Raw genomic sequence first — 57671 nt, forward strand, 5'->3', positions numbered from 1 at the left:
CTCGTCCGCCATCACGGCCGTAAAACGGGCGGACCACCGGCGATGGTATGCCGCATCATGCAGCATCGCGAGGGTCGGCCACATCAGCAGATCACCAAAATCCGCCGCGTTCTGCTCGCGCAGGATCGTCTGGTAACGACCATACAACCTGACGACAAAGCGCCAGCTTTCGTGATCCACATGGAGATTCGCCGACTGCCGCCTGCCGATCAGGCTTTCAACATGCGCGAAAGCAGCCACCGGTGTGATTAGATCCTCTTTCAGCCGCGCAATCCGCTCGGCCATTTTTTTGATCTGTCTCGCGTCTCCTGGCGCTCCCTCCTGCGGCACGGGAAGCTTTTCCTTCGGGACAGTCCTGATCAGGCGGCGGACGATGGCGAGACTGTCCTCGCCGTCACGAATATCAAAGCCGCTGCGCAATTGCGCCACTTCAGGCTCGGCCCGTAGCTGTCGGGCGGCCAGGGCATGAAAAGTTCCAAGCCATGTCGGTACCGAGTACGGCCCAAGAACGTCTCCGATGCGCTTGCGCATTTCCTGGGCAGCCTTGTTGGTAAAGGTTACACAGAGGATCTGGCCAGGAACCATGCCATGCAGTTCGACGCGGGTTGCGACCCCGGCTGTCAGGGTTTTGGTCTTGCCGGTGCCTGCCCCTGCCAGAACCAGAACATATCCCAGTGCCATCGCCGCACGCCGCTGTTCTGGCGTCAGACTGTCAAGGACTGGCGCAAGCGCGCGCGGAACGGGAAGATCACCGGTCATAGCTCTTCCAGCCCTTCCGCCACGCAACCCGGGGTGGTAGTGATCTTACCGGTCGAGAGCAGGATCGTCGCCGGATAGGAAAGATCCCAGTTCCCAAGCTGACCTTCCCAGCGTCCATCGATAACCAGGCCGACAGGACAGCCCAGCCGCTCGTAGAGGCGGACTGCACTTTGCGGTATCGGGGGATCATCTTCTGCCTGCGCCAAACGCTGGCGCAGGTGGCGGTTCCAGATGCCTCGAGCCGGGCGCGAGCGGGCAAACGTCCGTGCAAGGTCTGCCTTCATCGCCAGACGCGCGATCCCCCGATCCGCATAGTCTGAAACATATCCCATGACCCTCTCCTGTGTGAGATGATCCTGCGCGCAGGACCGTTCGGCGCCCACCTCTGTGGCATGCCAGCCGTAAATGACGATCATCCCGTGATCGTCGGCGAAGGAGGCAATGCGGCCTGCCAAGTCCCGGCCTCGAGCCATCGAGGCCGCGCGTTGCCCCGCAATCGACGCGCCACGTATTTCCGCATATCCGTCGCCCCTGGCAGCAGGGCCGTTCGTGCATGCACACAGGCCCGCATATGTTCGGACAAAGCCTGCAGCCCGCGATGCCGTCTGTCCGGTGAGCCCAAAGGACTCACGCTGGTTCACAAGGACAGCCCCGGCGATGAACCTGACCGTGGTCCGGCAGGCTTCCCGACAGGTTCAGACGAAGCAGGCAATGAGGCGTCCGAAACCCGCGGCGGCCGCTGCGTGCCGTGTGCCTCGGCCTGACCCAGCCATGACGGGGAAACCGTCTCCGGTTGCGCTTTCGACCCTGAACCCAGGACTTCGGACAGGCGGCACAAGGGCGCAACGGGAACAGAACCTGCCTGCATTCCTTCCCTGCGGGTCCTCAGGACCGCGTTCCAGTCCTCTCCGGGCCCCTTCGGAGATACCCGTCCTGACCAGAGACCGACGTCTTGTGCCATCGCAGCGAATTTCCCGGCATAACGATCCCCCTGCAGGTCGTTATCAACGGCAACAACCAGTCGCGCTTCAGGCTGGGCGGCGACCTGCATCATGACCCGTTTCAGGTTCGCTTCGCTCTCTGGGCTCATGCCGCCACCCGTCGAGGTATAGAGCGTTCCTTTGTGGAAGCGATCGAGTGCTGCAAAGGACAGTGCATCAATGGCCGCCTCGGTGACGACAAGGCGCGTCACGGGTTCTTCTCCCCCGTCGGCCCGGAAACCGAAGAGACGCTTGCCAACGCCGCCTGTCGAAAACCCCTTGTAATCCGGCCCCCGCATTTCCATCCCGGTGAACTGCCCGTCCGCATCCCGGTGGCCGAACCAGGCGGTTCCGTGCGGGCCTTCCTTCAGCGCCCCCTGCTGTCCGGCAATCGCGATAATATGGTCGGGCAACCCACGGATCTCCGTCAGATAGCGCCATGCAGCCGTCCCCTGCCCGGGTGCGGTGCGACGGTTCCACAGTTTAGCGGGATCGCGCCGCGGTCTGTCAGCGGCTCCCTTCGTACGCTCGACAACTTCGAGCGTCGGGCTCCTGCCGACCAGGGCGCGAAGTTCCTGCCTGACATGACCGAGGTTCTTCGAGGGATCGAGATACTGGACAAGCTTGAAGACATCGCCCTTGCCGTCGCCTTTCGGGTCCCACCAGCCCTTGCCATCGTGATTGACAATAATGGCCTCACTGTCACGGCGAAATTTCAGGTTACGGGCGGAACGCTGCGCGGTAGCCTGCCGATCCAGCCGGAACCCGGCTTTCTCCAGAACAACGGCGCAGTTTACAGCATTGCGAAGCTCATCAAGTTCTCTTTGCTGTGCTTCTGGGGAAGACGTGTAAGCCATGAAAGACACTCCTTCACGAACAGCATGGATTGTGTTTCAGACCGCTCCGGTATTTACGGTGAGTATTTGAGATGATCGCGCGGAAACACACGACGACCTCTGTATGGTTCGTCGAGATATTGCGTCCTGATGATCCGCGTTGAGGATTTTTATTCTGCGTGAACTGCAAAAGAATACAGGACGCACGAATGGCCGCAGTTTACGCGCGGCAGCAAACGGCACGTGCCCGCGCCACTGCGCACGCATTACCGGGACTATGGACGAGCGGGCATTCACGACGTCAGATACTCCCTGTGGAGGATCCTGCCTGCGCCCACATCATGCGACTGACGAAAAAATAAGGTTCACGAGCCCGTATAAAGGTCGATGGAGAAACAGGAGAGACACAGTTCATCCCCGATGTGGACGGACGACCGGCGTTCCGGTGTCGGCCGACAGGCTTTCCCGATCGCCCGCGCCATCAGGCCTGTCAGTCCTCACAAGTATTCATGACGGGAACTGGCGCGGCAGAAACCGCACTTTCTTCTCCCTGAACGGGCAAAATGCTCCGGGTCGTTGACGACCCGGAACACCGCGCGGCCTAAAACGGGATTTCGTCATCCAATTCCTGCGCGTTGGAAGTTGCGGCAGGAACGGGGCGCTGTGCAGCGCTCCGCGAGGGACGCTCTTCATCAAAACGTCCATCGCCAGTGCTTCGACCATTGGCCAGCACCTTCAGGTTTCCATCAAACCGATCAATGATGATCTCGGTCACATAACGGTCCTGTCCCTGCTGGTCGGTCCATTTGCGTGTCTCGAGATGGCCTTCGACATAGACCAGCGTTCCCTTCTGGCACCGACGTTCGATCACGGCTGAAAGGTGATCGTTGAAAGAGACGACGCGGTGCCACTGGGTTTTCTCCCGGCGCTCACCGCTGGCGCGATCGGTCCAGGTTTCACTTGTCGCCACGCCGAAGGATGCGATTTTGCCCTCCCCTTCCCTGCGTGCGGCAAGATCCGGATCCCGGCCCAGGTGACCGATGATGATGGCGCGATTGACTGACTGGCTCATGGTCTTGTTCCTTTTTTCCTTCCTGGTCGTCTCCGGCGCCTGCCGGATCTCTGACCTGGTGCGGTCTCGCGGAAGCGGGCCTCAGGCGGCGGGCGCAACCCCTCGGGGCGGCAGTGGTGCGGAAGCCGCGCATGCGGCTTCACGGTGCCGCCCCGACCGCAGGCCTGGGGGTTGCGCCCGACGACGACCGCTTCAGACCGCAGAAACCAGGTCAGAGACCCGGCAGGGGCCGAGGTCATGCTTTTGGATTTTGATTTCTGTTTTATTTTTCTATTTCGCTCATAATCGCGTCATTTATTCTTGTACAATTATGATAGTCGTCCTAGAATTTCCCTGTCTCTACATTGGGAGTTCATCATGGCCGTGATTACTGCGTCGGAAGGACGCATCACCCTGAAGGCCGACTTTCATCCCGAACTGGCAGTCCAGGCCCGGCGTTACAGGGGACGTTTTCTCGGCAAGGAAATCGGCTGGTCCTTCCTGCCCGAACATGAGCCGGCGATCCGCCAGCTCTGCCAGACCCTGTATGGCGTGAATGGCACGCCAGATGCATGGCATGACTGCTGCACCGTGCAGGTCGAAGTCGACGAGCAGGATGTCCGGGCACCGCTGTGGCGCCAGTTCAACGCCGATATTTACCTCGGTGGCCGTCACGTTGTGGGCGTTTTTGGTCCACGGCAGGCAGTTCGCACCGGCAAGGGCATAAAATTCCTGCGCGGCCAGCCGCATTACGCCGCCCGGATCGGCGCCTACCACATGGAGGTACCCACCGGCAGCGTTCTGGAAATCCGGAAATATCCGCGTGCCGCACTGGTGTTCCTGGGCCGGTGCCTCGACGGACATGGCTCCTGGCGCATGGCCCAAGGCTAGAGCAGCCCGAGTTGCACGGTGGGCACGGGTGCATCCGCTGCCATCACTGTTCCGCCATGCTTTGCCTGCAGACGGGCCATCTCCGCTTTCTCGCGCGCAACCTGTTCCTCGCGGGCGCGGGTCGTCCATGCCTCGACCAGCAGGTTTTCCCGGACACGCTGCCCGATTTCCTTCTCTACATCCGACCAGACAAAAGTCGGGTCGCCCCAGCAGGGATATCGCGCAACCTGATCGAGGAAATCGCGCCGTGTGGCTGCATTGTCGAACCATGTCTGCGCGAAGCCGGTCCGATTATAATGCGCGATAAATCCGAACATATTGCTCAGCCGGTTATACAGGGCCGGGGTAAATTTTTCTGCGGGCATTCCGAGTGCGATGAACCGCAGGATCGCATTACCAAGCTTTGCCTTTTGCTGGGCCGTCGCCCATTGGGTGGGTTTCAGGAGAGCCGGGTCTAAAGGCGGGATCCGAAGCCACTCGCACAGGATCGGTCCCGCCGTCATGACACCTGGCTCCGGCATCGATAGCCGTTATGAAAGCGGTTCACATCCGGCAGATCCGGATAATGCCCCTCGCCCAGGCCCTCTTCATTCATCCTTTCCAGATAGCGCACTGCCACGGTCACACGGCGGGCATCGGCGAGGCTACGCAATACGACCAGATCCGAGCGGCCTCGCATATAACGGTCTTCCCAGAGACCCGTGACGGGGTTCAGCGCAGCCGCCCCCATCGTGCCGTTCAGAAAACATTCCACGATCCACGGCCGGGTCCGATAGGGACGCCCCGAAACAGGAGCCGGAAGACGGAAGATGGTTCCACTGGCAATGGTCCCGACCCGGAGCGGGTTATTACCGCCCTGAAATGGAGACGTATAATACTGGCGGATCATGCCACGTCTCCTTTGCAGGACGCCATGTTTCCGGTTTCGGCTGCGGATCGTCCATGCAGGATCCGCGCGCCATCAGCGTCGTTATCGACCATGAGAACCCATCTGTCCGTCCCCAGGGCGCCAGTGCGGTAAGCCGCATCAAAGCCACGTGGCTTACGATCGCCCCGACGGATATGCACACTGATGGAAAATGAGCGCCCTGGATGCGCGTCGGCGATCCTCTCACCGTAAAGCGTTACGGCAGTCGAGATTTCCGCGAGCGTCCGGGCTTCTGTCATCCCCCGTGCACCAAGGTGTTCCATCGGCAGCGCCTTAAGGATGGTGCAGCCGTCGGAACGGATGCGCACGGCGGGAGTGGCAATCAGGGCAAAGACTGGCATGATGAACTCCATCACTCAGCGCGCCCTTGCGGGCGCATATATTTTCAGGGTTGGGTTTCAGGCGGCAGAAGCCACGTCCTCGACGGATGGCTGACGTGTCGATGAGCTGAAAATGTATTGGGCCGCGGCTGAAGCAGCACTCGCTGCGGTGAAAATGGCGCGCTTGTCAGCCTTCAGCAGTTCCAGCCAGTTCCCGATGTAATCAGCATGGCGGACCGTCGGCTCGATCTGCAGTTCCGCGCATACGAAAGCAGATGTCATCTCTGCGACCAGTTCCTCGGCCGCGTAGGCATGGTCCCCAAACCGCCTGCCAAAGGTGCGCGCCAGTCGGCTTTCGGCCCCGGTCCAATGCCCGATCTCGTGAAAGACGGTTCGGTACCAGTCGATCTGGTTGAAATAGGACTGCTGGGGCGGAACCCGGATGAAGTCCGCATCCGGGGCATAAAATGCCTTGTCACCACCGATGCGAATGTCCGCCCCGGTTTCGGTCATCAGCGCTTCCGCGTGCGGCACGATTTCGCGTTCCGGCAACGGCGCGGTCGGCGCGACCATGCTCTCCGGCAGGTTCTCGCACTGGTCAAGATTGAACACCGTAAACCGCTTTAGAAACGGGATCTGGCGTGGCTCGTCGGAACCTGCTTCCGATTTTGGCGTGAAACGGTCGGCATAAAATACAGTCGTTCCCTTCTCGCCTTTCCTGACATTGCCGCCCTGCGCATGCGCCTGGCGGAACGTCAGCCATTTCTGGGTACAAAACCCCTGCATCTCTACCGAACCCCACAGCATCAGGATGTTGATCCCGGAATAGGCCCGGTCGGTCGCGGCATTACGCGGCAGGGCAATGCCGCATTTCGTGCGGCTCCACGGGCAGACCCATGGCACGGTTCCCGCTTCAAGTTCGCGGATGATGCGGTCAGTGACGCACTGGTGGATGTCGGTACGTTCAGTTCTGGCCATGATCAGTCTCCAGAAAGTGCAGACGCCGCCCCGAAGGGCGGCGCGGATGGGCAGCGAATGGCGAGGTGGTGGTGTCACCTGAGATCGATGATGCCCGTGCACGGATCGAGGAAGACGTCGGGCAGCAGGAGGAAAGTGACCATGGAGGCCGTCCAGAGGAGCACGATGGCGACGAATTTGGCGATTTCGACGGCGGGGCGGGACGGCGGCGCAATGCGGTTCTGTGCCATTTCCAGATCCTTTTTTCGGGGGTTTCGACCCCTTCCGGCGACCGCAGGGCAGACTGGCGGGCAAGGGCGCCGCACAGCGGCGGCACCGGAGCCGCGCACAGATGGCGCAGCCATCGCGCACGGCGAGGAGCCACACCTTGCGCGGCAGGCTGGACTGTGGTGCCTGCCTCCTTTCTTTACTATTTCATTTATTTCTATATTTTATTTTTATTATATTTTTATTCAGATTTGGCCTTTCCAGAGCCGCCATCCGGTTGTCCGGATCGGGCTTTTTGCGGGGATGCCAGATAGGGGCAACTGATCCGCGCAGGCGTGACATCAATCCACAAACGATTGCCCGCAGTCGCCTTCAGTGCCTTACGGATGGTATCGGCGGAAAGAAATTCCGCGCCATCGTCACCGCCAAACGATGCGCGTTTGACATCGTACCAGTCGTCAGGACATGTGCGCGGGTCCGCTTCGACAGCATAGGCGACAAGGTTCGCCTGCCCCTCGGCATCACTGAGGCCCGGATAACCATTCGACATCAGGTACACCCCATGATCGCCGACCAGCATAAGTCCTGCCGGTATTCTGGTACGGTCGACATCCGCACCGGTCGGATGGCGCGACGATACGCCAGCCTTGAGAAAGGCCGGGTCAACAAGCTGATCATAGGTAGGGGAATGTTCGCTCGCGGCTTGCGCATGAGCAAGAAGACGCGCCACGAGGGCATGGTCGAAATGCAGTTTCATCGCAGTATTCCTTTGTGTATGTCCCTTTCGAGGACACAAAAAAAGGCGGGACACCGAAGTATCCCGCCTTAAGAAATAACAACCGGCGCCTCTGGCCCAAGGGACGCCCGATGCCGTTGCCGGTCATTCATCTTCATCATCATCAAAGAAACGAAGCGAAGCATCGACCGGGCCGTCCGCATCAAACAGGACGTAATCACAGTCGTGATTCCGGGCTAGGGCGAGAATGGTCCGCAGTGACCGCGACCCCGGCCAATCATGGGAGTATGGATCCAGCGGGACATGGACAAACCATCCGTGCGGGCCGGACAGGCAGGTGAGGCCAAAGGAACCACCTGACCTTGCATATCTCTCAAGGTGTCCACGGTCCGACAGGGGGAGATGACCGGTGCTTAGGTCGAGGAATTTCCGGATCTGGAAAGGCGCTAACATCGGGTTTCTCCCTGCTTCAGGATGAGGCGGGTCAGACCGGCCCGGCGCTCTCGCCGAATGCGCCGGCGGGCAGGACCCATTGTTCGGGGGATGTGAGGACACGGCCACGCCAGCGGTGGCAGAGCGCGCGGCGCACCAGACCCGGGTGCTGGCGCACGGGGCCATAAACCGTGCCGCCGCTGGCCAGCGTGCCGAGGTCCCGGTCGCGTCGGATGGTGCAGCCAAATGCGCGTTCCCACTCACACAGCCGGGCGAACCGATCCGGGTCCATGTGCCGCAGCGTTGCAGCCTGATCAGCAGACATGAATACACATGCCAGGCAGGACAGACGGCCAAACCCGAGTTGATAGGGAAGCGGCGGAATCACGCCATGCCGACGCAGGATCTGCCAGACATCCGCTTCACTCCAGGCATGTACCGGCCGCCAGTGATCGATATGCCGTCGGATCCGACCATCACGACAGTCTGCCCGGTGCCGCTCAAAGACAGCGTAGCGGGCACGGTTCGCGGATTCCGCCGCGCGTTCTCCGGTTACAAACAGGGTCCGGGCATGACTGAAGCGCGCCTGGTTCCGCAGGGCGCCATCCGCAACCATGATCTTGGCGTATGGGGAACACCAGCGGACCGACAGGTTCGCCGAAACCTGCGGGAAGCGGCGTCGCGTATTGGGCGGTCCCTTGCCACCGACAGTGACCCGCCCCGTCGGCGTATCGAACCAGACCGGTGCGGTCGGCGCATTCTCGCGCAGCATTTCCCGCACGATCCCGCCCCGGCGCGCGGAAAAATACAGCCTGACGCCAAGGGCTGCAGCCAGATGCCGCCCGTAATCGGGCACATGTGGCCAGTCAAAAACGTCCCCGTCATCGTCCACACGATGGTGCCACAACTCGATGCGCTGCGGCGCCACGCCCTTTTCGAGCAGGTGCAGGGTACTGGCGAGGGAATCCTTGCCAAAGGAACAGGCGACGATGACGTGATCATAACGCGCCAGATCAGGTATCTCTCCGGGCTCCGGCACGACGGTTCCCTGACGGGATGACAGGCTTGCGGTCACCATGGACATTCTCCTTGTCTGAATGTCTTCTGGCGGTCCGAAGGGATATCGCGGGTCAAACGCGGCGCGTGCGCCGGCATCGCAGGCCCGCGGAGCGGGACAAGAGCCACCGTTTGACGCGCGATGGCCCTTCGGGCATATTTTTTTCCTGTGTATTCCTGCTTTTCCTACGCGTCCGCGTTCAGGTATTCGTGCAGATACCGGCGCAGCAGCAAGCAGGCTGCATGGGTGTCCCGCTCACCGTCATCCGCAAGGACACGATCCATCACTCTGGCGAGAACGGCGGCTGCCTCTCGGCCCGGGCTGAAAACAAGGGAAAACCCAAACTGTCCCTGCAGCACGCCGGTCCCGGCATCGTGGACCATGGCCACGATCTCGCCATGGACGACTTCCTCGACCTCGAGGTCCACTTCCTGACCGTCAGGCAGAATGGTGGTCCGGATCCCGTCAGAGTCTACACTGTCGGGGACGGCATTGAGGACGATCCGCGCAGCAGCCTCAGCGTCCGTCGCCGTGACCCTGAAATCGCCGGCATCGGCTTCAAACAGGCGCTCAACCAGCGTGACACGAAAATCAGGCATTGCCGTCCTCCCTTACCAGGACAAATTCGCTCAGTGTCTTGGCTTCGCGCCATGGGCAGTACCACACCATCACGTCCTTTCCGCAGATTTCGGCGACAGAGCCACGCTCTCTCAGCCGGGCCAGCTCGGCCGACGTGACTCTGGGAACCGCCGTGAAAGCGGAAAATTCGACTACTGCCGCCTCCACGCTTTCATAGGGCCCCCGCCATCGGCGGGCCGCGGGCGGATAGATTTCAGGCGTTCGGATCAGAACCCCACCATCCGGGTGGAAGCCCAGTTCAACCACATACCTGCCGATCAGACGCTTTTCCGTCATGTAGTCATGGGTCATCACGGTTCTCCTTCGCCGACGCAGGTGAACGCGTAACCTGACGTTCTGGATAAGCCCGGTGGGGGCGCATCGCAGAATTTCCCGGTCGACGTCCTGCCTGAGGCCGTTGCTGGCTCACCGCCCGATCTCACCATTGGGACGGCGGGCCGTGAGCCAGAGCATCACGGCGGCAACAGCCTCGCTCAGCTGAAACCTACAAACTCAACATGCGTCCTGAGGAATTCTTCAGGTGTCTGCGATGGCGGAGCCGGACTTTCAGCCCTGCCATGCGGCACATCATCCCCCTGATCTGCCGCCAGGTCTGCGGGCGTGTCGGTCACTTCATCGAACTCAATGCCCGTCGCGGCAAGATCATCGGTTCCCGGGCCATCCGTCGGCGCACCAGCATCCACGTCGTCTTCCAACTCGGTATCGTCGTCATGCGCCAGGTCCCCATCATCGTCATCCGCTTCGGATGTCGGGGCGAGCGCTTCCGCGAAGGTGGCATTCAGCGCTGCGACATCGACCTGGAAACGCGCTGCAGGATGCACCCAGATCCCCTGCCCGACATGGTCCATCAGGGCGCGGCGCATTTCCTTGCCGGTATTGCGCGGCAGGATACCTTCCGCCTTTATGGCCTTCGTGATGCCGGACTTACTGAGCGTTTTCAGGAAGTCTTCATCCGCCATGGCGGGCAGATGGTCGTCCGCTTTCACGATATGGCCGACCAGGACACCCCAGTCGCCGCTATTCGTCGCGTTCTTCTCGCAGGACAGCACGGCTTTCAGCACGTCGACAGCCGCGCCACGCAGGAGCGCCTCGTCCAGCGCCATCTCGCCATCCTGGAACAGCCCGGCAGCAGCTACGAGCCGGCGTGACGGACGGCGCTGCGGGTAGTGTGCGTTGGAATCCCCATCCACCCGGACATTCTGCGCGTTGAGGGCCGCGATCATCAGCCCGACCAAGACCCATGGATCGGCAGAGCCCCGCATGCCGTCCAATGCGGCATGCAGCGCCTGGGTGCGGAAACTGCCGATCATGTCAAAACCGCGCCCCGAGATATCCGCCCGTTCCCGTGACCCTTCGGGCAGGGCTTCAATGACGGCGGACGGCGTTACGCGACCTGCCGCCTCGCTGCCCGGCAGGACACACCAGCCCTCGCGAACCTTCAGGCGATGATCGAGCCAGAAGAATTTCGTGGCGCCCTCGCGCTGCCAGTAGATCCGCACCATGCCGGGTTCGAAGACCGGCTCGCCGTTCTCGTCGCTCTGGAGGATCAATGCGTCTTCAGGCGTGTTCTGACCCAACCACTGGCGCTGCGCCTTCTCATAGGCGAGGCCGTCATCGGTATAACGGCCGTCCTTCCCGGCTTCACCGAACAGATCTTCCTGCCAGGCGATCCGGCAGCTTTTTGCAATGGCGTCATCAAACGAGGCCTCGATTGCATAAAAACGGTCCTGCCGCAGGGCTGACGCAATCCGGTCCCAATCGGGGATGGCAGCACCGGGTTCCCAATTTCCGTCGGGCAGTTGCTCGCCCTCATCTTCGCAGGCTTCGACATCCTCGGGCGGCGACGAGCCAACCGGGAACCCGAAATGGCCCCAGACCTGTTCCTGCAGCGCGGTTGACGCAAGGGCGATGCTCGCCAGTTCACGATTGTCGGGACCTTTGCCCGCCTCGATCCACGCCAGAATCTCAGGCAGGATGGCAGACAGGCGGCCGATCTGCTTCAGCTGCACCGGTGTGAGCATCAACGCCTTGCAGATCGCGGTGTCATTCCACTTTTTTTCCTCCCGGAGCCTGGCAACGACCCGCCACTGTTCAACCTGGGTCATGGGCTGACGGATCATGTTCTCCGATGCGGCACGCATCCGGTCCAGTTCCGCATCGTCGCCTGCCACCGTCACCTGAATGGTTTTCAGGCCGGCCTTGACCGCGGCACGCCGGCGGCGATGCCCCGCAACGATCTTCAGGCCGTCAGGAGTTTCGCGGACCAGGGGCGGGTGGATGATCCCGACGGCCTTGACGTTCAGCGCCAGCTGGCGCTCTTCCGTCTCGTTGGGCGTGGATTTCCGCGGGTTTTCGGGGTTGTCGAGCAGGGTTTTCGGATCAACTTCGCGCAGTTCCATGGTTTTTACTCCGTGTTCTCAGGACGCCTTTCCTGATGCACTCCGGCGGCCAGCACCGGGCTGGCGGGGCAAGGGCGCCGCGCAGCGGCGGCACCGGACCCGCGCGCAGGCGGCGCAGACGCCGAGCACGGGGAGGCGCCACCCCTTGCGGCGCCTGACCGGAGATGGCAGCCCTTCTCAGGCTGCCGCCTCTTCTTCCTTCTCCCTGTCCTCGGTGTCGTCATGCACCGGGTCTTCATCGGTCGCGGTCGCCGCCAGATCGTCTTCCAGCGCTTTCAGCTCAGCACGCTTTTCATCAAGCATCGCCTGTTCCGCGAACGGCAGGCCCAGACGGGCCCGGTATGATGGCAGGCGACGCTGCGCTTCCTCCCGCATCAGGATTGCGTCACGGAGCGCGTCATCGATCCGAAGCAGCGCATGTTCAAGACGCGAGGTCAGCCCAAGGCCCTTCGTGTCGTCCTCGATGACAATCTCAATGCGACCCGAGCGCGCTTCCACAAACAGCGTCACGTCGACCGGGCGCTTTTCGCCGCGCACGCGACGGCCAGGCCCAGCTTCGCACATGACGGCGAACCCACCGATGCGTCCGAGGTTCCAGACCCCTGCCTCGCCGTTCTTCGCCGCCAGGCGGACCTGTGACAGGAGCCATGACCCGGCCTTCTCACGTTCGCTGACATCCCCCTTGTCCCGACGCAGTACGAACGCATCCCCCTTCGTGGGCTGACGGCTGGCAATATCCGCCTCGATAAGCGGGATCTGGCGCTCCGCGCCCGCAATCTCACGCTCGGCCCGGTCGATGGCACGTTTTACGGCGAACTGGTCGTCATAATGGGCGGCCGCGAGTCTCTCGAGCCGCGCAAGATCGGCCTCCAGCCCGGCTTTGTGCATCAGCCGGGCATCGCCTGAGGCGAGCGCCTTGGCCATGGCGAACTGGTTTCCCCCTTCCCCGCCAATGTCCTCAATCCGGCGGATGGAACGGTCACCTGACATCGCAAGGCCAATAAAGCGCTGCTTGCGTTCGAGGAGTTGCCAGTTGGTCGCGTCAACAGAACCCTGCTGGGCATAGGCGTAGAGTTCGATTTCCGCGTGCTGGTTGCCCTGCCGCTCGATGCGTCCCTCGCGCTGGATGATGTCGGAGACCAGCCACGGCACGTCGAGATGGTGCAGGGCCTTGAGGCGCTGCTGGGCGTTGACGCCGGTGCCCATGGTCGCCGTCGAGCCGATCAGGATCCGCTTGCGGCCGGCATTGAGATCACCGAACAGCTTCTGCTTCGCCGCACTCTTCCTGTAGTGCTGCATGAACGCGATTTCCGCGCGCGGCACGCCCAGGCGGATCAGTTCATCGCGGATCCACGTATAGGCGGAAAAACCGCGTGTCTCCATCGCGCTCTCGGTGCCCAGATCCGAAAAGATCATCTGCACCGCCCCCGGCAGGTCGTACGGCCGACCGGTTTCAGGATCGCTGTAACGGCTTTCCGATGTCTCCTGCCAGATCCGGAACACGTTCCCGATCATCAGGTTGAGCTTCGATGTATCGTCATTCGCGGCGAGAGGGGCGACGAAGCGCAGGTCGATCGCGGCGTGACGGGCATCCGTGATGACGGACAGGAGGATGTCATCGCCCTTCTGGGGACGCCCCTGGCGTGCTTCGATGGCGTTGATGCGGGCCGCCAGCGTCTTCTGGTAGGCCCTGAAGTTATCGTTTGTCGGTGCGACAATAATCTCGCGACGTCCGCCCCGGATCGCTGGCAGATTCACGTACTGGCGCAGGTCATCGTGCTGCACGACATCCGCGAAGTCGCGATACATCGCCATGAGGTCGGCGACGTTGACGAACTCGGTGAAGCGCGTGACCGGCTTGTAAAGCCCGCTTGGCTGCAGTTCCAGTTCGGTACGGGTTTCGCCGAAATTGGCTGCCCAGGCATCGAATTCATGCAGGTAGCGCTTCTGCAGCGCCTCAAGATCCATATAGCGGCTGACCGTCCACATTTCGGCGAGCGTATTGGTGATGGGGGAGCCGGACGCCATGATTAGCGGACGTTCCGGATTTTTTGCCGCCAGATAGCGCGTCTTTACGAAGAGATCCCAGGCCCGCTGCGAGCCGTTCGGATCGACCCCCTTGAGGTCGGACTGGTTGGTTGCAAAACTCAGCTTCCGGAACTGCTGCGCTTCATCGACGAGGATCTGGTCGATGCCAATCTCTCCCAGATGCACGAGATCGTCCTTTCGAGCGGAAAGGCCTTCCAGCTTCGCCTGCATCTTCTCCTTCATGCTCTCGACCCGCTTGCGCGACAGGCGGTCGGCCGCGTCGACGCTTTCCAGCACTTCCTCGTAAGACGCGATCTGCGCCTCGATCATCTGGCGCTCGAAATCCCCCTCCACCGGGATGAACCTGAATGCGTCATGCGTGATGATGATCGCGTCCCAGTTTCCGGTCGCGGCCCGGGCGAGGAACCGCTGGCGCTTTGCCTTCACGAAGTTCGTCTCGTCGGCGACGAGGATCCGTGCGGTCGGGTAGAGCATGAGGAATTCGCGGGCCATCTGGGCGAGGCAGTGACCGGGGACGGCGATCATCGCCTTGCTGATCAGCCCAAGCCGCTTCTGCTCCATGACGGCCGCAACCATCGAGAAGGTCTTTCCGGAGCCGACCGCGTGCGCGATATACGTGCCGCCCGCGGCGATGATCCGCCAGATGACCCGTTTCTGGTGGGGGCGCAGGCTGATCGTGGTGCTTGCACCGGGCAGGCGCAGATGGGAGCCATCAAACGCGCGAGCCACGAGGTTGTTGTAGGTGTCGTTATACAGCCTGACCAGCCTCTCGGCCCGATCGCTATCCTGCCAGACCCATGTCTCGAACGCACGCCTGATCGCCGCCAGTTTTTCCTTTGCGGCTTCGGTCTCCTGTGTGTTCAGTTCGCGGTGCTCATTGCCATCGCCATCACGCCAGACATCCCATATCTTTGGCGATGCCTGCGTCAGGGCATCTTCCAGCAGTTCGCCGGCATGTCGCCGTTCCGTTCCCCAGACTGACGTAGCCTCGGCCTTGCCCATGAACGCCCGTTTCTCCACGGTCCAGCAGGCGACAGCAGGCGCGTGATAGATGACCGTTTCGACCCCGAGCACCTCGGCGGTAAAGGCGATGATGTCACTGACCGGCAACCAGGGAGCGCCAAGGCGCGCGGTGATCTCCGACGGACGCAGATCGGCTGGCTGGACGGCTTCCAGCGCCGTCACGTTCCGGGCGTAGCGTCCATCGATCCGGGCTGCATCGCGTGCCTCTTCCAGCTTGGTCCGCACGGCGCCGGAGAGCATTTCATCAGTCGTGACCCAGACATCGCGACCGTCCACACTCCGTGCCGGATCGAGATAGACCGCATCCCCCAGTGCGGCCGCGACCTCAGCTTCGGACTGTCCCATGAGTTCCGCGATCCGCGGCATTTCCACGCCGCCTGTTTCATGCAGGCAGACGGCCAGGGCGTCGTGGGCGGAATGGATCTCGGGTTCGGCAGGCGCATGAATGACCCGTTCCGAGAAAATCGGTCCCATCCGGCCTTTCTGTGTCGCCTCGTCGTATTCCTCGATGGACGAGACCAGCCAGACGTCGGGATCATCGTAAAATGGCGTCAGGTTTGGTCGCCGCTGGGTTTCGTTTTCGACCCCGGTTTCCGGATCGATCCTGACTGTCACACTCATCAGGTTGATCGGGCCGAACTGCCGGACAAAGCTGAAATAGGCACGCTTCAGATCACCCTGCAGGCGTCCATAGGGCAGGTTCTCCATCTGCGCCCGCAGGACCGCGCGTGCCGCATCCCGGACGGGTATCAGCGCGGTAATGATCCGGGCATGCTTCTGGAAGAGGCCGTCCTTCTGATGCCCCTTCCTGATGGCGACCGTGGCGGCCTGTCCGTCGCAGATCTGCTGCAGGACGCCCTTCGTGACGAAGTAGGAGCCCTCTTTCAACTGGGCGCCATCGGCAGCCGTGCCGACCAGCACACCGGCTCCCGCCGGCCGGACAATGCGCTGGTCCAGGGGTTCCGGAAAGCGCACGTCCTGCCCGATCCGGTCCAGGGCCTCGGGCAACATCACATCGAGCCTGCCGTCGGCACGCGCGTCGCATGTGTAATCGGGACCGAACTGGGTGGTGGTCCAGCCGTGACGGCCAAGCACCTGCTCCGGGTGGTCGAGGAAGTAGCGATTGACGAGGAGCGGACCGTTACCATGGTCGCTATTCGCAAGGGCGCCGGTTTCCAGCCAGGTCTCGTCATCGACCATGTCGCCGATCATGCGCTTGCGGAACACCAGTACGTCCACCACCACGTCCGTGCCAGCGTCATCGCGCATTGCCCCGGCGGGGAGCCGGATCGCCCCCACGAGGTCAGCCATGTCGGCAATGGTCCGGCGCGCGGTGCTGTCCGTCTTGTCCAGCGTATGGCGGGACGTCACGAAGATTGCGATGCCGCCTGGGCGGAGTGCCTCGACGGATCGGGCAATGAAAAAATCATGCAGGCTCAGGCCAAGCCGTCCCAGACCTTCCGGGCCACGCACGGTGCGATTGGAAAAGGGTGGATTACCGATCGCAAGATCATACCCGTCTGCGAGCTTCACTGTCGTGAAATCCTCGCTGCGGATCCACTGGTTCGGATAGAGCCTGCGCGCAATCCTTGCCGTAATCGGATCATTCTCGATCCCGGTAAAGGCGATGCGTCCCTCGAGCCTTTCCGGTCGGGCCGCGATGAAAAGACCGGTCCCACAGCCGGGTTCAAGCACGGAACCGCCTCTGAAGCCCATCCGCAGCACTTTGTTCCAGAGCGCGTGCACAATCAATTCAGGGGTAAAGTGCGCATATTGTGTCGCGCGCTTCAGTCCTGCCCTTTCAACGTCTGTTGTGGAGGCATGGATCGCTTCGCCAAACTCTTCCCAGCCTGGGCGGGGGCTATCGCTCCCGGATGGAAACAGGTTGTTCGCCAGTTCTCCTGCTCCAAAGCCGATGAAGCGTGACAGGACGATCTGTTCGGGAGAAGAGGCGTTTCGGTCTGCTTCTTCGATCTCCTTGAGCAGCGCGATAGCCAGTGCATTGTCACGGGCCCGCTGTTTCCAGGTGTCAGCGAGACTTCGGTTGGTCACCATATGAAAGTCGATCTGGGGAAGGGTCATCGGGGCCGGTGTGACGGGCGAGACAGGGGAGGTGCCGTCTTCACCTTCAAGTTCGCCCCAGAAAAGGTCGTTCTGGGTATCTGCGAGAGCGGTTGTACCGAAGAGGTTGAGCTGAAACGACATGGCCGTGCTCCGTACAAACGCCGGCGCCCGGCACTGCTTCTGCAGGCCGGGGTGTTTCCGGGTTAGGTTTTCGGGATGTCAGGAACGGGCTTGCTAATCAGGTTGTGTCGCCTGATTACTCTTTCCTTCAGTTCTCATTGCAACCGGGTCGGGCAGTGCGGGGCAAGGGTGCCGCGTAGCGGCAGCACCGGACCCGCGCGCAGGCGACGCAGACGCCGAGCACGGGGAGGAGCTACCCCTTGCGGCGTGCTGGCCGAGCTGGTGCCAATCCCTAAATGACTTTGCGGACTAATCTCTTAATCTTATTCTTCTTGTGGAAGCAGACTTACCACCCGTTCAGCTTGAATCTTACGAAAAAGCGGGTAGTCACACATCCGATCGCTATGTTGCAGTCGTTTAAATTTTTACAGTCGACCGATAGTTAAAATGGATTGTCGCTGGAAAATTGCAACGTTGCAATTTTTGAGAAACCTCTAAATCGACATAGAGACGACCTGCGTTGTCGCCCCCTATTCGCATTTTTAGCGTTATAGAAGCGTTCTCGGCTCACGTTTATGGATTGCCTCGACGGTTGTGATAACTTTCGCAAAAGCCTTTCCATGCCGCTTTAAGCTTGGAACCATGCAGCTTGCCAAGTCGCTCACCGAGATGGTCTCGGAATGCATCGGCAATCAGGTCGATATCCCAGCCCCCGCCAGAGGAACGCGCTATTCTAGCGAATATCTCTTGGTCGGCTCCAAACTGGAGAGAACCGGCTGGGAACATTACCTGCCCATCGCTTTTCGCTGCCGCGGATCGTACTACTTGATTGCGTTGTGTTTCTAATTCGCGTGTAGTCGCTTGATGATCTATAACCTTTGGGGTTTCCTTAGGTTGGAAAACAATCTCGAGTTCTCTTACTGCTCTTCCTTGTCTTATTTCCGTCCACTCGACCGTAAAATGCGCCAGTTCGTCGATTTCATTTTTGCAAACGGTCAATACTTTTCGCCGCAACTGAGCAAAGTCTTTATAGACGTTAGGTGAGATCCCTAAAGCAGCACGAAATGCGATGACGTCACCTTTCCACACGGTTTGACGTCTCTTCACGCGCAAGGCCCCGATTTCGTAAAGTTTAAGCGCGTAAGCCGAACGAAAACCCAATACAGCGGTGCGGTTCATGACCGCATAGGTCTCAGACTCCTGGATTAGTCTTCGGGCATCAGGAGTAAATTCCCACTCAATCCAACCGACTTCTTTTCCAGGCTCTGTGTCTTCAACCTCTTCCCTTGAAGAAGCAATCAGAGAAAATCGTCGCGTCGCTTTTTTACCTCGCCAGGAAATGTCGTCTTCGGCAAATAGAGTACCATGCAGTTCTTCAAGCATGTCACTTATGCGTTCGTTACCTTTATGACCTCGCCTGATGTCTGCTTTGCGCATGCGGTGGACCACTGGCTTCCAAGCATCGCCACCGGCTACAAGGATCATCAACGCGAGTAAACGTGATGCAGTCAGGCTTAGCGATTGGCCTCTGACGAAACGTATCTCTACAAGGTGGCCAGGTTTGGCGAACTCGTCGGCACCCTTATGCTGTAGAGCGCGAGCAACACGCATGGCGCGCTTTGGAGCTTCATCACTTTCGGATGCGTATTGCATGGGCGGGTTATCCAGCACCTAACGGGATGAACGATTCGTATCCTGACCTTAGAATGAGAATAAGGTCAGGTGAAGGGGAAATTGGGCATCTCAGCACCTTCTCGCGGCCGCGCGTGATGCTGAGAAATAAGGTTTCTTATGAAGATTTTTATAAACACGACCGCAGCGTGCTGAGGGGGATTCTGATTCTATTCAAGTGATTCTGATTCAGGACAAAAAATACTAGGAAAACCAACGACTTTTAGAGCATTTCCTGACCTGGTGGGGGACCTAGCCTGACCTCTTGGGGGATAGTAACCTGACCTCGTGGGGGATCTAACCTGACCTCGTGGGGGACAGTCAGTTAAGATAGCTAGTTTTGGGAAATGCCCACACGTTATTTTAAGAACTTTCATGTTGACGGTCGCAAACCGGTATCTATGGGGCTTGCGCGTGTTTTTTAATGAAATCTATGAGTGCGATTCGCAGTTTAACGGGCTTTCGTCTCTTTTTTAGATCTCGTTCATAGCTGCCGTGGCTGCCATGACGATGTTCCACGCCAGATGATTGCCCAGTGTGGGTGGATTGCAACGTTGCAATTGTTTGAAGGTATATGGATTCCCTTGCGAAAAACGCGAGGTTACTAGCCTTTTTCCACAAGTAACTGACCTACCCGGTCGGCAGTAAGCGACGGTATGGGTAACCCAACTCGCAGCACTATGCCGATGTCTCTGAGGCAACTGAACGTATTTGTCCCAAATTGCAATGTTGCAATCTCTAATATGTGGCAAAGAAAATTTCGAAAAAAAAAGCTCACTAAAGATTAAAGCGAAAGTGACTGGGTAACTGAAGGTCTAATGTGGTTGCTTATTTTGGTAGTGCCACCGAGATGCTCGACTGGAAGCTATTGCATTCGGCTAGGGGTGGAATTCAGTGTTCCGCTGTTCTCATTGATGCAGGGACAAATATCCCCCACGAGGTCAGGGTAAGCATTTGTACCTTGCCCCCCCCCCCAAGAAGTCAGGATAGCGACGTGCGCCGATTGGGATCCCCCATAAGGTCAGGATACCTCGTACATCTTATCACATGCTCCCCCAAGAGGTCAGGACACTCATCTTTTCGGTTTTTATGTTCGCTACCTAATCCGGCACATGATCGTCGCGCTTTGCCAGCATTAAAAAAAGGGAATGGCTATCGAGTTAAGTCTCGACTTTCGAAAAGATAGACATTATCAACTGGAAATCGAAAGTTAGTGCGCGCCGGACGTTTATCGAAAGAAAGATTTATGACAGCTGATCTCGAGCAAGCCGGATATACGAGTCTCCAAATGGTTGAAGGGCTGGCGGATAAAGCCGCGGCAGTTCTGGAGAATTTGAGGGAAAGCGCTGTTGCCGCGCGAGCCGGCGAGCGACGAGAACCGACATTTCAGATTGGCCAGGCTGCAGAACTCGTAGGCCGGACGCCTGCAGCCATACGCGACGCAGAAAAGGATGGTCGTCTGCCCAAACCTGAACGGGGAGCCAATAACAGGCGTGTGGGATATACGCTTGAACAGGTTAACGACATGCGCGGGATCTTTGGCACGCGTCCGTGGCGTGATCCAGGCGACCCGCCGGCAATCATCGCTGTTCAAAACTTTAAAGGCGGTGTCGGGAAATCAACAGTTGCTGTTCACCTTGCGCAATATCTCGCGATCCAAGGCTATCGCGTGGCGCTGATCGATTGTGATAGCCAAGCGTCAGCAACAACGCTCTTTGGTTACGTGCCAGATTTAGACCTTACTGAGGATGAGACGCTTTACCCGTTTTTGCGGCACGATGAACGTTCGTCACTGAGCTACGCGCTCAAACCTACGCATTTCGATGGTCTATATCTGATACCGTCTAATCTTCGGCTGTTTCAATCTGAGTATGAAATCGCCGCGCGGATGGCTCAGGGCGAGCCTGGGCTTGTGGATCGGTTGTCGGTAGGGCTGGCGTCTATAGCGCCAAATTTTGACGTTATAATTATGGATCCTCCTCCTGCCTTGGGAGCAATCTCGCTTTCTGTGCTGAGGGCAGCAAATGCATTGGTCGTTCCGGTGCCCCCGACAATTATGGACTTTTCGTCAACGACAGCCTTCCTGTCGATGCTGGAGGAGACATTGCGGACGCTAGCGCAGTTTGACAGGGCTCCTTCTCTAGAGTTTCTCAAATTTGTGGCTTCTCGGGTCGAAGAGAACAAATCGATTCACAAGGAACTTATCAAGCTGATGCAGGCTATTTTCGGCCATCATCTAGTTAGAGCCCCTCTGAAAAATTCTGCTGAAATAGACAATGCCACAGCTCGACTCATGACTGTGTACGAACAGCAAGGAGCGATCACAAGCAAGTCGGTTCGTGATCGCTGCCTTACCTATCTGAACGCAGTGTGTAAGGAGCTTGAAACGGATATTCGGGGAATGTGGCCTAGTCATCAGGAGCGGCTTCGCAAGGAAGGACTGGTGTAATTTTTTCTTGGAGATGGCGGTTCATTGAACTCTCGCAAATCGTCAATTTCTGAAAATTGCAACGTTGCAATTTTGGATTGGGAGCGGAGCGAGAAGCGAAGCACGCATTTTCAAAGCATCATTCGAACTTTTTGCAGGTCGAGTAATGTGAAAAAGGAGGGATAAATGTCGGGGAAAAACAGGGCTTTTGCGGACGGGTTAACAGCTGCAATTTCAGGCGTAACCGCTAGACAAGGCCAGTCTCGTCCAAATCGGTCAATCATTAATGATCGTACTAACCGATTAGCAGAAGTTGCTAGCGGTAAAGTTGTTACTCGTACTCACGAGTTTATTGACCCTGCACGATGCAAAATGTGGGAGGGTCATAATCGTGATTACGCCGCGTTGTCTTATGAAAACTGTCGCGAACTTATCGAAAGCATTCGTGCGCAGGGACGCCAAGAGGTTCCGGCCATCGTTCGGCGATTGACCAACAACCCAGATTTTGATTTCGAAGTGATCTGTGGCGCACGCCGACATTGGTCTGTTTCGTGGCTTAACGCCAATAATTATCGTGACATTAAGTTCCTTGTTGAGCCTCGTGAAATGGAGGACGAGGAAGCCTTCCGTATTGCGGACCTAGAAAATAGGGCGCGTGAGGATCTTACCGATTACGAGCGCGCAAAGGATTACTTGTTGGGTCTGGATCGGTACTATCATGGTCGCCAAAAAACGATGGCAGATCGGTTAAACGTCTCTGAAGCATGGTTAAGCCGGTACCTCGACCTTGCTAGATTGCCTGAAGCAGTCACTCGGGCATTTGTTAGCCCGCATGATATTCGGCTTAAGCACGTGATGCAGATAAAGCCCCTTATTAAAGACAGTGCATCACGCGAAGTGGTTTACGAGGCTGCTGAACGTATTGCTGCGTTGAGAAGCAAAGATCAGAACTACCTTGTGGAACCTGCTGCAGTGGCTCGCGAACTCGAGAATGCGGTAGCAACGGAACTGGGACATCTACGTCGCGGCAGCCCGCGCTCGCCTAAACGTGGCGCCGTCGCTATCACTCGCGATACGGATGGCAAAGAGATTGTAAAAATAGATGCGAAGTCGCCTAAGCGTTTGCAGGTCACTTTCATGCTGGCGGAGCTACGTTCTCGCGAAGAGATGGAGGAGGCAGTTAAACTGCTGACGGATCGCTACTGGCCCGTTCAAGAATGAACTTTTGCTTAGGATACGTAACCTGCAGCAGTCAGCGTATCAGATTTGTTTCTGCGTGAATTACCGGTACTGGGTCTGAGTGGTAATGTTGGGTCACCATTGCACGAGTGTATGTGCCTTGTGTCCGAAATACGTGCTGGGGCTCGTTTGAGAGGACTAAGCGATTTCAGAACAAGCAGGCTGGGCATGTAGCTCGTGGAGGCACTGCGTGTCGATAGGACGGTCTTGCTTGCGTACCTGATGACTGTAAACGTGATGTCATCGCCATACCAACGGTTCTGCAATCATTGCTGGTTAGAGTATTTTTTTCTGACCGTCCTTTTTGTTTTTGGTAGGCCGACTACTCATTGGACTGATTAGTAATTAATGGGCACAGTGGCCCATGACGATATCAGCCGCGTTCTCGAGGCATAGCCAGAGATGCCTGCGGCTTCGAAAGTCATTGCGTCGTCTGCGGATTGGTCATCAACAGGTCTTCATCAGGGGAAATACTAGTTTCCTGATATTCTGCTTTTCTGCTGTGTGCCACTGGACGAATGCAGGTGAAAGCATGACCGTAGTCAGGAAATTCCCCGATCTATTGCCGGGCTTTAGCTGGCGGGATATCGAGGTGAATGGCGTGCGGATCCGCACGGCTACCGGCGGAAACGGACCACCGCTACTCATGCTACATGGTCATCCGCAGATGCATCTGACCTGGCACAAGGTTGCGCCCGCACTGGCGAAACGTTTTACCATCGTGGCCCCAGATCTGCGGGGTTATGGTGATAGCGCCAAGCCTGAAGGTGGGATGGATCACGCCAACTATTCCAAGCGGGCCATGGCGGATGATCAGGTTGGCGTCATGCACCAGCTTGGATTTGAACGGTTCATGGTTGTCGGGCATGACCGGGGCGGACGGGTGGCGCACCGCATGGCGCTGGATGCACCGCAGTCGGTGGAAAAACTGGTGCTGGTCGATATCGTACCGACAGCAACGATGTATGCCCGGACCAATATGGAATTCGCCCGACGCTATTTCTGGTGGTTTTTTCTGATCCAGCCCGCCCCCCTGCCTGAAAGGCTGATCAGTGGAGATCCGGACTTTTTTCTCGAAAGCCACATTGCAGGACAGATCAAGATACCAGGATCGGTCGATCCGCGTGTCATGGCCGAATATCGTCGATGCTACGCCGACCCGGCAATGCGTCATGCAGCATGCGAAGACTACCGCGCTGCAGCAGGCATCGATCTAGTCCATGATGCGACTGATGCAGACAGGCGGATTGAGGTCCCATTACTGGCTCTGTGGGGCGCACGCGGCACCGTGGGCGCGCTATATGATGTTGTCGAGACATGGCGCGAAAAAGCAGTGGACGTGCGGGGATACGCGATCGACTGTGGTCATAGTCCGCAGGAAGAATTACCGGCAGAGTTGTTATATCGGCTTGATGCGTTTCTCTGACCTTCGCGAAACAGTTGGAGTAAAAGCTCGATTTTCACCGCATTACAGTCAGTTATGCTTTGAAAAGCAGACCCGTTCAATCCAGATGACGCGATCGCTGGAGATACCGATTGGTTGTGTGCGGATTCAGAGGTTACGGAGCGACTTCTGACCCGGATCGGCGGGAAGCGACCGCATGTTCCAGATAGAGCCGCAGCACCGTAACGGCTTCCTTGTCTTGGGCCGGGCGGGGGACCGAATGATCCTGTGGCAGGGCAAAGATCGCCTTGACCAGATGCAGCAGCATCACGGCCCGTTCGTCATGTGGTCCCGGAGAACCACCCAGCCGTGACAACAGCTGGCTCATGCGCGCGATCAGTGCCTTGCGGAGCGTTCCTGTCCCATCTGGTAGGGTAATCCCGCTGTCGAGCAGAGAAAGGACGACTGAGCGTTCCGTCCGTAGACGCTGGATGATGTCCAGCAGTCCTTCTGCTGCATCACGTGGCGACAGCGGCGGATCGCGATCGACCAACTCATCCAAGGCATGTAGTAACCGCGCGCCGTAGCGTTCGAGCACTGCGGCGGCCAGCACGTCCTTGGTCGGAAAAAAACGGTAGAGCGAACCGATTGCCGTGCTGGCGCGGGCAGCGATCTCGGTCATTGTCGCCGCCTCGTATGACTTCTCGCCAAAGACCGTTGTTGCGGCCGTAAGGATCGCTTCAACGCGGTCGCGTCCGCGCTGCCGCTTGGGCGCGAGTGGTGATGAACGGGGCGGGCTTGACATAATGCGAAGGCACCCTCAACTTTCTTTTATGCGAGACAGTCCTCGCATAACCGATTTTCCAATGCCGGTCGATGTTTGACCCGACCATGTATCCAGATCCCGGAAGGCGCCGATCCGTGAACAGATTTGACCCGCGAACCACCGCCCTTGTCCTCATTGACCTGCAGAATGGCATACTTGCCCTGCCAACCGCCCCGCGGCCATCGTCGCAGGTGCTGGAGAGCGGTAAATCGCTTGCTGCCCGCTTCCGGGATGAAGGTGCTACGGTCGTACTGGTTCGGGTCGCGTTTGCACCCGACTTTGCCGACGCGCCACCCGGTCTGGCCGACCAGCCCTTAAGCCCGCCGGAAGGCGGCCTGCCAGCGGACTGGGCGCACCTGGCTGACGGGCTGGTGGCACCCGGCGATATCGTCATCACCAAACATCAGTGGGGGGCATTTACAGGCACGGAACTGGACCTTCAGCTTCGCAGGCGGGGCATCCGGACGGTCGTGCTGGGCGGTATTGCGACGAATTTCGGGGTTGAATCCACAGCACGGCATGGCTGGGAACTTGGCTACCATATTGTCATCGCCGAGGATCTCTGCACCAGCCTGTCAGCAGACCTTCATGATGTCTCCATCCGCTCGATCCTCCCGCGGATCGCACGCGTGCTGCCTTCCGATACAATCGTGTTTGGCGGTTAAGCGGTGAGGGTGGGGCCATCAGCGTGGCTGCTGACCGGGCGATGGGGCTTACTGGCGCTGCTTTCGCTGGTTTTCGGTATGCTTCTGGCCGTCTTACGCCTGCCGGCCGCGCCGCTGCTGGGACCACTGGGGGCGGCGGTCGTACTGGCCACACGGGGTAGTGCGGTCCGTATTCCCCGCTGGGCCTTTCTCGGCGCACAGGGCGTGGTCGGGGTCATGATCGCCAGCTATCTTTCAGCCTCGATCTTTCACGAAATGGCAGCCAGCTGGCCGGTCTTTGTTGCCGGTACGTTTTCTACCCTGTCTGCGGCAGCCCTTCTCGGCTGGCTGCTGACACGCTCGCGCCTGCTACCCGGCAATACCGCGATCTGGGGTTCATCACCCGGTGCGGCCACGGTCATGACCCTGATGGCGGAATCATACGGGGCGGATATGCGGCTCGTCGCCTTCATGCAATATCTGCGCGTGGCCTGCTGCGCCGTCATTGCGGCTGCTGTTGCGCGCGTAGCCGGAACGCCGTCCGCCCCGCTGGTCGTGGCACAGACCCTCTCATGGCAGGGTGCTTTACTGGCGCTGGTGATCGCACTGGCAGGGAGCGCCGTGGGAACCCGTCTGCGCGTACCGGCCGGGGGACTGCTTGTGCCCATGGGGATCGGGATGGCTGCAAGGCTTGGCGCCCATCTGCCGGTCGAACAGCCGCATCTTCTGCTGGTCGCGGCCTATGCCTTGGTCGGGTGGGGCATCGGCATGCGGTTTACGCCAGATGTGCTGGCTTATGCGGGACGTGTCTTTCCACGCGTGCTGGGTTCCATCCTCGCGCTGATTGCGGTGTGTGGCGGGTTTGCAGTGGTGCTTGCCCGGTTGGCGCATGTGGACCTGCTGACGGCTTATCTTGCAACCAGCCCTGGTGGGGCTGATTCCGTCTCCATTATCGCCTCGACCACGAAAGTGGACATGCCTTTCGTCATTGCCATGCAGGTCGCCCGGTTTTTCTGCGTTCTGGTCACCGGGCCAGCTCTGGCGCGTTTTCTATCTCGTAGGTCGTCGGCAAAGGGATAACAGGTCGTATCGCGAGAGACACATGGGAAACAGGTGGCAGGGAAGGAGGGAGTTGCCGAAGACCAGTGTGACAGATCCTTCCATCGCAAACTCGCTGGTGCTGAAATTTGACGACTGTTTCCGGTGGATGACGGGAGCAGCCATTTGTTCACCAAAGTATCCGCCTAAGCCGTCTGTCTGTTTACGGAACGTCCAGCAGACAGACGGTTTCCGCCTCATAGCGGTCTTTCGGAGACGCTTTCTTAAGCCTTAAGGCTGCCGTTTAACGCAATGGTCCTTATGAAGTTAGCGGCTTTTGCGGACCAGAATTAGATACAATTTCAAAAGCTTCCTCAACGTCTGCTCGCTTAATGGATATTGCATCCGCTCCAAAGCAAGATATGAAAAATTTATCTTTTCTCTCAAATAAATCTGGATACGTATCTAGCAGCCTTCTTATATTACGTCTGTTTCCATGTTTAAGAGAGTTTGCCACGTCCTTTATTTTTTCAATTTCCTCTCCGATTTCATAATGCCTGGATATTCTTTTTTTAAGTGAAAAATAATCCTGAAATTCACTATATTTAAAATTTTTCTCTTCGACTTCATTCATTTCCTTTCCTTTTATTATATCGAACCAATACCTCTCCCAAAAATGATATATGCTTATAATAGTATTTTTATTTATACTTTCTATAACGTCAATGCATATTCCTTTATGATCATGTAGCCTTGTTTCTTTAGGAAAAAAATTTATACTTGCCGCATCGCCTGAAATTAAAGGTGTCTCACTATACCCACATTTCACTCTTAAATTATATGAGTCGATTTCTCGTTCAACTTCAGTAAGCTGCTCTTCGACAGGTTTAACGGATCTTTCATATATCTCTCTGTATCTAGATATTTTTGATAGATACATATGATTAGATAAATTAAATTCATTAGAAATCATCTTGTACTCCTTTTGAGATATTTTTTATATTTTGATCACTCCGATGTCTCAACGTAAATAGAAAACTCTACATCGTTTCATCCCATAGCCGACATGCTGCTCTCCCCCCCCGGATTTGCCTGTCTGCTCAGCGGACTAGGAGCAGACAGGCAGCAGTCGCCTCATTGCAGAACTATTTGCGTGAATGCGGTCATCCCGTAAGCGGACATTGTCGTGTGACCCGCTAGGCCGCCTGATAAACGAAGCCATCGTTCGTTTATCAGGCGGACGCAAGACTTGATCGGCTGTAAGCTTACCCTGTCCTAGCTCAATCCTCCATCTCGTCACATGGATCATCGGGGCGGTCCTCGCTAGCCATATAGCTCAGCGGAACCTTGAGGCGATAACGCTTGGGAAATACTGCTAGCATCCAGGGCGTCTCGAGAAACTCATCGGTATCGGCGCGATGTTCGTCCGCAGTCGTCGAGCAGAGAGAGTCGCAATTGCCCTTTTTCCAGCAAGTGTCATACGCATTGTAGCGATTGGTAATTTTGTCAAAATGGGAGGAGTCTTTTTCATCCTCTGGAACATGCACGCCGTAGGCATCCACCAATGCTCCGTCAGGACGTTGGACTAGAAAATGGTCGATCCCTAATTGTAAGATAGGCCAGCCGGACAACTCGTGCATGCGCACGGCAAGCAACGCGCATTGCCCATGCGCCCAGATTTTCACGTCGTCTGCAGTCGCTTGAGGATCGGCACCATATTTCTCAACGACCGAGTAATCCTCGTCAATGATCAGCGGATTAGGGGCATCTTCATATCCCGCGGGGGCACAAAATACGAACTTTGCGTCCGCTTGGTGTGTGCAAAGCAATGCTTGAAGCTCGCGCTCGATTTCTATTCTGCGCGTTGGGCAAGGATCGGTACTGACCTCGGACCAGACCACAGTCCATTCATCGATGCTAGTTCGGCCAATAGTGGCAATTTCAAGGGGAAGGTTATCGATGTCCATTCTGTTCCTTTTGAGTGATGTCTGAAGAATGGGGATAGTAGAGGTCGTCTCGTCCACTAAAACGGGAGCGGGACCGTGGAGAAGAGCTTGATCAATCTTGATGTGATTCGGGAATGAACGACAGCTTTCTATCACTTCTCACTGCCAGCCTGCATTCCGCTTCCTCCTAAAAAATCCTATCTGTTCCATGATGAGTAGACAGTCGGCAGTCGCCTCATGGCAGACATTCAGGACGTTTTATCGCTTTCCACATAGCGGACATAACTGATTCAAAGCCTATCGGCCGACTTGCGCAGGAAGCGGGCACAGATCCTTTGGCATTCCCAACCAGATAGGCCGCCGCTTCCGCTCCACAGCCGAGCTTGGTCCGACCACCTTTCGCCTCACTGCAGAGCAATAATGCATGGACACAGGCTAGTATTGAGCGCGGCATATCGGGAGCAATAAATGTTGTATTTTAAGTCTAGGTCCAACAGACTTGGGAGATAGGTCTACCAGGAGTTCAATTGCCAATGGATCAAGATCAAGGCCCGCCAATTTCACCCACACTTGCGAAAGTATTGAAGAAGTTTCTTGAGGTGATGAAGTCCGACGAGGCCATCGAAGACGATGCAGCAGACCGACTGGATGCGCTGCTGCGCAGTGGCAAGGTCCCTAAACCGGACGAGATCAGTGCCGCGCTATTTCCGCCGCCGGAAGATGAGGCGAATGGTGTGATAGGAGACGGTGCATGATCCGGCTTAAGACAATCCGCATAGAAGAGTTTCGGGGTATCAAAGACCTCACCCTTGATCTGGGCGGCAAGAATTTTGGAATATGCGGACCGAACGGAACGGGCAAGAGCGGCGTTGTCGATGCTATAGAATTCTGTCTCACGGGAAGTTTGACCCGCCTGTCGGGGCAGGGGCAAGGAGAACTCAGCGTCGGCAAGCATGGCCCGCATGTCGATAGCCGAACCGCACCTGAGAAGGCCAAGGTCGAGATTACAGCGTATATTCCCTCGCTCGGGAAGGACGTGATTATCGCGCGGTCGGTCAAATTTCCGAAGCAGGTGAGCGTCACGCCTTCCGGCGGAGCTGAGGAGGAGATCGTCTCCAGCCTGCAGGCCCATCCCGAGTTTGCGCTTTCTCGGCGAGAGATCGCCAAATACATCATCACGCCGCCGTCGCAGCGCTCGACCGATGTGCAGAATCTCCTACGTCTCGATCACATCGGAGATCTCCGCAAAGCATTGAATACATTCAAAAACAACGCTTCCAGGGAGGCGCGAGACGCGACGGGCGTGAAGCGTAAAGCGGAACAAGACCTCAAAACTGCTCTTGGCGTTGACAAGCTCAAACGTGAAACCGTGCTAGAGAAGGCCAATGAACACCGCAAGGTGCTCGGGCTCCCCGATCTCACGGAACTGACCCCCGAAATCATCTTCATAGGCGCAGTGGAGGATGAGAAGGAAGATGAAAGGGGCAAGCAGTCCGCTCTGGGCAAACCCGTCGCGCTGGCTGACCTCAAGGCTCTGACTGAGAGTGCCGCACAAGACGAGCCCGATGCACTGTCCGGCGCACGCAGTGATGCGCTTACCGCGCTGAATACGCTAAAAGAGGACAGCGCTGCGCTGACGCTGGCGCGGCAGCATGGCTTCATCACTAAGGGGCTGGAGTTCGTAAGTGACGGTAGTGAAGTGTGTCCGCTTTGCGATACGCCGTGGGAGGCCGAGGCGCTGCGCACGCGTCTTGAAGAAAAGCTAATCAGCAGCGATGCCATCGGCAAGCTACTCAAGAAGCTGGACACGGATTTCCAGACCATCGAGCAAACCGTCAAAGACCGCATCGACGATCTGCGCACAGTAGCGAGCTATGCCAAGACTATGGAACCAGCCATCGCGACCGCGACGCTGGCCACATATGCGGCGCGGCTTAGACAGATTCTGACCACGATCAAAGACTTCCGGGAGGATCACGCGCAGCTAGACCCCGCAATCACCGCCATGCAAGACGCCTGGTGGGAATTACCCGGCGACGTTCAGGCCCTGCTTGAGAAGTTAAGCAAGGCCGTCGCGGCACTGCCCGACAGTTCCGCCAAAGACAAGGCAATCCAGTTCCTGACGGTGCTACAGGAACGCTATGTCCGTCTGATCGAAGCGAACCGCACCGCAAAGGAAAGCGCACAGCGTAGCACCGCAGCTGAGAAGGTCTATGATCATTATGTACAGACTTCGAACGACGTGTTGGAAGATATTTATGACGCTGTCGCGAAGGAGTTCACAGAGCTTTACAAGGCCATCAACGATGATGAGGGTAAGTTCGTCGGAGAACTCAAGGCCGAACCCGCAAAACTGAGCTTTAATGTGGACTTCTACGGCAGGGGCACGTTCCCGCCTGGCGCATATCACAGCGAGGGACACCAAGACGGGATGGGGCTGTGTCTCTATCTTGCGCTGATGCAGCACACGCTCGGGGACAAGTTTACCTTCGCCGTGCTCGACGATGTGATGATGTCCGTCGATACGGGCCATCGACGTGAGGTGTGTCGCCTGCTCAAGACGAAGTTTCCAAACACGCAGTTCGTTCTCACGACTCATGATCGGGTCTGGCTGCAGTATATGAAGACAGAGAAGCTGATCGCGAAGAGCCAGCTATTCGGCGGCTGGAGCGTGGAGTTCGGGCCGCGTATCTGGGATGATCAGGATATTTGGACGGAGATCGACCAACAGCTCGTCAAGAACGACGTGCCGCGCGCAGCCTGGCTCCTGCGCCGCTACCTAGAATACATCGCCACTGTCCTTGCCGACAATATCCGCGCTCAAGTGGAGTTTCGCGGTGACGGCCATTACGACCTTGGCGATCTTCTGCCGCCCGTCTTGAAACGCTGGCAAAATCGTCTCGATAAAGGGATCAAAGTCGCCGCCCACTGGGGCAACGACGAAGAGAAGAGCATACTCACAGAAAAACGCGACAAATCGAAAGCGTTGATTGCGGCAACATACGTTGAACAATGGGCTATAAATCCATCGGTTCATTTCAACGAGTGGGAGAACTTCGAGAGCGGCGAATTCGCGAAAGTCGTTGCTGCATACAAAATTCTACTCGACAGTATGCGTTGCTCGAACGAGAAATGCGGAACTTTGCCCTACGTCGTCCCTAGAAAAGGGAGCTCGGTGCAGTTGAGGTGCGATTGCCAGTTGATAAACATTAACCTCAAGGGAAAATAGGTTTCGAAGATAGCTGAGGTTGTTTGGAGAAGTGCGGCTCACCTTACGTTTATTCGCGCGTGCCGCGAATGTCCGCAGCCCGCCCTTCGTGCCGATTTGAGCGTTATGCTACAGCCAAATGCGATAGTCCGCTTAAGACATACATAGTGGGTGAGCAGAATGAACCAGTATACCAGACCTATCTCAACCCCGGTTAAATTTCTCGAAACCAGCTCTCAACATGGGAGAAAATAACAGTCCCGATTGACTGGCCTGTAAGTCATGAGTTTATGAGGGGAATAGAGGAGACGGTTATGACGGCCCATACATTTTTAGTTGGAGCGGCGCTTGACAAGGCGGTCAGAGATATCGCGGGGTCTGATGATCCTCGCTGCGCCGTCGCGTTTCTTGGGCGGCGCTCTCCCGTCATCTTCCAGGGTGGGCATGCGCGGATTATCTGCAATTTGGCCTCTGGAGCGACCAACCCTGACGCAGTGCGCGAACTGCAAAAGCATAATCATGATGTCAGGCAGAACAGTAGACTTCACTCCAAGGTCTATCTGGGAGGGGGGAAGGCCCTAACTGCATCCGCTAACTTGTCAGCAAATGGTCTTGGATTTGAGGATACTGAGGTCGCCCATTGGATCGAGGCAGGTTGCTACACTGAAGACGTAAACGGTGTCGCCAACTGGTTCGAGGAACTCTGGAATGATCCTCAGACGGCACCGATCACAAACAGCGATTTGCAGGTAGCTGAGACACTCTGGAAGCAGCGTCGATCATTTAAACCCACACTGTCATTTTCGGATTTTGATGCCGAAGCTCTGGATGTTCCTTTGATCGTCTGGTTTGCAGAATTCGAATATAAAATCAATCCTGAGTATACCGATCATGACGAAATCAACGGCAAGACCGTCAAGAAAGACGAATTTTATCCCATTGAGAATGAGTGTGACAGGACTTTTCTTACTCCAGGAACGTGGCTTCTTTGGTGGAAAAGAAATGCCAATGGTCATCCCAGCGTGCTGACTGAATGTCAATGGTTCCGAGCTGGGCGCCTAAAGGATAATTATGTAAAGATTGGTGATGACAGCAAATGGAACGACGCTATTATCGATCAAAGCGAAGGCATACCACCGCCTTTTGATTGCAATGAGCCACTTTTCAACGAAATTTTCAGACAAACTATCATGAAGGATGAATTTAAAGCGCTTCGAGATGGCAAATATGAAGGGAGCTTTCTTGAGGGGCGGGTGCCGCTAATGCGGAAGATGTGGCCTGCACTCAAGCAGGCATACGTAATGAAAGCGAAAGCCCGTTAGAAGATTATCAGGATGGCGTGTCTACGTGTCGGCCGCGATCCAGAGGTCCATATCGTCCTGGTGCGTCAGGATGACGGGCATATCTTTCGGATACACCAAGCCGACCTCCAGGTTGGCGTCGGTGGTCAAGAAACCGAACAAATCGTCCGTCGTCTCGCTGTCAGCCAGTTTCCGCACCGCCGTCCACTGCCACATCTGGGACGAGGCTTGCTAACGCGGTGATCTGCTTTTCCCGACATGCGCCGAAAAGCGGACATTCCGCTCCCCCCCTGATCTGCCTGTCTGCTCAGTGATGCAGGAGCAGACAGGCAGCAGTCGCCCTCATAATGGAAATTATTGTCGGTTCCTGTTCCTTCTGAAAGCGGACATATCTTGCCCCGCTTAAACGGGGGCCTGGACTGATGTGCCTTTGATCGCGCAATAAAATGTTTTACGATCTGTGGCCGATATGACGCTTTTTCTGGCCAAAAGCGTTCTGTTGGCCAGAGGGCTAAATCAATATCATGAAGCATCGTGAAAGGAAGGTCGCAATGCGGACTGATATTGAGTTTCTATCTGAGGGAAGAACGCTCCGTGGCTGGCTTTATCGCCCAGAAGGAGAGAAGGGTGGATATCCGGCTATCGTCATGGCGCATGGTCTTTCCGGAGTTAAGGAGCAATATCTCGATCGTTATGCCGAAGTTTTCGTCTCGGCGGGGTTTGGGGTGATTCTATATGATCATGTCAATTTCGGAGCGAGCGATGGCGTCTCCAGGCAGGAAGCCGATCCTGTGCTTCAGAGGCGGGGTTACCGTGACGCCATTAGCTTTGCCCAGACGGTTTCATGGATTGATCCGCAACGGATCGGCCTGTGGGGCACAAGTTACAGTGGTGGCCATGTCCTGGAAGTTGCGGCTCTCGACCGCCGGGTGCGATGCGTGGTGAGTCAGGTACCTACAGTCAGTGGATATCGCTCTTCTCAGCGGCGTGTCCGTTCTGATCTTGTACCGTCACTTCTCTCCGGTTTTGCCACTGACCGTGCCGCACGGTTCCAGGGCAAAACCCCTGCGGTGTTTCCGGCAGTCTCAGACCGGCCAGAAGTTGTGTGCGCCATGGGCGGAGCAGACGCCTATGCTTTCTTCACCGGAACCCGGAGTTTCGCACCGACATGGCGGAATGAATTGACCCTTCGCAGTGCCGAACTGGCGCGTGAGAATGAGCCCGGTATCCATATTGCTCGAATCAGTCCCACCCCTCTACTGATGATCGTGGCCGATCAGGACATCCTGACGGCAACGGATATCTGCCTCGAAGGCTACCAGTCGGCATTGCCGCCCAAAAAACTGCACATGATCCACGGGGGACATTTCGACCCTTATGTGCGGTGCTTTGAAGAGACCAGCCAGGCCGCCCGGGACTGGTTCACTGAACATCTGATCGATGATGCCATACATTGATGAGTCTAAACCCACTGATATACGGGCGCTTGCGAGGGATTACGTGGATGGCGAGAGGGTCGGTGAACATTGCCACAAAGACAGTCAGTTCATTCATGCGACTGAGGGCGTCATGGAGATCCGCACGCCGATGCGTCTGTGGCTTGTGCCTCCGCAACGCGGTTTGTGGATACCGCCTTGTACCCCGCATGCTTTGAGGGCGCGGGGCAAGGTTACCCTTCGGACAGTTTATATTGCAGCCAGCAAGGTAACATCCTATCTCGGTGAACAGCCTGGTGGGTTCATGGTCTCAGCATTCCTGCGTGAAATCATTCTGAAGATGCTCTCGCAGAATACGATTACAGATCATCCACGGTTTCATCGCCTCGCTGCAGTACTTCTGGACGAACTCAGCCATCTGACGCCTGATCTTTTGTCTCTGACGATGCCCGTTGATAAACGTCTTGCGCTGGCCTGTGCTGAAATTCTCTCAGCCCCCGGCATCAATCCGGGCATGGAGGCTTTATCGAAGCAGGCTGGAGCGTCCATCAGAACCCTTACCCGCCTAGCCCAGAAAGAATTTGGCTGTTCTCTCTCGATTTGGCGACAGCAGGCGCTCATTCTGACAGCTGTCCCAAAGCTCATTGCTGGCGAACCGGTGGCTTCAATAGCTGACACATTAGGCTATGAGACGCCAAGTGCATTTGCGGCTATGTTCAGGCGGATTATGGGGGTTACTCCAGGCAACTATCGCTAGCACTTTTCTGGTAGACGAATGCCCGTGTCCACAAAGGCAGTAGCGAAAGATTTCTGCATTCAAATTTATGGCTGCTTACATCTTCCAGTAACTCGAAAACAGATATTCCGCTCTCCCACCCCCTTGCTGCCTCACTCCGAATATCGCAACGCCTCGACGAACAGCCTGAAAGCGACGGGTGACTGTCGCCGGTTGGGGTAGTAAAGGTGATACCCCGGCAAAGGGGGCGTGAACTTTGCGAGCACCTGCACCAGATCGCCGCGCTCCAGATCAGACTGCACCATGTCCAGCGGCAGGTAGGCCAGCCCATGCCCGTCCAGAGCGGCATCGCGGATAAGGTCGATGGTATTGAGCATCATCTGCCCCTCCAGCCGCACCCGTGTTTCCCGACCGCCCCGCATCAGCCGCCAGCCATTGACGGTCTGCGATGTCGGCAGCCGCAGATTGACCGCCTTATGCTCCACAAGCCGTGCTGGAGACGTTGGCACCGGGTGGGTGCGGAAATAATCCGGTGACCCGACAATGGCCATGGGGATATCCGGACTGATCCGGACGGCAATCATGTCTTTCGCAATTTCACCGCCCAACCTGATGCCGGCGTCGAAGCGATCCGCCACCACGTCTGCCAGTCCGTAATCAATGGTCACGTCCACGCGGATATCGGGATTGTCTCGCAGAAGCTGCTTCACGCCGGGAAGAAGGATGGTTTTCGCCGCATGTTCCACGGTCGTCACCCGGATGGTGCCCGATGGACGGTCCCGCAAATCACCCAGGGAGGCGACCGCTGCATCCAGATCATGCAGCATGGGACCGAGTGTCGCGAGCAGCCGCTCGCCCGCTTCCGTTGGTGCCACGCTGCGGGTCGTGCGTGATAGCAGGCGCATGCCCAGCCGTTCTTCCGTGCGTCGCACGATCTGGCTCAGGCCGGACTGTGCGATGCCAAGGCGACGGGCCGCTTTGGTAAAGCTGCCTTCCTCGGCCACCACGACGAAAGCTGCCAGATCGGCGATTTCATCCCGCCTCATTGATCACTCCAGTGATAGGGCCATGACGGATTATCCGTCTAATCCGCGCAATGGGTTTGTCCTACCATGCTTTCATCAACAGGAGACAGACCATGACCAAGATCAGTTTCGCGAACAGCAACAACCCGGCCATTAGCCTGTCGGCGGTGATCAATTTTCCCGATGGCTTCGACGAGGAGAAAAAATGGCCCGCCATTGTCGTCTCCCATCCTGGCGGCGGTGTGAAGGAGCAGACGGCTGGCACCTACGCGCAGAAACTCGCGGAACAGGGCTTTGTCACCATTGCGTTCGACCGGTCCTGTCAGGGGGAAAGCGGCGGTGAGCCACGCCAGCTTGAAAACCCCTACGTCAGCACCGAAGACGTCAGCGCCGTTATCGACCATCTGACGACACTGCCCTACATCGACCAGAACCGCATCGGCGCGATGGGCATCTGTGCGGGCGCGGGCTACACGGCCAATGCCGCCATTCAGGATCGTCGCATCAAGGCAATCGGCACCGTCAGCGCGGTCAATATCGGCTCCATGTTCCGCAATGGCTGGGACAATTCGGTGCGCTCGATCGACGCACTCCCGCTGATCGAAGCCGGGTCCAATGCCCGCACAGCAGATGCCGCAGGCAACGGTTACGCCACCATGCCACTCGCGCCGCTGACGGAGAAAGATGCGCCGAACGAGGAACTGCGTCAGGCCTGGGAGTATTATCACACGCCCCGCGCCGAGTGCGCGACCGCGCCCGGCTTTGCCACGCTGCGGAGCCTGAACCAGATCGTCACCTATGATGCCTATCACATGGCCGAAACCTATCTGACGCAACCGATCCAGATCGTCGTCGGCAGCGACGCGGGCAGCAAGTGGATGAGCGACGACCTGTATGACCGCGCGGCCAGCACGGACAAGTCGGTCCATATCGTGAAGGGCGCCAATCACATGGATCTCTATGATGGGAAAGCCTTCGTGACCGAAGCCGTTTCCGTGCTGGCTCCGTTCTTTCAGACCAAACTGGCGTAACGAGCATATAGGACAGAACGAGGACCATTCAGATGAAGTCTATCCAGATACAGAATGCCGATATGGCATGGCCGATTGCAGCCAACATCCTGCTCCCTTCCGACTTTAATGAAAGCCGGGCCTACCCGACCATTGTCAGCGTTCACCCGTTTGGAAGCTGCAAGGAACAGACCTCGGGGAATGTCTATGGCAAGGCGCTGGCCGAGGCAGGTTTCGTCGTTATCGCCTATGACGCTTCCTATCAGGGTGAAAGCGGCGGCGCGCCACGCTGGATTGAGAGCCCGACCCAGCGGGTCGAAGACATCAGCTATGTGATCGATTATGCCGTGACGCTGCCTTATGTGGACGCAGACCGCATCGGTGTAATCGGTGTCTGTGGCGGCGGAGGCTATGCCCTAAACGCCACGCTGACTGAAAAGCGGATCAAAGCTGTTGTCGGCATCACGCCAGTCAATCTCGGCCGCCTGTTCCGCGAAGGGTTCAGTGGTTTCAATCCACTCGGCACACTGGAGGCCATGGCGGCGCAGCGCACGAAAGAGGCGCGTGGCGGCGAATTGCAGGTCAATGAACTGCTGCCACCGAGCGTCGAGGCTGCCCGTGCGAATGGTCTGACGGACCGGGATGTTCTGGAAGCCACGGATTACTACAAGACGCCTCGCGGCCAGAAGCCGGGTGGGTGGACGCGGATGCTGTTCAGCCACGCCCAGAAAACCCTGTCATGGGATGCGTTTGCCTTTGCTGAAACCCTGCTGACCCAGCCTGTCATGGTTGTAGTGGGAGAAAAGGTCGGCGCGTTCGGAGCCTATCGCGATGGCACGGAGATTTATGGCCGAGCCACCGCGTCAAAAGACCGGCAGATCGTGTCCCTGGAAAACAGCTCGCATTATGATCTGTATGACAAACCGGAAGCCGTTGGTCCGGCGCTGGAGAAACTGGTGCCGTTTTTCAGGGTGCACCTTGGAGACAGTGCTTCAGCATAAGAACTTTGTTTTGTCCGCTTTCATCGTCGCCTGCATTGAGAGCGGACAAGCCGTTCGCTCCCCAAATCAGACGTTCCATTCCAGCTGTTCATGCGCGGAAAATTATCGTCAAACAAGGAAGGCATGATCTCCGAAGCGGATATGTCTGCCGGTGCCTCGTGCCTGCCCTGCGTGTCTTCACGCGTGCCTTTGCTGTTCATACACGCGCAGATTCAGGTCCGTGAGATCCAGGAGAGGCGTCGGGACCCGATGGACGCGCGCGCGCCTGACCAGGTCACCAATAATCTGCTGCGCCTCCACAGGCGCATCCTGCAGCAGATCCCGGAACATGGAGGACGTCAGGGTGGAGTCCGTTTTCGTCAGGAGACTGACAGTGCCCTTCAGCGCGGCATCCCGCAGGGGATAACCGGCGGCAGCTGCCGTTGACGCACATTCATGGATCACCGCCTGTGCAAAATCCTGACCTGCTGGCTGGCTGGCGACATCCCCCACGGTTCCGCGCATCAGGCAGCAGATGCTGCCCAGGGCGGCGAGCAGAACCCATTTGTCCCACATATCCTGCAGGATGCGGGTGGAACACACCGTTTCAAATCCGGGCCCCGACAGGGTTTCCGCAATACTGCACGCCGCTGGCGTCTCACGACCGTCCCGCTCCCCCACGGAAAGCCGGGGGAGAGAACCCGCCTGGACAATGCGCCCTTGCGCATCAAGCTTGCTGACGATAAAGCACGTCCCCCCCATGACCGCGGCAGGGCCAAAGCGGTCTGCCAGAATATCAAGATGCTGCATGCCATTGAGAAGCGGGACAATCCGTGTCTGTGGTCCTACCGCAGGCGCAAAATCGTTCATTGCACCCGTTAGGGAATAGGCTTTTACGCTGAGCAGGATGATGTCGTAGGGACCCTCAATCTCCCCGGCCATCACCGTCCGGGGAGTGACGGTGACGTCGCCCACGGAACTGATCAGACACAGGCCCTCGGTACGGAGCTGCTGCAGGCGCCTTTCGCGCACCAGAAAGGTCACATCATGCCCGGCGCTGGCCAGACGGGCACCAAAATACCCACCCACGGCACCCGCACCGACAACAAGAATTCTGGAACCCATCATGCTGTTTCCTCTCTTTGATCCGCCCTGACGTGTGGCGGTTGAAGGCGAGTTGAAGCGCGCTGGCGGCAGGGGTCAAGACAGGTTCAGAATCTCGATCTTCCCGGGTGCCGGGCCTTGATGCTGGCTTCGTCGATATAGGTCTCGACGACCTGAAGGCTTTTGTGCCGCGAGAAGCGCTTCAGTTCCAGAAGATCATACCCGTCCTTTGCGCCCGTGGTGATGGCCCCGCGGCGCAGGCTGTGTCCGCCAAAGTCCCCTTCGAGGTGCGTGTCGCCGCAGCGTTTGCGGATGATGTCCGTGACGGCCCGGTCCGACAGGGCGTGCGGCCCGATCCTGGGCAGGGTCCCGACGGGCGTGGCGCCCGCCCTGTGGCCCTGTGCTGACCAGATACGCCGGAAAACCGGACCGTCCGTGATCCCGGCCAGCCGGAGCCAGGTCTCGTATGCCAGAACCGGGCAGTTCCGGGTCAGGCCCCGCGGGGTGCCGATCAGCGCGCCCTTGCGCTGGGGATCCCCCTTGGACCGGCCCAGCCGGATCTGCATGCCATCCTCGTCCACCGTGATGTCTTCTACCTTTAGTGCGGCAAGCTCGGAGCGCCGGAACGCACCGGCAAAACCGAGCAGAAGAATGGCCCGGTCCCGCGCACCGACCAGATCGTGGGGACTGATGGCCTCGACGACCCGGACCAGCCTGTCCCAGGTGAGCGCGGTCTTCTGGCGGGGCAGGGTCTCCTTTGCCTCCCGCCTGATGCCGGCAAGCGTTGCGGTGACCATCGGGTGGGTGGTGGGTACGGCAATCTGCGCCAGGTGGTGCAGGTAACGCAGGGCGGCACGATGCAGGTCGATGGTGCTGGTCCTGCGCCCCTGCAGTGCCATGTCGGCCAGATAGGCGGCAACATCCTCGCTGCGGGCCGGCAGGGCGGGTAGCGCATGACCGGCAGCCCAGCGACACCAGGACCGCACGGCGGCGCGATAGGTGCGCAGCGTGTTTTCGGCCTTGCTGCGGTGCATATAAGCATCGGCCGCCTGACGGGCCGTGGCCAGGCGGCCATCATGTTCGGGGACGGGCTGTGCCGAGACGGCGGAAAACCATTGCGCGACGGCAGCGGCTGGCTGGCCAACGGGCGCAGGGGGCGCTGTATCTGCCGTCCCGGGACAGGGCCCTACGGGCTGGAGCGGCCGGAACCAGGCCAGGAAGCGGGGTACGCCATCATCGACTTCCAGTCCGACGGCCAGTTCGAACCCCGATGGGATGTCGGCCAGGTGGTCCTGAGCCATCTGCTGGGCTGCCGACGCATACGGCACGCCGTGCGCGAGCAGGGTATCTGGGGAATAGCTACCGTCCGGCAATTCGATGCCGGCCAAAAGCAGGGGCAGGGGCGGGGTGAACCGCGCGGTCGAGAGGATTTCGCGCCAACGCGCCGGATCCTGTGTCTCGGCCAGACGCTGCCGCGTCAGAGGGTCAACACGGGCATGCAGCGCGGCCTGCGCCTGCCTGCTGGAGCCGAGGATCCGGACGTCGCTCAGCATGGCAGGGTTGCCTGCGCATATGACCCCTGGCCATCACCTGGACAGCGGGGAAGGGGCACACGGACAGGCTTGGCGAAAAGGCTCGGAAACAGGCACATTTCGGAATTTTAGCAGGCATTCTGGAAATTTTCACCTACTTCCGACAAGATAACTTATCGGAAGTAGACTTTTGATCGGTCAGATTTAGCCCGGCGGGGTGGTGAGGGGGGAAGAAAGTCTGGAAAACCGCGCCTTTCGGGATCAATCGGGCGCTTTTTTGTTCTCAAAAAACCCATTAACATGATACGACATATTATATGACGCGCAAACGCCTTAATATGGTCAGGGTCAGGCGGTGCGGTTGCCCGCTGAGGATGGGCAGGCTGCCGTCTTCGAAAGCCCGTTCGGGATCGGCCCGCAGGGCGTGCAGGCTGGAAAACTGCGGATCCCATCAGAATGGCTGAGACCGGCCGACCGCTGCAGGCGGCGCGGCCCCCGACCGGCCTGTCGCCGGCCACGGCACGGGCCTATGCGGCCTCCTGGCGCGCCTTTGTCAGGACCCAACCAGCCGATAGCGGCTTTCCGGTCGGCCCTGTTGCGGTGGCAGCGTGGCTGCACGCTCGGGCCAAGGCGGGACGGCCGCGGCAGAGCCTGGTGGTGGATCGCGCGGCGCTGACGGCATGGTGTGCCGCCAATGGCGAGGGGCTTGATGTTGCCCTGCCCGCTACGCGGGTGCGCCGGACCGGGGCCGGGGTCGATGCAGCTTCGCTGCTGGCCGCCGCGCGACGTTGCGGGCCCGACCTGCCCGGTCTGCGCGACCGGGCTTTGCTGCTGCTGACGGTCGCGCTGGACATCGGCGCTGAAGCATTGGCGCGGCTGACGGTGGAAGACATCACCGACACGACAGACGGGATGACCGTCGCCCTGCTGCGGCCCCGGTCCGGGCGTCACCAGTTGCGTCGCCTGCGGCGGCGCCGGGATCCGGCCGTCTGTCCGGTGAGGTCCTGGGCGGCCTGGCGCGATGCCGCGCAACTGCGTTGGGGAGCGGCATTCCGGGGGATCGATGCGCACGGCACCGTCGGGGATCCGCTTTCGGTGTCGGGGTTCCGGTTCGTGCTGGACCGGGCACTGAGACGTCCAGACCACCCAGCCCACCGCGCGCGGCGAACAAAATCGGGGTCCCCGCCAGAGTCCCCAGTTGGGACGGCGGCGCGTCGACGCACGACAACGCCCGCCCCGGACTGGGTTCGGACAACGCTGACGGTGAGCGGTCCGGTGGACGTGGTGGCCCGGTTCCGGGCGGCGGCCCATGGGCCGGGGATCATTCCCTGGCAGGTGGATTTTGACTACGAACAGGCCCGCCTGCTGGCACCGATGGCGGGGAAGGGAACCCAGGCGGTGACGCTGGCCCGGCTGCTGCGCCAGGCATCCGAACGCCTGCATCGGATCGCCCTGCAGCATCAGGCGGCGGGCACGCCGTCATGCGCGTTTGACCTACATCGGCTGGTGCCAGTTCCCGGTCCCATTCTGGAAGCCGGGTCGGACTCCCGCGCGGCGGCGGCATGGCTGCAGGCGCAGTGGGGCACGCTGCTACCGCTGCGCCGGGTGGAGGTCGAAGCCGTGCGCGATCAGCGCGCCCGCCGCAGTGCCCGGCTGGTCTACCGCTTCTGGTCGGCGGAATGGACACCGTGGCAGGCGCTGGACCGGGTGCGGACGGACTGGCCAGAGCTGGTTTTCGACATCCGGCCGCAGTACGCGCGCGCTGATGCCGGGAAGACCGCCGATGCTGCCTGACAAGGACGAAGACTGGGGTGATCCGCCGCGTCGGCTAGCGCGCGCGGTGGTGCCCGAGTTCCATGTCGAGGGGTTTGACGGGCCGCTGGACCTGCTGCTGGATCTGGCGGAGCGGCAGCGTCTGGATCTGGGCGTGCTGTCCATCGCGGATCTGGCAGCCCAGTTTGTCGCTGAGGCGGAGCGACTGGCCCGCACGACGCCGCTCATGCAGCGCGCGGACTGGGTGATCTGGATCGCCCGGCTGGTGTTCCTGCGTTCGCGGTTACTGTTTGCCACGCAGGCGGAAAAACAGCTTGCCGAAAATGAGGCGCGCCGGACGGTCGGCCAGATCGAGGGGCTGCTGGAGATGCGCGCAGCGGCGGACTGGCTGGAGGCGCGACCGCAGCTTGGCGTGTCGGTTTTTACACGGGGCGGAACAGACGCGGATCGTAGTGTTTCTGTACGGCAGGGGACGTATTTCAGTCTGATGGAAGCCTGTCTCGGTGCGCTGGAACGGGAATTGGTGAGGGTCGAGACATCCGTTCCGATCTATCGGATCGATGTGCCCTCCTACTGGCGTGTGACCGATGCATTGGCTTTTATGCGAGCGAAAATGAGAAACGGAACTCTCCGAAGTATATGGGATTGTGTTCCTGCGACGCGGTCTAGTCAGCCTGAGGGACTAATCGCTCGTCGAGCGGCCGTCGCTGCGACGTTTATGGCTGGACTTGAAATGGTGCAGCGAGGAGAGGTATCGCTTGGCAGCCTCATATTTCCCGCGGAATGACGTGCGGACGTGGGCATTGTATGTCGCTTTACCAACAGCGTGCAGGAACGATTAGATTGCGCGTGCTTTCCACTGAAGCCGACCATGGTTTACACGGACAATCCCACCCAGAATGGGGTGGGCATTCACGATACGGTATTCCTTGAAAGGGAGACAAAAAGGCTCAATCAATGTCCTCAAATTGTCAAATAGTAAGAACGAGCTGCTCTTTTGGTTGTCCCCATGAAAAAATCTAAATCATTAACTACCACTTATCCCAACAAATTAATAGGTTCCGGACTCAAGAATAAATCATAATGAAATCGACATTGAAATGCGAACGTGAAACGCTCATCATACCTCTGGTGTCTGTGTCAGCGGTATTTTTGCGACATTGTCGCACAAATATAAAACTGAAACTCTTAATCCTTCCTTAAATAGAGGCGAACCACCGGATTGTTTCACGGTAGTTTTAAGAGCCTCGCTTAGTTCATGAAACCACGTAAATTCTGGATGTAACGCACCGCTGGAGTGCACAGTTCTGTCGAATCGTTCTTTCATACAGCTAAGAAAATAAATCCTCTGATCGGGGGGAAGATTAATAATTTTCTTAGAAAATGTTATCGCATCTAGATGTTGCAGAATAGGTGTGTGCTCGTACACGGCTGGAGCTTCGCTTACGCGAAATAGAAGTGAGATAAGCTTATTGACATTTCCAGGTAATAACTCATCAAGTTCGTGAGATTTTATTTTAAGGCCTCTATTCCGCCATAAATTTTTCTCACTAAAGTAAAACTCCTTCACTTCCCTAAACTCGGGAGTTCCTTCTTCGCTGAACTGTCTACCGAAAGGAGCAAAAAAGAAGGGATCGGCACGACTATCAAACGCCGTCTGGATATCTTTCTCAGTCAGTATTCTTTTAGCAAAAATATCACGGATGTAAGACTTTACGACGCTAACAGGATCATGGCTGTCAAAGCTTGGTTCGCCGATACGGTGGAGCGTCAAATACAGGCTGCAGGCATGTAGCATATCGAGGCCGATAAACTTCCTTTCATTAAAATCAAGTGCGAATGCGGCTACAGCACTGACCGCTTCCTGCTCTGACGCCTGGGCGTAATTCCATACACGAAGCCATGAGGGTAGCTCCGTCTCTGCTGTGAAGCGATTATCCAGCGCCAAAGCCGCATTAATCGACTTTCCTTGGACGGTCCCCCGCATCACTAGTGATTCGAGATCCTCCATCGAAATCAACGATGAATGCAATACCGCATAATCATACGATTGTAGCCTTTTGCGAATGTTCTCATGTTCCTCGTTCGCTTCTGTCTCGTGCGGCTCCCCACGCCTTCGCTGATCGGCTGAAAACCATCTTGGTTTTCTCACAAGTTCCACAAAAATCGGGAACGGTATGCCATGCACGCGATTTTCTACTAAGGCGATGTAGACAAGCATGAAGAGTTCGGAAAGTGCTGCATAATGGCTTTCAGTCCGATAGGCTGGCTTGATTTCTCTAAATAATCCCTCTCCTAGTTGTACGAAGAAGGAAAGCAACCGAAGGTTAGATGAACCGGCCTTGATAATCAGAGGTGCTAGTCGTTCCCCCAGATATTCGAGAAAATCCCGAAAATCACTATTTTTAATGTTTTTACTAAGACTAGTAAAAGTTGACTGAAAATCCGCTTTTACTTCGAGCGTTAGACTCACTGTCTTTTCTTTCGTACGCCGGTAATGCTCCGTTTCAGGACTATCGTCATCTATGAATTCCTCTTCGTTGGCCAAGAGAACCACTCGATTTTCACCGCTCCCGACAAGTGGGTGGATGGCGGCCAAAACATCCGTCACGGGCATCCTTGCGCGTTCGATATCATCAAAAACGATGATACGACGGCGTGGTTTGCCATCAGGTCCAAGGCCACTTAAATCGGCGCCCGCCAGCGTCACGCTTCCGCCGGCTTTTCCTGCTGCTCCATTGCCAACAAGTTCTTTAAGGTCAATTCGTAGTGTGGTTTTCAGGAGGCTTCTCACAACAAAGCCTCCCAGTTGACCAGGCTTACCGGCCAGAAACGGATGCAATTCGGCGTAAAGGGCGTCTCCGATTTCCGTTGCTGATGTGACTCCAAAAAGCGACACACGCAAAGGGAACCAGCTTGCGTCATCATTGCTTCGGTTCTGCTTCTTCTCTTCGAAAAACCGGTCTACTAGCCATGTTTTGCCGCAACCCCATGTTCCTCGGAGCATCAACGCAAACGGCGCCACATCTTCCCCATAGCAATATTCGTCTAAAGCTCGGACCAAATCATAGTTAGGGCCGGTCCACGCCCATTGTTCGGTAGTTCTTCTCTTCTCTGAGGCTGTTATGCTGCTATTTGTTTTTTGTATCTTTGTCATCTGTCTTCCTCCAATCGTTATCGCCCGGCCGTTGTGACGAGGCCTGTCTATCTGTAGAACATCTGGATGTCGGAACGGCAGGTCAGTGGTCGCGACCATGCCGGAAACAGGGCGGTGATCGCCGTTCTCACCGAATCGAATTGAAGCCAGGTTAGGCTTACTCATAGCTGAGATTAGAGCAAAAATGGATATTTCGTTCGTTGAACTGGGGGAGAAACTGGCAACGGACGCGGCATCCGCTTTGCGCCGAGCGCGATCTGGCGCTACCTTTACCGTCACAATATGACCATCAAAAAAACAGCGTATGCTATACTACCCTACAACCTCACCTCCTCACAGGGGAGGGCAACGTGACAGGCTGCTAGGTTTCTAAACGTTCTGAGCGTTCGAAATCTGCTGTTGTTACGAAATCCCAGGGTAATGACGCGCTATTCTTACCATACTTGCATAGAATACTTTGACGTGGTCAAACATCGCCTGCCGCCTCCCAGTCTGTTTTCCGCAGGGTAATGCGGTCTCTGCATGACGGAATAAGCAGCGGAATAGGAATTCCATGCATTAGCAGATCTTGACAGACGCTGTCGTTGGCATATTCCCGGCCAGCCCGCAGGGCATTCCGGACACTCTATCCAGTCCACCGATAAAAGCGACATACACTCAGTTCCACGTGCCGTAGTGCTCGTGCGTGGCGCGTCAGGGGTAACCCATAAACGGGTCAGTCGCAGCCTCTTCGTTATTCGTCGGATTGTCGCACCATGCATAATTCATTATTCTTCCTCTCCACGGCACTACTGAATAAAATATCAAGACAATTTGACAACTATTTTCAATTCGACTTAAACTATTTTCACCATTGACTGCAGGGTGTTTTTTTCACTTTCTAGGATCAGGACTCATAGCCAGAACATGACGGTTGCGGCGAGGCAGATCGCCGAGAAGAATACGGTGGGGCATCTGTCATAGCGTGTCGCGACCCGTCTCCAGTCCTTGAGCCTCCCGAACATGATCTCGATACGGCTGCGTCTTTTGTATTTCCGCCTGTCGTATTTTATGGGTTTCCTTCGGGATTCCCGTCCCGGAATGCAGGGTTTGATCCCTTTCTCCTCCAAGGCATCCCTGAACCAGTCAGCATCATAGCCCCGATCTGCCAGCATCCATTCGGCTGGTGGAAGACCGTCCAGAAGGGCAGCCGCACCGGTGTAATCACTGATCTGGCCTGCCGTCATGAAGAAGTCGAGCGGACGTCCGTTCCGGTCGGTGACGGCATGCAGCTTCGTATTCATCCCGCCTTTGGTGCGCCCAATCAGACGGCCTGGAGCCCCTTTTTTAACCGCAGGCTCGAAGCTGTGCGATGTGCCTTGAGATAGGTCGCATCAATCATGATCGTCTGAGGCTCTGCCTTGCCGGTAGTCAGTCCCTCCATCATGCGGATGAATATCCCCATAGCACTCCGGCGCTTCCAGCGATTGTAGAGCGTCTTGTGTGGACCGTATTCCCGGGGTGCATCACGCCAACGCAGACCATTTCTGTTCACGAAAATGATCCCACTCAACACACGACGGTCATCAACGCGAGGTTTGCCATGGCTCTTCGGAAAAAAGGGCCGCAGACGCTCCATCTGCTCGTCCGTCAGCCAATACAGGTCACTCATCTTCAGTCTCCTCAAGGAGCCTGAATCACATCCGGCCACTCATATCAATGGGTCCTGAGCCTAGAGCCGCGATGTTCCGGTGTAACTTTGTTTCTCGGCTGGCGGGTTATCCTCCCTCTGCAGGAAATTACCCTTGCCGCGCCGGCGTTTCCAACGATTATAGAGCGTCTTGCGTGGCCCATATTTCTTTGGATCTTTTTGCCGGCGCCAGGCGGCGCCGATTAACAGAGATGATGCCGCGCAGCACGCGACAGTCATCGGCGAAGGGTTTACCATCGCCTGCTGGGGGAAAGGGGCGCTACCTGCGTTTCATTTTCTCGCCCATCAAACAATACAGGTCGCTCGTCTTCCGCCCCCTACCGGAGCCTGAATCAGATTTCCGTCCGCAAATTCATGGATACTGAGCCTAAGTGCGGGCGTAGCAGAAAAGTCGAATGTGGGTATTAACTTTTCCAGAGCTTTGGACCCGAATAAAGCAGCCAGATTATGTTTTGATGCTATCAAACAGGCTTTCGTATTCAATTTCATATGATCAGGGATGCAGGCGCAACAAGGCTTCGGCTCAAGTCTGGCTAGCCCACATTATGTCTGGAATGAATAAGCAGGACGCGTGAAGAAACTCTCTTTCGCCTAAAAACGGGGGATATCCGCCAAATATTCTGTGATCGATTATTAATGTTTTTCGATTATCTATATCCCGTCATAACTATACGTAACCTGCCAATGCTCCGGTTATAAACGCTGTTTATGATCTTATGTATAATCTGTCTTGGACGTCATGCGTCTGATTGATCTACTACGGTTTCCAAGACACCGCAGCGTGAACCCGTCGTTCAGGTCGGCACATTGCTTGCGGGATCACTATGCCGAGAAGCTGTTTATAATTTTACGCCTCTCGCCATAAGTTTTGGAAAGTATAGATGCAGTACGCACATGACCCGGCGCTCCTTCTGGCGCGCTTTCAGTTCGCCTTTACCGTAGGCGTCCATATCATCTTTCCAGCCTTTTCAATCGGACTGGCAGCCTATCTGGCGGTTCTGGAAGGGCTATGGCTCAGGACCGGACGCCCTGTATTCCTTGACCTGTACCGATACTGGATCAAGGTGTTCTCCATTGTTTTCGGCATGGGCGTGGTGTCGGGACTGGTCATGTCGTATGAGTTCGGCACGAACTGGTCGATCTTTTCGAAAAAAGCAGGGCCGATTACAGGCGTGCTTCTGTCCTATGAAGTCATGACTGCCTTCTTTCTGGAAGCAGGCTTCCTTGGCGTCATGTTGTTCGGCATGAACAAGGTGGGGCGCAAACTGCATTTTGCGGCCACATGCTGCGTGTCGGTTGGCACACTGATTTCCATGACATGGATCCTGTCGTCCAATTCATGGATGCAGACGCCGCGCGGCTACACCATCGACCCCGCCACGGGTCGGTTCATGCCCGCGGACTGGCTGGCCATCATCTTCAACCCGTCCTTTCCGTTCCGCCTGGTGCATATGGGTCTGGCGGCCTTCCTGTCGGTGGCCTTCATCGTGGGGGCCACGGGGGCGTGGCATATGCTCAAGGCCCGCAAGGCAGGAAAGATCTCCAGCGAGCCGGTGCGGGTCATGTTCTCCATGGCCATGTGGATGGCGGCGATCGTAGCCCCGCTCCAGATCCTTGCTGGCGACGCGCATGGCCTGAACACGCTCAAATACCAGCCCGCCAAGATTGCGGCGATGGAAGGGGACTGGGTCTCGGAAGATCATGCGCCCGAACTGCTGTTCGGCATTCCCAACATGAAGACCGAGCATACGGATTATGCCGTCAAACTGCCGCTGGCCGGATCACTGATCCTGACACACAGCCTGAACGGCAAGGTGCCGGGCATGAAGGACTTTCCGCGTGACCAGCGGCCGCCTTCACCGGTCATCTTCTTCTCCTTCCGCATCATGGTGGCGCTTGGCATGCTGATGATGCTGGTGGGGCTATGGTCACTCTGGCTGCGACGGAACAGCACCCTGTTCACCAACCCGGTCTTCCACCGTGTCGCACTCTGCATGGCACCGGCGGGCTTCCTGGCCCTGCTGTGCGGCTGGATCACGACCGAAGTGGGGCGTCAGCCCTGGACGGTCTATGGCCTGCTGCGCACGTCTGACAGCGTATCGCCGGTTGCCCTGTCTTCCCTGGCGTTCTCGATGACGGCGTTCGTGGTGGTCTATGTGCTCGTGTTCGGCTCGGGGCTGGGCATTCTGGTCCGCATGCTGGGCCGCGCGCCTCAGGAAGGCGAGCACGCGACCCCGCCCGACCACGCTACCGAGATTCTGGCGGCCCGCATGCATCCGGGCGTGATTGATCCCTCTACTGGCAAAGGAGCCTGAGGCATGATGGACTTTGCATACTGGCTCCCCATCGTGTGGGCCGTCATACTGGTGGCCGCCATTTCGATCTATGTCGTCCTCGATGGCTTTGACCTTGGGATAGGGATGCTGTTCGCACTTGAACGCCACCCGGACCGTCGGGATGTGATGGTCAACACCATCGCCCCCGTGTGGGATGGCAACGAGACGTGGATGGTACTGGGCGGGGCGGTGCTGTACGGCGTCTTTCCCGGTGCTTATGCCACCTTGCTGCCAGCCTTCTACCTCCCTATCGTGCTGATGCTGCTTGCGCTGATCTTCCGCGGCGTGGCGTTTGAATTCCGTGTCATGACACGCGATACGGGCAGGGAAGGGATGTGGAATGCGGGCTTCATGGCCGGCTCCGCCATCGCTGCCTTCTGCCAGGGCGCGATCCTCGGCGGCGTGGTGCAGGGCATAAGGGTGGTCAATGGCGCCTTTGCCGGTGGCCCACTCGACTGGCTGACCCCGTTCAGCATCCTGTGTGGCCTGTCCGTCATGTGTGGTTATGCCCTGCTGGGGGCGACATGGCTGATCTGGCGCACCACCGGCGTGCTGGAGGAATCCTGCCGCCGCTGGGCCGCCCGGCTGGCCGTGGGCCTGTTCATCGGCATTGTCGCGGTCAGCCTGTGGACACCGCTGCTGCATGCCCCCTACCTGCGCCGTTGGACCGACTGGCCCAACATCGCGCTCGTCGCCCCCGTGCCGGTTCTGGTGGTCGTGCTGGCCGTGCTGTTTGTCATGGGGCTGCGCAGGGGCCACTCGAAGGGGCCCTTCCTGTGCGCGCTGGGCTGGTTCTTCCTGTGCCTGTCCGGTCTGGGCATTACGGTATGGCCCTATGCCGTGCCGCCGGGCCTGACGCTGTGGGATGTGTCTTCCCCGCCATCCAGCCAGTTCTTCCAGCTGATCGGCACCGCCATCCTGCTGCCGATCATCCTGACCTACACGATCTATTCCTACCACGTCTTTCGCGGAAAGGTGACGGAAACCGATGGCTATCACTGAGATTGTCCGGGGCAACGGAGATGATGCGCCCCCGCGCACCGGTGCACGGATTGCGTGGTTTGTTGCGATCTGGTCGCTGAGCACCACGGTATTTTTCGGGGCGGCGTCGCTGCTGCACCTGATCGTTCCCCGGTAAACCGGGCGGCATGACTGTCCGATATTTCCCTCCCTCCAATACGGGATCTGGTCCAATGCTTTTTGACTTTGAACGTGACTTTGCAGGGTCGCTGCGGTGCATTCCGATGATTGCCCGCCAGAAGCTTGATATCGTCGGCATCAAACTGAGCCTGCGTCAGTGGAGCCGGTTTACACGCGAGGAAAGGGGCCAGTTGGCCGACCTGCCGTGCGAGACCGTGCCCGAACAGGCCACCTACCGCGAACTGGTCGCCCATCTGATCGCAACCCGTAGTGACGAACCGCTGCGCCACCTTGTGACGCGTGGATTGGAAGCCTGGCGGGACGCTGACCACATGCCTGATGCGGTCAAGACCCAGGCACGGGCTGACGGAATAGCGCCACCCACAGCAAGGCAATGGGCCAGCCTTTTGCCGCTCCAGCGATTTGCGCTGGTGAAGCTGGCCCGCTCGAAGCATGAAAATGAAAATTTCGTGCCGGCAATGCGGGAGTTCGGCCTCCTGCAACAGCATGTGGGGGCTGCTCCCGGTTCTGCAGCCGTATCGCATACCCAAGCCCGCCTGCCCAACTGAAAGAAGAGGGTTGAGATCATGAGCAACGAAAAAACGCCTGAATACAAACCCTATCATCATCCGGCAGGTGGGTGGGGTGCGGCCGGGGCCACCGCAAAAGTGCTGATGGAACAGAGCGTTCTGGTCAAGGGATCACGCGGGCTTTTGTCCATGAACCAGCCGGGCGGTTTCAAATGCCCCAGTTGCGCATTTCCCGACCCGGATCATCGCAAGACGCTGGAGTTCTGTGAAAACGGGGCCAAGGCGCTGGCGCATGAAGCCACAAAGGGGCGTGTGACGCGCGAATTCTTTGAAAAATACACCGTCACTGAACTGATGCAGAAAAGCGATTACTGGCTGGAAATGCAGGGTCGCCTGACCGAGCCGATGCGCTACGATGCCCAGAGTGATCGCTACGTGCCCGTGGCATGGGATGACGCATTCGCCCTGATCGGCCAGCACCTTCAGGCCCTCGACAGCCCGCACCAGGCCGAGTTCTATACATCCGGCCGTACGGCAAACGAGACCGCGTTCCTGTATTCGATCTTCGTGCGCGAATTCGGCACCAACAATTTCCCCGACTGCTCGAACATGTGCCACGAGCCGACCAGCCGTGGCCTGCCGCCCGCCATAGGCATTGGCAAGGGCACGATCGTCATGAGCGATTTCGAGCATGCCGAGGCGATTTTCGTCATAGGGCAGAATACCGGCACCAATTCGCCGCGCATGATGACGAACCTGGTGGAAGCCCGCAAACGTGGTGTGCCGATTGTCCTGATCAACCCGATGCCGGAACGGGCGCTGATCCGCTTTACCGAACCGCAGGATGTGCTGCAGATGGGCACGTTCGGCTCGACCCCCATTTCCAGCGAATTCGTCCATGTGCGCATCGGTGGCGATCTGGCCATTTTCAAAGGAATGATGAAGGCGCTTTTTGAGGCCGAAGCACGTGGTGAAAAAGTACTGGACCTTGACTTCATTCATGAACACACGGCCGGACTGGATGCCGTGCGCGATGACGTCATGGGCTGTAGCTGGGAAGATATTACCCGGATATCGGGCATAACCGAGGACCAGATCCGCAGGATTGCGGATATCTACATGAAATCCAATGCCACGATCATCTGTTACGGCATGGGGCTGACCCAGCATCAGGAAGGGTCACGCCTGCTGCAGCAGGTGGCCAACCTGCTTCTCCTGCGCGGCAACTTTGGCAAGCCCGGTGCTGGTATTGCGCCGATCCGTGGCCATTCCAACGTGCAGGGCGACCGCACGGTTGGCATTGATGAAAAACCGACCCAGGCCTATCTGGACCGCGTGCGGGATGTATTCGGGTTTGAACCACCGCGCGAACACGGCCACCATGTGCTGGAGGCGGTTGAAGCCATGGAAGCGGGCACCGCCAAGGTGTTCTTTGGCATGGGGGGCAATTTCATCCGCGCCGTACCGGATACGGACCGCTCCTATGCCGCCATGCGCAACCTCAATCTGACGGTCGGTGTGGCCACAAAGCTGAACCGGGGCCATCTAGTGCACGGCAAGGATGCACTCATCCTGCCGGTCGTGGCCCGCTCCGAAATCATCCGCACCGAGGCTGGCGAGCAGTTCGTGACCATTGAGGATGCGATGGCGAATGTCACGGCATCGCGCGGTGTGTTCGAACCCGTGACCGAACATGTGCGGCCGGAAACGGAGATCGTCTGCCGCATGGCCATGGCAACACTGCCCAATTCCCGCACGCCGTGGGCGGATTACATGGTCGACTATACCCTGATCCGGGACAAGATTGCCGAGGTCTATCCGGAAATCTATGCCGACTTTTCTGAAAAGATCAAAAATCCGCATGGCCTGCACCTTGATGTCCCGCCGCGTCGCCGCGTATGGCAGACGCCCAATGGCAAGGCAAACTTCCTTGTGCTGCCGGGGCTGGAAGTGAATGTGCCGGTGAAGGATACGGCTATGCTGCGTCTGGCGACCATCCGTTCGCACGATCAGTATAATACGACCATCTACAGCAATAGTGACCGTTATCGTGGGGTGTACAATACGCGCCTCGTCATCTTCATGAATAAAGAGGACATGGCCGAACGCGGTCTTGCGAACGGGGACGTGATTGGCCTGGAAACCTATAGCGATGACGGGGTCAGGCGTTATGTCGATGGCCTGAATGTCCTCGACTACCCCATGCCGCGCGGCGCCATTGCCGGATACTACCCGGAACTGAACCCGTTGCTGCCACTCGATTACTTTGACGAGATCAGCGGAACGCCTGCGGCCAAATCCATTCCGGTCAGGGTGGTGGAAAGTGTTGCATCCGCACCGCCCATCCGGATTGCGGGCTGAGTGGGCAGGCGGCCATGGATGACGATCATAACAGCCGACTGGGCAGCCATGTGCCGCCTGTCGACAGGCTTGGCCGCCCGTTGCGCGACCTACGCATTTCGGTCATGGACCGGTGCAATTTCCGGTGTCCCTACTGCATGCCCGAAGCCACCTATCACGAGGGCTTCCGGTTTCTTGGCCCGAAGGAACGGCTGGATTTTGATGAGATCGAGCAGGTCGCGCGCATGGCCGCCGAACTGGGGGTGACGAAAATACGGCTGACCGGCGGGGAACCGCTCCTGCGGCCCGGCCTGCCCGATCTGGTCCGCCGCCTTTGCGCCCTGCCGGGCATTGAGGATGTGGCGCTGACAACCAATGGCGTGCTGCTGCCGCGCTTCGTGCCAGCACTCCGTCAGGCCGGATTGCGGCGCGTGACAGTCAGCCTGGACAGTCTCGATCCAGTCATATTCGCCCGTATGAGTGGCGGCAGGGGAAGCCTGCCTGCCGTGCTGGAGGGCATCGATGCTGCATACTCTGCAGGCTTTGAGGGCGGCGTCAAAATCAACACGGTAGTCCAGCGAGGCGTGAATGACATGGATGTGCCAGATATTCTGGCGCGCTTTCGCCATACCGGCGTCACGGTCCGTCTGATCGAATACATGGATGTGGGCAATCGCAACGGATGGGACCGTGCCGATGTCGTGCCCTCCAGCGAACTTCGCGCCCGCATTGCAGAACTCTGGCCCCTTGAGCTGCTACCGCCACGCTATCGCGGCGAGGTAGCCCGTCGTTATCGCTATGCGGATGGGGCAGGGGAGATCGGGTTCGTCTCGTCCGTCAGTGCACCATTCTGTGGTGCATGCTCCCGTGCGCGCCTGTCTTCCGACGGCAAGCTTTATACCTGCCTTTTCGCAACGTCTGGCACAGATCTGCGCGCACTCCTGCGCGGGAATGCCGGTGATGCCGAAATGGATGAACAACTGCGCACAACCCTGTCAAGGATCTGGCGCCAGCGGACAGATCGCTACAGCGAGGAACGCACGCGCCAGTCGGCATTATTGGCCAGTGGGGAACAGGCAGTCCGGCAGGAAAAAATCGAAATGCATTATATCGGGGGATGATGAATTTCATGGGCAGATCCCGATGCTCACAGGGGCGCGAGCCATGACAGCATTACTGTATGGACTAGTCCTGGCCGGTGGCGAAAGCCGTCGCATGGGACAGGATAAAGCGGCACTGTCTTATAATGGACGGCCGCAGCTTGCCCGTGCCGTTGACCTCGTGGCGCGGCATGCAGAGCGCTGTTTTGTCTCGATACGTCCTGATCAGCAGCCTGATCCTCTCCGGGCGTCCTATCCCTGCATTATGGACAGGCGGGAGATAAAGGACAGGCTTGGCGGCGGCCCGATGGTCGGCGTGCTTTCTGCTCATCTGGCCTATCCGGGAGTAGCCTGGCTCGTCGTCGCCTGCGACCTGCCGATGCTGGACGATATGACGCTTGCTGCCCTTGTGCAGGAACGCAATGCGGATCTGGCTGCCACGGCCTATGTAAGCGAAAGCGACGGACTGCCTGAGCCGCTTTGCACGATATGGGAGCCCGCGACACTGGCTGCCCTGCACAATCAGGCGGCAAACCAGAAAATTCGGCTGCGCCGGATGCTCGGCGGTTCTGCGGTTCGTCGCCTTGAAGTAAAAAAAACAGGTGCGCTGGAAAACGTAAACGTACCTGATGAACGCGACCAGGTGTTGAAACGCCTGGGTTGCTTTGAACAGGAAGTATGATGCTCAATATAGAGTTGCAGTATTTCGCCCAGCTTCAGGATGAAGCCGGACGGGCACACGAAAGACGACAGACCCCGGCCCCCACGGCAGCCGCGCTGTATGATGAACTCCGTGACGCCTATGGCTTTGTGCTTGAACCGGCCCGCATGCGGGTTGCGATCAATTCGGCATTCGCGCCATGGGATCAGCCGCTATGCGAAGGCGATCATGTAGCCTTCATCCCGCCGGTGACGGGCGGATGAACGACTTCATCATGGCGGAGACGCCTGTGGACATCAGCGCGCTGCGCAAGGTGCTCCTTTTCCCTGAAGCGGGCGGGTTCTGCTCCTTTGAAGGGTGGGTCAGGCAGACGAACGAAGGTCGCGCCGTCTCCGGGATTGATTACAATGCTTTCGTTCCACTTGCCCTGACGGAAGGGCAGGCCATCCTGCAAGAGGCGAAACAGCGGTTTGCAATCTGCCGTGCGACTGCCATCCATCGGACCGGCTATCTGTCCATAGGCGAAACGGCGGTGTGGATTGGTGTCTCTGCAGCACATCGCGATGCGGCTTTCGACGCCTGTCGTTACATTATCGATGAAATCAAGCAGCGCGTTCCAATCTGGAAAAATGAACATTATGCGAGTGGAGAGACCGGATGGGTGCCGTGCCATACCCTCTGACCATTGAACAATGTCCCTCTCGATGCCTGAGGCTGCTGTGATGTCCGCCCTCTTTTACCCGTTGGAGGTGCGTTCCCTGTCCCGGCCGGATGAAACATTCAGCCTGAACGTGGCGGAGGAAGTGCCGGTCAGTCTTCTGTTCAACGGAATTTTTCCGTATGGCACGATGATGATGACGCCCGCGGACCTGAAAGATTTCGCTTATGGGTATTGTATAACTGAACAGATCGTTGGTTCAGCAGCAGATATTCGTTCGGTGAACATTATACAGGTGAAAGACGGCCTGACCCTTGATATTTTTATCAAGGGCAGGGCGCTGACGCAGCTCATGCGCCGTAATGTCCGCATGCAGACGGGCCATTCGAGTTGTGGCATATGCGGCAGCGAAACCGTGCCGGAACATGATGCGGTAGCGGCGGTGCCGTTGGAGGATGGGCCGAGCCTGTCCGTAACAGCAATACGCAACGCATTGCATGAACTGCGTAAGTGGCAGACGCTGAACGCGGCGACACGCATGGTGCACGCAGCCGCATGGGCAAACAATAACGGTAATATTCACATGATCCGGGAAGATGTAGGGCGACATAATGCGCTCGATAAACTGATCGGTGTGCGTGCCTGCCATCCTGAAGTTTTTCACGAAGGTTTCTGCCTGCTGACAAGCCGGTATTCATTTGAGATGGCGCTCAAGACCGTGCGGGCAGGTATCGCCGTTGTGGTCGCAATTTCTGCCCCGACCTATCGTGCGTTCCGGACGGCCGAAACAATGAACCAGACCCTGATCGCCATCGCGCGGCAGGACGAGCAGACGCTGTTTTGCGGCGGAAGTCGTCTTACCTGATCATATCCTACATCCTGAACAAATAAAATATTCCCATTATTCTGATCGTTCCGGAATATGGAGAAAAATATCACATAAATAGGGAAATGATCGCGCGATATGGCTGGCGGTCAGTAAGTATTCGTGGAGTATGACATGTTTCTCAAGCAGCTGTACTATCTTCGGGAGATAGACAAATTCAAGAGCTTTTCGAAGGCGGCGGCTGCATGCAACGTATCGCAGCCATCCCTCTCGCGTGCCATACGTGTCATGGAGGAAGAGCTCGGCGTTGTTATTGTTGACCGGAAGAGAAAAGTTTTTGGTCTGACACCTGAAGGTACCCAGATACTCAAATGGGGACATGAAATCCTGCACGGTGTTGCAGAGATCCAGAATGTTGTCTCCCTATCCCACCAAAAACTGGCAGGTGCGATCAGAATAGGCGTCATTCCAACGGCCGTTCAC

The 57671-nt window shown here is 57.7% G+C and carries 51 protein-coding genes and 1 pseudogene (2 of these 52 only partly in view); 26 read left to right on the top strand and 26 right to left on the bottom strand.

The genetic code is table 11. The annotated features are described in order from the left end of the window. The 4 genes from QEG70_RS14405 to ssb all read right to left on the bottom strand — a co-directional run. Nucleotides 1-759, bottom strand: the 5' portion of a protein-coding gene (locus QEG70_RS14405) for an ATP-dependent helicase (RefSeq protein WP_048851753.1). It extends 1293 nt beyond the left edge of the window; only the first 759 of its 2052 coding nucleotides appear in the window; the start codon lies at nucleotides 757-759; its stop codon lies beyond the left edge, outside the window. Next, a complete protein-coding gene (locus QEG70_RS14410; protein ID WP_239648408.1) occupies nucleotides 756-1214 on the bottom strand; it encodes a hypothetical protein in 459 nt (152 codons plus the stop codon). Before QEG70_RS14410 ends, QEG70_RS14405 begins: the two co-directional genes overlap by 4 nt. A 182-nt stretch (nucleotides 1215-1396) precedes the next feature. Continuing rightward, the gene (locus tag QEG70_RS14415) at nucleotides 1397-2596 is read right to left on the bottom strand and encodes a DUF3991 and TOPRIM domain-containing protein (protein WP_308721280.1); all 1200 of its coding nucleotides are present in this window, start codon (nucleotides 2594-2596) and stop codon (nucleotides 1397-1399) included. A 580-nt stretch (nucleotides 2597-3176) separates the two neighbouring features. Continuing rightward, nucleotides 3177-3647: a single-stranded DNA-binding protein gene (gene ssb / locus QEG70_RS14420; RefSeq protein WP_113596144.1), complete on the bottom strand. Its 471-nt coding sequence runs from the start codon at nucleotides 3645-3647 to the stop codon at nucleotides 3177-3179. Between the two features lie 357 nt (nucleotides 3648-4004). On the opposite strand from ssb, the gene QEG70_RS14425 reads away from it, so the two are divergent. After that, complete coding sequence (locus QEG70_RS14425; protein WP_308721281.1) at nucleotides 4005-4517, top strand: hypothetical protein; 513 nt, start codon at nucleotides 4005-4007, stop codon at nucleotides 4515-4517. On the opposite strand, the gene QEG70_RS14430 is transcribed toward QEG70_RS14425, so the two are convergent. The 13 genes from QEG70_RS14430 to QEG70_RS14485 all read right to left on the bottom strand — a co-directional run bounded on the left by QEG70_RS14430 (nucleotide 4514) and on the right by QEG70_RS14485 (nucleotide 19122). Further along, a complete protein-coding gene (locus QEG70_RS14430; protein ID WP_048851749.1) occupies nucleotides 4514-5020 on the bottom strand; it encodes a hypothetical protein in 507 nt (168 codons plus the stop codon). The two genes, QEG70_RS14425 and QEG70_RS14430, sit on opposite strands and share 4 nt — an antisense overlap. Continuing rightward, nucleotides 5017-5406: a hypothetical protein gene (locus tag QEG70_RS14435; protein ID WP_048851748.1), complete on the bottom strand. Its 390-nt coding sequence runs from the start codon at nucleotides 5404-5406 to the stop codon at nucleotides 5017-5019. The genes QEG70_RS14430 and QEG70_RS14435 overlap by 4 nt, the downstream gene beginning before the upstream one ends. Continuing rightward, the gene (locus QEG70_RS14440; RefSeq protein WP_048851747.1) at nucleotides 5403-5798 is read right to left on the bottom strand and encodes a hypothetical protein; all 396 of its coding nucleotides are present in this window, start codon (nucleotides 5796-5798) and stop codon (nucleotides 5403-5405) included. The genes QEG70_RS14435 and QEG70_RS14440 overlap by 4 nt, the downstream gene beginning before the upstream one ends. Before the next feature lie 45 nt (nucleotides 5799-5843). Beyond that, nucleotides 5844-6743 (bottom strand): ArdC family protein, encoded by a 900-nt coding sequence (locus tag QEG70_RS14445; protein WP_048851746.1) that lies wholly within the window; start codon nucleotides 6741-6743, stop codon nucleotides 5844-5846. 74 nt (nucleotides 6744-6817) lie between these two features. Next, the gene (locus tag QEG70_RS14450) at nucleotides 6818-6973 is read right to left on the bottom strand and encodes a hypothetical protein (RefSeq protein WP_010512122.1); all 156 of its coding nucleotides are present in this window, start codon (nucleotides 6971-6973) and stop codon (nucleotides 6818-6820) included. A 218-nt stretch (nucleotides 6974-7191) separates the two neighbouring features. Continuing rightward, the gene (locus QEG70_RS14455) at nucleotides 7192-7707 is read right to left on the bottom strand and encodes a DUF3085 domain-containing protein (RefSeq protein WP_308721282.1); all 516 of its coding nucleotides are present in this window, start codon (nucleotides 7705-7707) and stop codon (nucleotides 7192-7194) included. Between the two features lie 123 nt (nucleotides 7708-7830). Further along, the gene (locus QEG70_RS17025; protein WP_475704684.1) at nucleotides 7831-8139 is read right to left on the bottom strand and encodes a DUF5983 family protein; all 309 of its coding nucleotides are present in this window, start codon (nucleotides 8137-8139) and stop codon (nucleotides 7831-7833) included. Between the two features lie 31 nt (nucleotides 8140-8170). Beyond that, nucleotides 8171-9202 (bottom strand): phosphoadenosine phosphosulfate reductase domain-containing protein, encoded by a 1032-nt coding sequence (locus QEG70_RS14460; RefSeq protein WP_082086151.1) that lies wholly within the window; start codon nucleotides 9200-9202, stop codon nucleotides 8171-8173. Nucleotides 9203-9360: 158 nt separating this feature from the next. After that, a complete protein-coding gene (locus QEG70_RS14465; protein WP_048852536.1) occupies nucleotides 9361-9774 on the bottom strand; it encodes a hypothetical protein in 414 nt (137 codons plus the stop codon). After that, on the bottom strand, nucleotides 9767-10105 hold the full coding sequence (locus tag QEG70_RS14470; protein WP_048852535.1) for a hypothetical protein: 339 nt from the start codon (nucleotides 10103-10105) through the stop codon (nucleotides 9767-9769). The genes QEG70_RS14465 and QEG70_RS14470 overlap by 8 nt, the downstream gene beginning before the upstream one ends. Nucleotides 10106-10287: 182 nt before the next feature. Further along, the gene (locus QEG70_RS14475; RefSeq protein ID WP_308721283.1) at nucleotides 10288-12213 is read right to left on the bottom strand and encodes a ParB/RepB/Spo0J family partition protein; all 1926 of its coding nucleotides are present in this window, start codon (nucleotides 12211-12213) and stop codon (nucleotides 10288-10290) included. A gap of 177 nt (nucleotides 12214-12390) precedes the next feature. Further along, the gene (locus QEG70_RS14480; RefSeq protein ID WP_308721284.1) at nucleotides 12391-17490 is read right to left on the bottom strand and encodes a lactate dehydrogenase; all 5100 of its coding nucleotides are present in this window, start codon (nucleotides 17488-17490) and stop codon (nucleotides 12391-12393) included. Nucleotides 17491-18042: 552 nt separating this feature from the next. Then, nucleotides 18043-19122, bottom strand: coding sequence for a replication initiation protein (locus QEG70_RS14485; protein WP_308721285.1), 1080 nt, complete (start codon nucleotides 19120-19122; stop codon nucleotides 18043-18045). 1264 nt (nucleotides 19123-20386) lie between these two features. Here QEG70_RS14485 and QEG70_RS14490 point away from each other — a divergent pair. The 3 genes from QEG70_RS14490 (at nucleotide 20387) to QEG70_RS14500 (ending at nucleotide 24233) form a co-directional block, all read left to right on the top strand. After that, the gene (locus QEG70_RS14490) at nucleotides 20387-21589 is read left to right on the top strand and encodes an AAA family ATPase (protein ID WP_010512186.1); all 1203 of its coding nucleotides are present in this window, start codon (nucleotides 20387-20389) and stop codon (nucleotides 21587-21589) included. Between the two features lie 165 nt (nucleotides 21590-21754). Further along, complete coding sequence (locus QEG70_RS14495; RefSeq protein ID WP_308721286.1) at nucleotides 21755-22789, top strand: ParB/RepB/Spo0J family partition protein; 1035 nt, start codon at nucleotides 21755-21757, stop codon at nucleotides 22787-22789. A gap of 550 nt (nucleotides 22790-23339) precedes the next feature. After that, nucleotides 23340-24233, top strand: coding sequence for an alpha/beta fold hydrolase (locus tag QEG70_RS14500; RefSeq protein ID WP_308721287.1), 894 nt, complete (start codon nucleotides 23340-23342; stop codon nucleotides 24231-24233). 133 nt (nucleotides 24234-24366) lie between these two features. Here QEG70_RS14500 and QEG70_RS14505 read toward each other — a convergent pair whose 3' ends face one another. Then, nucleotides 24367-24996, bottom strand: coding sequence for a TetR/AcrR family transcriptional regulator (locus QEG70_RS14505; protein WP_048851910.1), 630 nt, complete (start codon nucleotides 24994-24996; stop codon nucleotides 24367-24369). Nucleotides 24997-25112: 116 nt separating this feature from the next. On the opposite strand from QEG70_RS14505, the gene QEG70_RS14510 reads away from it, so the two are divergent. Together QEG70_RS14510 and QEG70_RS14515 are read left to right on the top strand one after the other, a co-directional pair. Beyond that, nucleotides 25113-25682, top strand: coding sequence for a hydrolase (locus QEG70_RS14510; RefSeq protein WP_308721288.1), 570 nt, complete (start codon nucleotides 25113-25115; stop codon nucleotides 25680-25682). A gap of 9 nt (nucleotides 25683-25691) precedes the next feature. Next, nucleotides 25692-26741, top strand: a complete 1050-nt coding sequence (locus QEG70_RS14515) for an AbrB family transcriptional regulator (RefSeq protein WP_308721289.1) — start codon at nucleotides 25692-25694, stop codon at nucleotides 26739-26741. 277 nt (nucleotides 26742-27018) lie between these two features. Here the strand turns inward: QEG70_RS14515 and QEG70_RS14520 are convergent, their stop codons facing one another. After that, on the bottom strand, nucleotides 27019-27672 hold the full coding sequence (locus QEG70_RS14520) for a hypothetical protein (protein WP_308721290.1): 654 nt from the start codon (nucleotides 27670-27672) through the stop codon (nucleotides 27019-27021). Between the two features lie 307 nt (nucleotides 27673-27979). Then, complete coding sequence (locus QEG70_RS14525) at nucleotides 27980-28666, bottom strand: hypothetical protein (protein WP_308721291.1); 687 nt, start codon at nucleotides 28664-28666, stop codon at nucleotides 27980-27982. Nucleotides 28667-29178: 512 nt separating this feature from the next. On the opposite strand from QEG70_RS14525, the gene QEG70_RS14530 reads away from it, so the two are divergent. The 3 genes from QEG70_RS14530 (at nucleotide 29179) to QEG70_RS14540 (ending at nucleotide 33175) form a co-directional block, all read left to right on the top strand. Continuing rightward, the gene (locus QEG70_RS14530) at nucleotides 29179-29400 is read left to right on the top strand and encodes a hypothetical protein (RefSeq protein ID WP_308721292.1); all 222 of its coding nucleotides are present in this window, start codon (nucleotides 29179-29181) and stop codon (nucleotides 29398-29400) included. Continuing rightward, on the top strand, nucleotides 29397-31874 hold the full coding sequence (locus QEG70_RS14535) for an AAA family ATPase (RefSeq protein WP_308721293.1): 2478 nt from the start codon (nucleotides 29397-29399) through the stop codon (nucleotides 31872-31874). The genes QEG70_RS14530 and QEG70_RS14535 overlap by 4 nt, the downstream gene beginning before the upstream one ends. A 293-nt stretch (nucleotides 31875-32167) precedes the next feature. Further along, on the top strand, nucleotides 32168-33175 hold the full coding sequence (locus QEG70_RS14540) for a phospholipase D family protein (protein WP_308721294.1): 1008 nt from the start codon (nucleotides 32168-32170) through the stop codon (nucleotides 33173-33175). Nucleotides 33176-33205: 30 nt separating this feature from the next. On the opposite strand, the pseudogene QEG70_RS14545 reads toward QEG70_RS14540, so the two are convergent. Further along, nucleotides 33206-33364: pseudogene (locus tag QEG70_RS14545) on the bottom strand (SOS response-associated peptidase); the annotation flags it as partial. A 314-nt stretch (nucleotides 33365-33678) separates the two neighbouring features. Between QEG70_RS14545 and QEG70_RS14550 the strand changes: the two are divergent. Together QEG70_RS14550 and QEG70_RS14555 are read left to right on the top strand one after the other, a co-directional pair. Beyond that, nucleotides 33679-34611 carry an alpha/beta hydrolase gene (locus QEG70_RS14550; protein ID WP_308721295.1) on the top strand — a complete coding sequence of 311 codons (933 nt, stop codon included), beginning with the start codon at nucleotides 33679-33681 and terminating at the stop codon, nucleotides 34609-34611. Next, entirely contained in the window at nucleotides 34598-35347 is a 750-nt protein-coding gene (locus QEG70_RS14555; RefSeq protein WP_308721325.1) for an AraC family transcriptional regulator, read from the top strand. Before QEG70_RS14550 ends, QEG70_RS14555 begins: the two co-directional genes overlap by 14 nt. A gap of 131 nt (nucleotides 35348-35478) precedes the next feature. Here QEG70_RS14555 and QEG70_RS14560 read toward each other — a convergent pair whose 3' ends face one another. Next, nucleotides 35479-36372 carry a LysR family transcriptional regulator gene (locus tag QEG70_RS14560; RefSeq protein WP_308721296.1) on the bottom strand — a complete coding sequence of 298 codons (894 nt, stop codon included), beginning with the start codon at nucleotides 36370-36372 and terminating at the stop codon, nucleotides 35479-35481. A 92-nt stretch (nucleotides 36373-36464) separates the two neighbouring features. Here QEG70_RS14560 and QEG70_RS14565 point away from each other — a divergent pair, with 92 nt between their 5' ends. Both QEG70_RS14565 and QEG70_RS14570 read left to right on the top strand, forming a co-directional pair. After that, nucleotides 36465-37382, top strand: a complete 918-nt coding sequence (locus QEG70_RS14565) for an alpha/beta hydrolase (RefSeq protein ID WP_308721297.1) — start codon at nucleotides 36465-36467, stop codon at nucleotides 37380-37382. A gap of 32 nt (nucleotides 37383-37414) precedes the next feature. Continuing rightward, the gene (locus QEG70_RS14570; RefSeq protein ID WP_308721298.1) at nucleotides 37415-38362 is read left to right on the top strand and encodes an alpha/beta hydrolase; all 948 of its coding nucleotides are present in this window, start codon (nucleotides 37415-37417) and stop codon (nucleotides 38360-38362) included. A 177-nt stretch (nucleotides 38363-38539) separates the two neighbouring features. On the opposite strand, the gene QEG70_RS14575 is transcribed toward QEG70_RS14570, so the two are convergent. Further along, nucleotides 38540-39466, bottom strand: a complete 927-nt coding sequence (locus QEG70_RS14575) for a ketopantoate reductase family protein (RefSeq protein WP_308721326.1) — start codon at nucleotides 39464-39466, stop codon at nucleotides 38540-38542. An 86-nt stretch (nucleotides 39467-39552) separates the two neighbouring features. Further along, nucleotides 39553-40998 carry a tyrosine-type recombinase/integrase gene (locus QEG70_RS14580; protein ID WP_308721299.1) on the bottom strand — a complete coding sequence of 482 codons (1446 nt, stop codon included), beginning with the start codon at nucleotides 40996-40998 and terminating at the stop codon, nucleotides 39553-39555. A 435-nt stretch (nucleotides 40999-41433) separates the two neighbouring features. Here QEG70_RS14580 and QEG70_RS14585 point away from each other — a divergent pair, with 435 nt between their 5' ends. Both QEG70_RS14585 and QEG70_RS14590 read left to right on the top strand, forming a co-directional pair. Next, entirely contained in the window at nucleotides 41434-42771 is a 1338-nt protein-coding gene (locus tag QEG70_RS14585; RefSeq protein ID WP_308721300.1) for a site-specific integrase, read from the top strand. After that, complete coding sequence (locus QEG70_RS14590; protein ID WP_308721301.1) at nucleotides 42761-43537, top strand: segregation and condensation protein A; 777 nt, start codon at nucleotides 42761-42763, stop codon at nucleotides 43535-43537. Before QEG70_RS14585 ends, QEG70_RS14590 begins: the two co-directional genes overlap by 11 nt. 333 nt (nucleotides 43538-43870) lie before the next feature. On the opposite strand, the gene QEG70_RS14595 is transcribed toward QEG70_RS14590, so the two are convergent. After that, entirely contained in the window at nucleotides 43871-45907 is a 2037-nt protein-coding gene (locus QEG70_RS14595) for a P-loop NTPase fold protein (protein WP_308721302.1), read from the bottom strand. A gap of 893 nt (nucleotides 45908-46800) precedes the next feature. Continuing rightward, nucleotides 46801-47558, bottom strand: a protein-coding gene (locus tag QEG70_RS14600) for an IS5 family transposase (protein WP_308721303.1) whose coding sequence is annotated in 2 segments (ribosomal slippage) — nucleotides 46801-47237 and nucleotides 47237-47558 — 759 coding nt in all. Because the reading frame shifts where the segments join, the coding sequence is not laid out codon by codon here. A 920-nt stretch (nucleotides 47559-48478) separates the two neighbouring features. On the opposite strand from QEG70_RS14600, the gene QEG70_RS14610 reads away from it, so the two are divergent. The 11 genes from QEG70_RS14610 to QEG70_RS14660 form a co-directional block, all read left to right on the top strand. After that, nucleotides 48479-49912, top strand: a complete 1434-nt coding sequence (locus QEG70_RS14610) for a cytochrome ubiquinol oxidase subunit I (protein WP_308721304.1) — start codon at nucleotides 48479-48481, stop codon at nucleotides 49910-49912. 3 nt (nucleotides 49913-49915) lie between these two features. Beyond that, on the top strand, nucleotides 49916-50935 hold the full coding sequence (gene cydB / locus QEG70_RS14615) for a cytochrome d ubiquinol oxidase subunit II (RefSeq protein ID WP_308721305.1): 1020 nt from the start codon (nucleotides 49916-49918) through the stop codon (nucleotides 50933-50935). Further along, complete coding sequence (locus QEG70_RS14620; RefSeq protein ID WP_159264384.1) at nucleotides 50922-51071, top strand: DUF2474 domain-containing protein; 150 nt, start codon at nucleotides 50922-50924, stop codon at nucleotides 51069-51071. Before cydB ends, QEG70_RS14620 begins: the two co-directional genes overlap by 14 nt. Before the next feature lie 55 nt (nucleotides 51072-51126). Continuing rightward, complete coding sequence (locus QEG70_RS14625; protein ID WP_308721306.1) at nucleotides 51127-51642, top strand: nitrate reductase associated protein; 516 nt, start codon at nucleotides 51127-51129, stop codon at nucleotides 51640-51642. Between the two features lie 18 nt (nucleotides 51643-51660). Next, on the top strand, nucleotides 51661-53964 hold the full coding sequence (locus tag QEG70_RS14630; protein ID WP_308721307.1) for an FdhF/YdeP family oxidoreductase: 2304 nt from the start codon (nucleotides 51661-51663) through the stop codon (nucleotides 53962-53964). A 14-nt stretch (nucleotides 53965-53978) separates the two neighbouring features. Next, on the top strand, nucleotides 53979-55064 hold the full coding sequence (moaA, locus tag QEG70_RS14635) for a GTP 3',8-cyclase MoaA (RefSeq protein ID WP_308721308.1): 1086 nt from the start codon (nucleotides 53979-53981) through the stop codon (nucleotides 55062-55064). Nucleotides 55065-55107: 43 nt separating this feature from the next. Further along, nucleotides 55108-55725 carry an NTP transferase domain-containing protein gene (locus tag QEG70_RS14640; RefSeq protein WP_308721309.1) on the top strand — a complete coding sequence of 206 codons (618 nt, stop codon included), beginning with the start codon at nucleotides 55108-55110 and terminating at the stop codon, nucleotides 55723-55725. After that, nucleotides 55722-55967: a MoaD/ThiS family protein gene (locus QEG70_RS14645; RefSeq protein WP_227672330.1), complete on the top strand. Its 246-nt coding sequence runs from the start codon at nucleotides 55722-55724 to the stop codon at nucleotides 55965-55967. Before QEG70_RS14640 ends, QEG70_RS14645 begins: the two co-directional genes overlap by 4 nt. Further along, complete coding sequence (locus QEG70_RS14650) at nucleotides 55964-56386, top strand: molybdenum cofactor biosynthesis protein MoaE (protein ID WP_193731318.1); 423 nt, start codon at nucleotides 55964-55966, stop codon at nucleotides 56384-56386. The genes QEG70_RS14645 and QEG70_RS14650 overlap by 4 nt, the downstream gene beginning before the upstream one ends. Nucleotides 56387-56426: 40 nt before the next feature. Then, nucleotides 56427-57227: a formate dehydrogenase accessory sulfurtransferase FdhD gene (fdhD, locus tag QEG70_RS14655; protein ID WP_308721310.1), complete on the top strand. Its 801-nt coding sequence runs from the start codon at nucleotides 56427-56429 to the stop codon at nucleotides 57225-57227. Nucleotides 57228-57362: 135 nt separating this feature from the next. Next, nucleotides 57363-57671, top strand: partial view of a LysR family transcriptional regulator gene (locus QEG70_RS14660; protein ID WP_308721311.1) — the 5' portion only. Its footprint extends 615 nt past the window's final position; the window shows 309 of its 924 coding nt (coding positions 1-309); the start codon lies at nucleotides 57363-57365; its stop codon lies off the right edge, out of view.

It is taken from the genome of Komagataeibacter xylinus (genome assembly GCF_031081985.1).
GTDB classification, from domain to species: Bacteria; Pseudomonadota; Alphaproteobacteria; order Acetobacterales; family Acetobacteraceae; genus Komagataeibacter; species Komagataeibacter xylinus_E.

Coding starts and splice junctions, on each gene's coding strand:
- QEG70_RS14415 (WP_308721280.1), bottom strand. CDS start 2,596: ATGGCTTACACGTCTTCCCCAGAAGCACAGCAAAGAGAACTTGATGAG.
- ssb (WP_113596144.1), bottom strand. CDS start 3,647: ATGAGCCAGTCAGTCAATCGCGCCATCATCATCGGTCACCTGGGCCGG.
- QEG70_RS14425 (WP_308721281.1), top strand. CDS start 4,005: ATGGCCGTGATTACTGCGTCGGAAGGACGCATCACCCTGAAGGCCGAC.
- QEG70_RS14430 (WP_048851749.1), bottom strand. CDS start 5,020: ATGACGGCGGGACCGATCCTGTGCGAGTGGCTTCGGATCCCGCCTTTA.
- QEG70_RS14435 (WP_048851748.1), bottom strand. CDS start 5,406: ATGATCCGCCAGTATTATACGTCTCCATTTCAGGGCGGTAATAACCCG.
- QEG70_RS14440 (WP_048851747.1), bottom strand. CDS start 5,798: ATGGAGTTCATCATGCCAGTCTTTGCCCTGATTGCCACTCCCGCCGTG.
- QEG70_RS14445 (WP_048851746.1), bottom strand. CDS start 6,743: ATGGCCAGAACTGAACGTACCGACATCCACCAGTGCGTCACTGACCGC.
- QEG70_RS14450 (WP_010512122.1), bottom strand. CDS start 6,973: ATGGCACAGAACCGCATTGCGCCGCCGTCCCGCCCCGCCGTCGAAATC.
- QEG70_RS14455 (WP_308721282.1), bottom strand. CDS start 7,707: ATGAAACTGCATTTCGACCATGCCCTCGTGGCGCGTCTTCTTGCTCAT.
- QEG70_RS17025 (WP_475704684.1), bottom strand. CDS start 8,139: ATGTTAGCGCCTTTCCAGATCCGGAAATTCCTCGACCTAAGCACCGGT.
- QEG70_RS14460 (WP_082086151.1), bottom strand. CDS start 9,202: ATGTCCATGGTGACCGCAAGCCTGTCATCCCGTCAGGGAACCGTCGTG.
- QEG70_RS14465 (WP_048852536.1), bottom strand. CDS start 9,774: ATGCCTGATTTTCGTGTCACGCTGGTTGAGCGCCTGTTTGAAGCCGAT.
- QEG70_RS14470 (WP_048852535.1), bottom strand. CDS start 10,105: ATGACCCATGACTACATGACGGAAAAGCGTCTGATCGGCAGGTATGTG.
- QEG70_RS14475 (WP_308721283.1), bottom strand. CDS start 12,213: ATGGAACTGCGCGAAGTTGATCCGAAAACCCTGCTCGACAACCCCGAA.
- QEG70_RS14480 (WP_308721284.1), bottom strand. CDS start 17,490: ATGTCGTTTCAGCTCAACCTCTTCGGTACAACCGCTCTCGCAGATACC.
- QEG70_RS14485 (WP_308721285.1), bottom strand. CDS start 19,122: ATGCAATACGCATCCGAAAGTGATGAAGCTCCAAAGCGCGCCATGCGT.
- QEG70_RS14490 (WP_010512186.1), top strand. CDS start 20,387: ATGACAGCTGATCTCGAGCAAGCCGGATATACGAGTCTCCAAATGGTT.
- QEG70_RS14495 (WP_308721286.1), top strand. CDS start 21,755: ATGTCGGGGAAAAACAGGGCTTTTGCGGACGGGTTAACAGCTGCAATT.
- QEG70_RS14500 (WP_308721287.1), top strand. CDS start 23,340: ATGACCGTAGTCAGGAAATTCCCCGATCTATTGCCGGGCTTTAGCTGG.
- QEG70_RS14505 (WP_048851910.1), bottom strand. CDS start 24,996: ATGTCAAGCCCGCCCCGTTCATCACCACTCGCGCCCAAGCGGCAGCGC.
- QEG70_RS14520 (WP_308721290.1), bottom strand. CDS start 27,672: ATGATTTCTAATGAATTTAATTTATCTAATCATATGTATCTATCAAAA.
- QEG70_RS14525 (WP_308721291.1), bottom strand. CDS start 28,666: ATGGACATCGATAACCTTCCCCTTGAAATTGCCACTATTGGCCGAACT.
- QEG70_RS14530 (WP_308721292.1), top strand. CDS start 29,179: ATGGATCAAGATCAAGGCCCGCCAATTTCACCCACACTTGCGAAAGTA.
- QEG70_RS14535 (WP_308721293.1), top strand. CDS start 29,397: ATGATCCGGCTTAAGACAATCCGCATAGAAGAGTTTCGGGGTATCAAA.
- QEG70_RS14540 (WP_308721294.1), top strand. CDS start 32,168: ATGACGGCCCATACATTTTTAGTTGGAGCGGCGCTTGACAAGGCGGTC.
- QEG70_RS14550 (WP_308721295.1), top strand. CDS start 33,679: ATGAAGCATCGTGAAAGGAAGGTCGCAATGCGGACTGATATTGAGTTT.
- QEG70_RS14555 (WP_308721325.1), top strand. CDS start 34,598: ATGCCATACATTGATGAGTCTAAACCCACTGATATACGGGCGCTTGCG.
- QEG70_RS14560 (WP_308721296.1), bottom strand. CDS start 36,372: ATGAGGCGGGATGAAATCGCCGATCTGGCAGCTTTCGTCGTGGTGGCC.
- QEG70_RS14565 (WP_308721297.1), top strand. CDS start 36,465: ATGACCAAGATCAGTTTCGCGAACAGCAACAACCCGGCCATTAGCCTG.
- QEG70_RS14570 (WP_308721298.1), top strand. CDS start 37,415: ATGAAGTCTATCCAGATACAGAATGCCGATATGGCATGGCCGATTGCA.
- QEG70_RS14575 (WP_308721326.1), bottom strand. CDS start 39,466: ATGGGTTCCAGAATTCTTGTTGTCGGTGCGGGTGCCGTGGGTGGGTAT.
- QEG70_RS14580 (WP_308721299.1), bottom strand. CDS start 40,998: ATGCTGAGCGACGTCCGGATCCTCGGCTCCAGCAGGCAGGCGCAGGCC.
- QEG70_RS14585 (WP_308721300.1), top strand. CDS start 41,434: ATGGCTGAGACCGGCCGACCGCTGCAGGCGGCGCGGCCCCCGACCGGC.
- QEG70_RS14590 (WP_308721301.1), top strand. CDS start 42,761: ATGCTGCCTGACAAGGACGAAGACTGGGGTGATCCGCCGCGTCGGCTA.
- QEG70_RS14595 (WP_308721302.1), bottom strand. CDS start 45,907: ATGACAAAGATACAAAAAACAAATAGCAGCATAACAGCCTCAGAGAAG.
- QEG70_RS14610 (WP_308721304.1), top strand. CDS start 48,479: ATGCAGTACGCACATGACCCGGCGCTCCTTCTGGCGCGCTTTCAGTTC.
- cydB (WP_308721305.1), top strand. CDS start 49,916: ATGATGGACTTTGCATACTGGCTCCCCATCGTGTGGGCCGTCATACTG.
- QEG70_RS14620 (WP_159264384.1), top strand. CDS start 50,922: ATGGCTATCACTGAGATTGTCCGGGGCAACGGAGATGATGCGCCCCCG.
- QEG70_RS14625 (WP_308721306.1), top strand. CDS start 51,127: ATGCTTTTTGACTTTGAACGTGACTTTGCAGGGTCGCTGCGGTGCATT.
- QEG70_RS14630 (WP_308721307.1), top strand. CDS start 51,661: ATGAGCAACGAAAAAACGCCTGAATACAAACCCTATCATCATCCGGCA.
- moaA (WP_308721308.1), top strand. CDS start 53,979: ATGGATGACGATCATAACAGCCGACTGGGCAGCCATGTGCCGCCTGTC.
- QEG70_RS14640 (WP_308721309.1), top strand. CDS start 55,108: ATGACAGCATTACTGTATGGACTAGTCCTGGCCGGTGGCGAAAGCCGT.
- QEG70_RS14645 (WP_227672330.1), top strand. CDS start 55,722: ATGATGCTCAATATAGAGTTGCAGTATTTCGCCCAGCTTCAGGATGAA.
- QEG70_RS14650 (WP_193731318.1), top strand. CDS start 55,964: ATGAACGACTTCATCATGGCGGAGACGCCTGTGGACATCAGCGCGCTG.
- fdhD (WP_308721310.1), top strand. CDS start 56,427: ATGTCCGCCCTCTTTTACCCGTTGGAGGTGCGTTCCCTGTCCCGGCCG.